54 protein-coding genes and 2 pseudogenes (1 of these 56 running past the window's edge) are annotated in these 55763 nt (G+C 72.5%); 21 read left to right on the top strand and 35 right to left on the bottom strand.

The genetic code is table 11. The annotated features are described in order from the left end of the window. The first annotated feature begins 427 nt into the window (after positions 1–427). Entirely contained in the window at positions 428–1207 is a 780-nt protein-coding gene (locus tag IF01_RS0117195; protein WP_030394312.1) for a dienelactone hydrolase family protein, read from the top strand. Between the two features lie 1190 nt (positions 1208–2397). Here IF01_RS0117195 and IF01_RS43960 read toward each other — a convergent pair. Together IF01_RS43960 and IF01_RS0117210 are read right to left on the bottom strand one after the other, a co-directional pair. After that, complete coding sequence (locus IF01_RS43960) at positions 2398–3195, bottom strand: hypothetical protein (RefSeq protein WP_030394314.1); 798 nt, start codon at positions 3193–3195, stop codon at positions 2398–2400. A gap of 48 nt (positions 3196–3243) precedes the next feature. After that, a complete protein-coding gene (locus IF01_RS0117210) occupies positions 3244–3798 on the bottom strand; it encodes a SigE family RNA polymerase sigma factor (RefSeq protein WP_030394315.1) in 555 nt (184 codons plus the stop codon). A gap of 657 nt (positions 3799–4455) precedes the next feature. On the opposite strand from IF01_RS0117210, the gene IF01_RS0117215 reads away from it, so the two are divergent. Together IF01_RS0117215 and IF01_RS45560 are read left to right on the top strand one after the other, a co-directional pair. Next, complete coding sequence (locus IF01_RS0117215) at positions 4456–4893, top strand: hypothetical protein (protein ID WP_510991190.1); 438 nt, start codon at positions 4456–4458, stop codon at positions 4891–4893. Next, positions 4860–5238: pseudogene (locus tag IF01_RS45560) on the top strand (ATP-binding protein); the annotation flags it as partial. The gene IF01_RS0117215 and the pseudogene IF01_RS45560, both read left to right, overlap by 34 nt. 56 nt (positions 5239–5294) lie before the next feature. Here IF01_RS45560 and IF01_RS0117220 read toward each other — a convergent pair. Continuing rightward, positions 5295–6191, bottom strand: coding sequence for a polysaccharide deacetylase family protein (locus tag IF01_RS0117220; RefSeq protein ID WP_030394317.1), 897 nt, complete (start codon positions 6189–6191; stop codon positions 5295–5297). 299 nt (positions 6192–6490) lie between these two features. After that, positions 6491–6856, bottom strand: a complete 366-nt coding sequence (locus IF01_RS0117225) for a MerR family transcriptional regulator (protein WP_030394318.1) — start codon at positions 6854–6856, stop codon at positions 6491–6493. 97 nt (positions 6857–6953) lie between these two features. On the opposite strand from IF01_RS0117225, the gene IF01_RS0117230 reads away from it, so the two are divergent. The 4 genes from IF01_RS0117230 (at position 6954) to IF01_RS43970 (ending at position 11900) form a co-directional block, all read left to right on the top strand. Next, positions 6954–7457 carry a hypothetical protein gene (locus IF01_RS0117230; RefSeq protein WP_051755536.1) on the top strand — a complete coding sequence of 168 codons (504 nt, stop codon included), beginning with the start codon at positions 6954–6956 and terminating at the stop codon, positions 7455–7457. An 867-nt stretch (positions 7458–8324) separates the two neighbouring features. Next, entirely contained in the window at positions 8325–8498 is a 174-nt protein-coding gene (locus IF01_RS48285; RefSeq protein WP_157855253.1) for a hypothetical protein, read from the top strand. Between the two features lie 277 nt (positions 8499–8775). Next, a complete protein-coding gene (locus IF01_RS51015) occupies positions 8776–10248 on the top strand; it encodes a DUF8189 domain-containing protein (protein WP_030394320.1) in 1473 nt (490 codons plus the stop codon). A 182-nt stretch (positions 10249–10430) separates the two neighbouring features. Then, complete coding sequence (locus IF01_RS43970) at positions 10431–11900, top strand: PLL family lectin (RefSeq protein ID WP_051755537.1); 1470 nt, start codon at positions 10431–10433, stop codon at positions 11898–11900. 266 nt (positions 11901–12166) lie between these two features. Here the strand turns inward: IF01_RS43970 and glsA are convergent, their stop codons facing one another. Then, entirely contained in the window at positions 12167–13552 is a 1386-nt protein-coding gene (gene glsA / locus IF01_RS0117250; RefSeq protein ID WP_051755539.1) for a glutaminase A, read from the bottom strand. A 617-nt stretch (positions 13553–14169) separates the two neighbouring features. On the opposite strand from glsA, the gene IF01_RS0117255 reads away from it, so the two are divergent. Beyond that, positions 14170–15000 (top strand): DUF1206 domain-containing protein, encoded by an 831-nt coding sequence (locus IF01_RS0117255; RefSeq protein WP_078880042.1) that lies wholly within the window; start codon positions 14170–14172, stop codon positions 14998–15000. A 160-nt stretch (positions 15001–15160) separates the two neighbouring features. Here the strand turns inward: IF01_RS0117255 and IF01_RS0117260 are convergent, their stop codons facing one another. Beyond that, positions 15161–15679 (bottom strand): hypothetical protein, encoded by a 519-nt coding sequence (locus IF01_RS0117260; protein WP_208624323.1) that lies wholly within the window; start codon positions 15677–15679, stop codon positions 15161–15163. A 634-nt stretch (positions 15680–16313) separates the two neighbouring features. Between IF01_RS0117260 and IF01_RS50005 the strand changes: the two genes are divergently transcribed. Then, the gene (locus IF01_RS50005; protein WP_051755543.1) at positions 16314–17672 is read left to right on the top strand and encodes an eCIS core domain-containing protein; all 1359 of its coding nucleotides are present in this window, start codon (positions 16314–16316) and stop codon (positions 17670–17672) included. 127 nt (positions 17673–17799) lie between these two features. Here the strand turns inward: IF01_RS50005 and IF01_RS50010 are convergent. From IF01_RS50010 to IF01_RS0117300, 6 genes and pseudogenes are all read right to left on the bottom strand, one after another. Beyond that, a pseudogene (locus tag IF01_RS50010) lies at positions 17800–18148 on the bottom strand (transposase); the annotation flags it as partial. Positions 18149–18511: 363 nt separating this feature from the next. Further along, the gene (locus IF01_RS48970) at positions 18512–18673 is read right to left on the bottom strand and encodes a hypothetical protein (protein WP_167349749.1); all 162 of its coding nucleotides are present in this window, start codon (positions 18671–18673) and stop codon (positions 18512–18514) included. 675 nt (positions 18674–19348) lie between these two features. Then, on the bottom strand, positions 19349–19963 hold the full coding sequence (locus IF01_RS43980) for a hypothetical protein (RefSeq protein WP_051755545.1): 615 nt from the start codon (positions 19961–19963) through the stop codon (positions 19349–19351). Positions 19964–19994: 31 nt separating this feature from the next. After that, positions 19995–20594, bottom strand: a complete 600-nt coding sequence (locus IF01_RS41885; protein ID WP_051755546.1) for a hypothetical protein — start codon at positions 20592–20594, stop codon at positions 19995–19997. A gap of 470 nt (positions 20595–21064) precedes the next feature. Continuing rightward, complete coding sequence (locus IF01_RS0117295) at positions 21065–21736, bottom strand: response regulator transcription factor (protein ID WP_030394328.1); 672 nt, start codon at positions 21734–21736, stop codon at positions 21065–21067. Then, positions 21733–22911: a sensor histidine kinase gene (locus IF01_RS0117300; protein WP_051755549.1), complete on the bottom strand. Its 1179-nt coding sequence runs from the start codon at positions 22909–22911 to the stop codon at positions 21733–21735. Before IF01_RS0117300 ends, IF01_RS0117295 begins: the two co-directional genes overlap by 4 nt. A gap of 263 nt (positions 22912–23174) precedes the next feature. Between IF01_RS0117300 and IF01_RS0117305 the strand changes: the two genes are divergently transcribed. Then, positions 23175–24434 (top strand): alpha/beta hydrolase family protein, encoded by a 1260-nt coding sequence (locus IF01_RS0117305; RefSeq protein WP_030394330.1) that lies wholly within the window; start codon positions 23175–23177, stop codon positions 24432–24434. A gap of 1499 nt (positions 24435–25933) precedes the next feature. Here the strand turns inward: IF01_RS0117305 and IF01_RS45565 are convergent. Both IF01_RS45565 and IF01_RS48300 read right to left on the bottom strand, forming a co-directional pair. Next, positions 25934–26362, bottom strand: a complete 429-nt coding sequence (locus tag IF01_RS45565; protein WP_078880044.1) for a 4CSP family protein — start codon at positions 26360–26362, stop codon at positions 25934–25936. Between the two features lie 22 nt (positions 26363–26384). Continuing rightward, a complete protein-coding gene (locus IF01_RS48300; RefSeq protein ID WP_157855254.1) occupies positions 26385–26837 on the bottom strand; it encodes a hypothetical protein in 453 nt (150 codons plus the stop codon). 324 nt (positions 26838–27161) lie between these two features. On the opposite strand from IF01_RS48300, the gene IF01_RS0117320 reads away from it, so the two are divergent. Further along, complete coding sequence (locus IF01_RS0117320) at positions 27162–28913, top strand: hydroxysqualene dehydroxylase (RefSeq protein ID WP_051755552.1); 1752 nt, start codon at positions 27162–27164, stop codon at positions 28911–28913. Between the two features lie 45 nt (positions 28914–28958). Here IF01_RS0117320 and IF01_RS0117325 read toward each other — a convergent pair whose 3' ends face one another. After that, the gene (locus tag IF01_RS0117325; RefSeq protein WP_157855255.1) at positions 28959–29558 is read right to left on the bottom strand and encodes a hypothetical protein; all 600 of its coding nucleotides are present in this window, start codon (positions 29556–29558) and stop codon (positions 28959–28961) included. On the opposite strand from IF01_RS0117325, the gene IF01_RS48305 reads away from it, so the two are divergent. Together IF01_RS48305 and IF01_RS0117330 are read left to right on the top strand one after the other, a co-directional pair. Beyond that, positions 29557–29802, top strand: a complete 246-nt coding sequence (locus tag IF01_RS48305; RefSeq protein ID WP_157855256.1) for a hypothetical protein — start codon at positions 29557–29559, stop codon at positions 29800–29802. The two genes, IF01_RS0117325 and IF01_RS48305, sit on opposite strands and share 2 nt — an antisense overlap. A gap of 183 nt (positions 29803–29985) precedes the next feature. Further along, complete coding sequence (locus IF01_RS0117330; RefSeq protein ID WP_078880046.1) at positions 29986–31581, top strand: alpha/beta hydrolase; 1596 nt, start codon at positions 29986–29988, stop codon at positions 31579–31581. A 251-nt stretch (positions 31582–31832) separates the two neighbouring features. Here the strand turns inward: IF01_RS0117330 and IF01_RS0117335 are convergent, their stop codons facing one another. Next, positions 31833–32165 carry a hypothetical protein gene (locus IF01_RS0117335; protein ID WP_030394336.1) on the bottom strand — a complete coding sequence of 111 codons (333 nt, stop codon included), beginning with the start codon at positions 32163–32165 and terminating at the stop codon, positions 31833–31835. 209 nt (positions 32166–32374) lie between these two features. Continuing rightward, positions 32375–32995 carry a hypothetical protein gene (locus IF01_RS0117340; protein WP_030394337.1) on the bottom strand — a complete coding sequence of 207 codons (621 nt, stop codon included), beginning with the start codon at positions 32993–32995 and terminating at the stop codon, positions 32375–32377. 185 nt (positions 32996–33180) lie between these two features. Between IF01_RS0117340 and IF01_RS51020 the strand changes: the two genes are divergently transcribed. Further along, positions 33181–33315 carry a hypothetical protein gene (locus IF01_RS51020; RefSeq protein WP_255360271.1) on the top strand — a complete coding sequence of 45 codons (135 nt, stop codon included), beginning with the start codon at positions 33181–33183 and terminating at the stop codon, positions 33313–33315. 56 nt (positions 33316–33371) lie between these two features. Here the strand turns inward: IF01_RS51020 and IF01_RS49290 are convergent, their stop codons facing one another. From IF01_RS49290 to IF01_RS0117375, 4 genes are all read right to left on the bottom strand, one after another. Next, positions 33372–34142 carry an MmyB family transcriptional regulator gene (locus tag IF01_RS49290; RefSeq protein ID WP_244215536.1) on the bottom strand — a complete coding sequence of 257 codons (771 nt, stop codon included), beginning with the start codon at positions 34140–34142 and terminating at the stop codon, positions 33372–33374. Between the two features lie 196 nt (positions 34143–34338). Then, the gene (locus IF01_RS43985) at positions 34339–34962 is read right to left on the bottom strand and encodes a hypothetical protein (RefSeq protein WP_030394340.1); all 624 of its coding nucleotides are present in this window, start codon (positions 34960–34962) and stop codon (positions 34339–34341) included. 970 nt (positions 34963–35932) lie between these two features. After that, entirely contained in the window at positions 35933–36181 is a 249-nt protein-coding gene (locus IF01_RS0117370; protein WP_375340983.1) for a hypothetical protein, read from the bottom strand. 1261 nt (positions 36182–37442) lie between these two features. Next, positions 37443–37751 carry a hypothetical protein gene (locus IF01_RS0117375; RefSeq protein ID WP_149030532.1) on the bottom strand — a complete coding sequence of 103 codons (309 nt, stop codon included), beginning with the start codon at positions 37749–37751 and terminating at the stop codon, positions 37443–37445. Between the two features lie 331 nt (positions 37752–38082). Between IF01_RS0117375 and IF01_RS0117380 the strand changes: the two genes are divergently transcribed. Then, a complete protein-coding gene (locus IF01_RS0117380) occupies positions 38083–38499 on the top strand; it encodes a hypothetical protein (RefSeq protein ID WP_233290358.1) in 417 nt (138 codons plus the stop codon). A 241-nt stretch (positions 38500–38740) separates the two neighbouring features. Here the strand turns inward: IF01_RS0117380 and IF01_RS0117385 are convergent, their stop codons facing one another. Continuing rightward, positions 38741–39763, bottom strand: a complete 1023-nt coding sequence (locus IF01_RS0117385; RefSeq protein ID WP_030394344.1) for an RICIN domain-containing protein — start codon at positions 39761–39763, stop codon at positions 38741–38743. Between the two features lie 871 nt (positions 39764–40634). On the opposite strand from IF01_RS0117385, the gene IF01_RS48315 reads away from it, so the two are divergent. Beyond that, a complete protein-coding gene (locus IF01_RS48315) occupies positions 40635–40832 on the top strand; it encodes a hypothetical protein (RefSeq protein WP_157855257.1) in 198 nt (65 codons plus the stop codon). A gap of 34 nt (positions 40833–40866) precedes the next feature. Beyond that, positions 40867–42444, top strand: coding sequence for a PP2C family protein-serine/threonine phosphatase (locus IF01_RS0117395; RefSeq protein ID WP_233290359.1), 1578 nt, complete (start codon positions 40867–40869; stop codon positions 42442–42444). A gap of 162 nt (positions 42445–42606) precedes the next feature. On the opposite strand, the gene IF01_RS0117400 is transcribed toward IF01_RS0117395, so the two are convergent. The 6 genes from IF01_RS0117400 to IF01_RS0117425 form a co-directional block, all read right to left on the bottom strand. Next, positions 42607–43026, bottom strand: a complete 420-nt coding sequence (locus tag IF01_RS0117400) for a hypothetical protein (protein WP_233290360.1) — start codon at positions 43024–43026, stop codon at positions 42607–42609. A gap of 115 nt (positions 43027–43141) precedes the next feature. Then, positions 43142–44185, bottom strand: a complete 1044-nt coding sequence (locus tag IF01_RS0117405) for a TerD family protein (RefSeq protein ID WP_030394348.1) — start codon at positions 44183–44185, stop codon at positions 43142–43144. A 121-nt stretch (positions 44186–44306) separates the two neighbouring features. Then, on the bottom strand, positions 44307–44708 hold the full coding sequence (locus IF01_RS0117410; protein ID WP_030394349.1) for a DUF2267 domain-containing protein: 402 nt from the start codon (positions 44706–44708) through the stop codon (positions 44307–44309). Between the two features lie 60 nt (positions 44709–44768). After that, a complete protein-coding gene (locus IF01_RS0117415; RefSeq protein ID WP_030394350.1) occupies positions 44769–45173 on the bottom strand; it encodes a DUF2267 domain-containing protein in 405 nt (134 codons plus the stop codon). Positions 45174–45217: 44 nt separating this feature from the next. Next, positions 45218–45514, bottom strand: coding sequence for an STAS domain-containing protein (locus IF01_RS0117420; RefSeq protein WP_030394351.1), 297 nt, complete (start codon positions 45512–45514; stop codon positions 45218–45220). Positions 45515–45637: 123 nt separating this feature from the next. Beyond that, entirely contained in the window at positions 45638–46072 is a 435-nt protein-coding gene (locus tag IF01_RS0117425) for an Hsp20/alpha crystallin family protein (protein WP_030394352.1), read from the bottom strand. 109 nt (positions 46073–46181) lie between these two features. Here IF01_RS0117425 and IF01_RS0117430 point away from each other — a divergent pair, with 109 nt between their 5' ends. Together IF01_RS0117430 and IF01_RS0117435 are read left to right on the top strand one after the other, a co-directional pair. Continuing rightward, positions 46182–46868, top strand: coding sequence for a hypothetical protein (locus IF01_RS0117430; protein WP_030394353.1), 687 nt, complete (start codon positions 46182–46184; stop codon positions 46866–46868). A gap of 191 nt (positions 46869–47059) precedes the next feature. Then, complete coding sequence (locus IF01_RS0117435; RefSeq protein WP_030394354.1) at positions 47060–47290, top strand: hypothetical protein; 231 nt, start codon at positions 47060–47062, stop codon at positions 47288–47290. A gap of 1628 nt (positions 47291–48918) precedes the next feature. Here the strand turns inward: IF01_RS0117435 and IF01_RS0117450 are convergent. Together IF01_RS0117450 and IF01_RS0117455 are read right to left on the bottom strand one after the other, a co-directional pair. Beyond that, positions 48919–49230: a hypothetical protein gene (locus IF01_RS0117450; protein ID WP_030394356.1), complete on the bottom strand. Its 312-nt coding sequence runs from the start codon at positions 49228–49230 to the stop codon at positions 48919–48921. 1152 nt (positions 49231–50382) lie between these two features. Further along, complete coding sequence (locus IF01_RS0117455) at positions 50383–50664, bottom strand: helix-turn-helix domain-containing protein (protein WP_244215546.1); 282 nt, start codon at positions 50662–50664, stop codon at positions 50383–50385. Positions 50665–51616: 952 nt separating this feature from the next. On the opposite strand from IF01_RS0117455, the gene IF01_RS0117460 reads away from it, so the two are divergent. Next, on the top strand, positions 51617–51820 hold the full coding sequence (locus IF01_RS0117460) for a hypothetical protein (protein WP_030394358.1): 204 nt from the start codon (positions 51617–51619) through the stop codon (positions 51818–51820). A gap of 588 nt (positions 51821–52408) precedes the next feature. Here IF01_RS0117460 and IF01_RS0117470 read toward each other — a convergent pair. The 4 genes from IF01_RS0117470 to IF01_RS0117480 form a co-directional block, all read right to left on the bottom strand. Beyond that, the gene (locus IF01_RS0117470; protein ID WP_030394359.1) at positions 52409–53116 is read right to left on the bottom strand and encodes a B3/B4 domain-containing protein; all 708 of its coding nucleotides are present in this window, start codon (positions 53114–53116) and stop codon (positions 52409–52411) included. A gap of 40 nt (positions 53117–53156) precedes the next feature. Continuing rightward, positions 53157–53351, bottom strand: a complete 195-nt coding sequence (locus IF01_RS50015) for a hypothetical protein (protein ID WP_244215537.1) — start codon at positions 53349–53351, stop codon at positions 53157–53159. A 121-nt stretch (positions 53352–53472) separates the two neighbouring features. Continuing rightward, positions 53473–53688 carry an FMN-binding negative transcriptional regulator gene (locus IF01_RS50020; protein ID WP_244215538.1) on the bottom strand — a complete coding sequence of 72 codons (216 nt, stop codon included), beginning with the start codon at positions 53686–53688 and terminating at the stop codon, positions 53473–53475. A gap of 29 nt (positions 53689–53717) precedes the next feature. Next, the gene (locus IF01_RS0117480; protein ID WP_030394360.1) at positions 53718–54551 is read right to left on the bottom strand and encodes an EamA family transporter; all 834 of its coding nucleotides are present in this window, start codon (positions 54549–54551) and stop codon (positions 53718–53720) included. A gap of 120 nt (positions 54552–54671) precedes the next feature. Between IF01_RS0117480 and IF01_RS0117485 the strand changes: the two genes are divergently transcribed. Next, positions 54672–55247: a helix-turn-helix domain-containing protein gene (locus tag IF01_RS0117485; RefSeq protein WP_030394361.1), complete on the top strand. Its 576-nt coding sequence runs from the start codon at positions 54672–54674 to the stop codon at positions 55245–55247. Between the two features lie 407 nt (positions 55248–55654). Here the strand turns inward: IF01_RS0117485 and IF01_RS51025 are convergent, their stop codons facing one another. After that, positions 55655–55763 carry the 3' portion of a hypothetical protein gene (locus IF01_RS51025; protein ID WP_279617263.1) on the bottom strand. The gene runs 14 nt beyond the window's last position, so 109 of the gene's 123 nt are visible here — the last part of the coding sequence; its start codon lies off the right edge, out of view; its stop codon occupies positions 55655–55657.

Raw genomic sequence — 55763 nt, forward strand, 5'->3', positions numbered from 1 at the left:
GCCGGTGCGCGCCGCGGAACTGTTCCGCGGTCAGGGGCCGGCCCCTCGGCAGCGGCGCCACCGGTTCGGCGACGCCACGGTCCCCGGGCCCGCGCGGCCGCCGGTGAGGCTCGCGGGCTCCCGCGCCGACCCCGGCCGGGCCGGCCCCGCCGGGCCGGCCTCCGCCGGGCCGCCCGGAGCGCGAGGCGAACCGGCCGGTGACGCCCTCCGCGGGAGCGGGCCGCAACAGCCCGGAGTGCCGCCGCGGGGCCGGCCTTCGACACCCCGGCCCCGGCAAGGTGGTGCGGCAGGTGGCCCGGCGGCGCCGCCGCGGGAACGGGGCCGGCGACGGTTCCCGCGGGCACCCGCCGTCCTGCGCAGGCACCCGCGCTGTTCCGGTGGCGGAACACGGCCGGACGGGGCCCGGCGATCACTACAGTCCGGTCCCATGACGACGATTTCGACACGCACGGTCGAGTACCCGGCGGACGGTCTGACGATGACCGGGCACCTCGCGCTCCCGGCCGGCACCGGGCCCCGGCCAGCGGTGCTGATCGGACCGGAGGGCACGGGCCTGGGCGACGTCGAGCGCCGCCGGGCCGACGCCCTCGCCGAACTGGGGTACGTGGCACTGGCCTTCGACCTCCACGGCGGACGCTACCTGGGCAACCCCGGACAGATGCTGGCCCGCTGCCTGCCGCTGCTCGCCGATCCCGACCGGATGCGCGACATCGGCCACGCGGCGCTCCGGGTGCTGCGCGCCGAACCGCGCACCGACCCCGAGCGGATCGCCGCCGTCGGCTACGGAACCGGGGGCGCCGTCGCCCTGGAACTCGGGCGCGCCGGCGCCGACCTGCACGCGATCGGAACGGTCAACGCAACGACCACCGGCCGGCCGGGCGAGGCGGCCAACATCCGCTGCCCGGTGTGGGCCGGCGTCGGCTCCCAGGACCCCATCATGGCGCCCGCGCAACGCGAGGCGTTCACCGCCGAGATGCAGGCCGCAGGCGTCGACTGGCGCCTGACCGTCTACGGCGGCGCCCTGCACGCCTTCCACCACCCCCCGGTCGACCACCCCACCGTCCCCGGCGTCGGCCACCACCCACGCCACGCACAACGGGCCTGGCGCGACGTCCTCGACCTGCTCACCGAGTGCCTGCCCGTGACCCAGGACCCGGCACACGCCCCGGCACACGACCCGGGCAAGCACACCGGCCCCGGACACTGACAGCCCCTCCCCCTCGACTGCACACAGCGGAACCGCACACGGGCCAACCCGCGATCGCGGAACCGGAAGCGCGTTCGCGACCGCCGCAGCAAACGCCCGGCTCCGCCGTGGCGGAGCCCCCGCCGTGATCGTCGCGACCCGCGGCGGCGCGCTCCGGCCGACGGAGCCAGGTGTGCACGTCCACCCCGGCGGCGCCGAACCGCGGGAGGTCGCGACCATCGGACTCGGGGGGGCGGGGCCGCGCTGCGGTGGCCGCACGCCCGGGCCGTACCCCTGCGCGCGGATCAACCGCAACTCCCTCACGACCCGGGGGACGGATACCCACCGACGGACCCGGCGCCGCCCCACCCGCCCGCCCGCCGGGGCGCGACGCCTCCCGCCCCCCTTTCCCGCGACCGACGACCCGCCACCGGCGAAGACCCCGGGCCCCGGCGGCGCGGGCGGGGCGGACACCGGCACCGTCGGCCGGAAGCCGTCCGCCGTCCGCCGTCCGCCGTCCGCCGTCCGCGACGCGATCGGCCGGCGGCAGCGCCGGAGCCGGATCGAAGGCGATCCCGCGATCGGCATCGAGCGGCGGCCGGCACCGCCGCACCGCACCGAGTCTCTCGCGGAGAACCGGACCGCCGCCTGGTGGCGCCTCGACGTCGCACCGGACGAACGGTCAGGACCACGTGCGACGGGACATCGCCGTACCGCCCCGGACGATCCGGTCCGCAGGTGGCGCGCTGTCGCGCCGACCGTGCGGACGCGCGCCGACCGTGCGGACGCGCGTCGGCCGGTGGGCGCGCCGGGGCGGGCGGCGCTCCGGGACGGGCGCGCAGTTCCGACAGGGCCCGCGCGCCGCCACCGCCAGGCGCTCACCCCCGCCCCCGGAACCGGCCCGCGATCCGGATCCCGGTGTGCGCCGTGCCGTCGCCGCCCACCCCGAACTCCCCGCAGCGCGCCGCGACCCGCTGACCGAGGACCCGGACGTCCTGGTCCGCAACGAGATCGCCTGCCGCGCGGACACCCCGCCGCAGCCGCGGGCGCCGCTCGCGGCAACCCCGACGACGCAGGATCCGACCGAGGCCTTCCTCCTTCGCAACCGCCGCCGCACCTGCCCCCGCCGGCCCCTGCCCCGCCCTCGCGCACCGGGGAACAGGCACAGGCCCTCCCCGCCCGGGCCGGCCCGCGGGGCGGGCCGTGTGGTTCTACTTCTTGCCGCTGTGCTGCAGCCAGGTGGGGCTGGTCGCGATGGCCCTGAGCTGGTCGAGGGTGAGGGGCGGGGTGGAACGGCCGGGCTCGGCCTTGGCCGTGTTCCTGCGGACCGCGGTGTTGAAGGCCCGTACGACGACCCTGGTGCCGTCGGGGTGCAGTATCTCCACCGACCACCGGACCGACCCGCTGCCGGACATCGGTGCTCCCTGCTGGACCACCAGCCTGCTGCCGTCCGGAAGGACGGTGGAATAGTCGTACCGCGGGTCGGGGGCACCGGCGGGCTGCTTGGCGACGTAGACCTGGACCTCGCTCTTGCCCCTGCCGTCATCGACGTTGAATCTGGCGAAGCCCTCCCCCGTGCTCGCGTCGGCCGGGGCGAGACCGGCGGGCAGCAGGGTCGCGGCCACGGCCAGGACCTCGCCCCCCTCGGGATGGGCCTCCGCACTCGGCGGGACCGCGTCGGGATTCGCCTGCGCGGGCCGCGTCAGGACGCTCGGCGACGGGACGGGCGACGCGGCGCTGCTCGGGGCCGCCGGCGCCTCGACCGAGCCGCCCGACCGGGCGGGGGCGGCGCCGAGACCGGCGGCGAACACGCCGCCCACGCCGATCACCGCGACCGCGGTGACACCTCCCGCGAAAGCGGCCGTCCGACGACGGCGCAGCGCGCGCCCCCGGGCGGTCACCTCGTCGAGCCGGGGGCCGGTGGTGGGCCGGAAGCTTTCGCCGACCGCCGAGAACGCGTCGCCGAGGACGCCCTCGAAACGCGGGTCCGGGTGGTGTTCCTCTGCCATGGGTGCTACGCCTTTCGATCCGTCGAGGACGGGTGACGGGTGGTGGTGTCAGCGGGTGATCAGGTCGCCGAGGCGGTCGCCGAGCAGTGAGCGCAGTCGCCCCAGCGCCCGGTAGCTCTGTGTCCGTACGGCTCCCGGGGTGGACCGGAGGATGTCGGCGGTCTCCTCGACGCTGCGGTCCTCCCAGTAGCGCAGGACGAGCACCGCCCGGTCCCGGTCGGAGAGCTGGGCCAGGGCGTGGATCAGCACGAGCCGCAGGTCGCTGTCGCCCGTCACGCGGACGGGAAGGTCGGGGAGCTCGCCGACCGGCCGCTCGGTGCTGCTGCGCAGGCGGTGGTGGCTGAGGAACCGGCGCACCAGGACGCTGTGCGCGTAGGCGGTCGGGTTGTCGATCCGTTTGCCGGTGGAGATACCCGGCAGCCAGGTCGTTCGACGCCATATCGCGTGCATCCGCGCCAGGGTCTCCTGCACGAGGTCCTCGGCGAGATGGGTGTCGCCGCCGGTCAGCATGCAGGCCGAGCGGTACAGCTGGTCGAAACGCCCGAGGGCGAACTCCCGGAACTCGCTGTCCTCGCTGCGGCGGGCGGCACTCCTGCGGTTCATCGTCATCCCTTGCTCCGACACCCTTGCGGGTCCAAGGACGCGGTGACCCCCCGCGGGTGTCACACCCCGGTTCCCCAGCAGCTTCGGGCGACGCCGTTCGGCACCCGAACGGGCGGGTACGACGGCGGCCCCGGGGAGGATCGGCGGGCACCGGCCGTCCTCCGCCGTCCGGCCCGGTAACCGCCGCCCGCCTCTCCACCGGCTCCGTCCGCGTGAAGCGGTCCCGGCCCCGGCCCCCGGCCCCGGCCCCGGCTCCGGTGCCCGGAGCCGACACACCGCCCCGCACCGCGCCGCGCCCGGGCCTCGGCCTCCCGCTCGCGCTGCCGCCGGTGCCGTGCGTGGCACGGCCGCCAGCGGACACCCCGGCGCCGGTCCCGCTCCCGCCGCCCCCAGGGGACCCGTACTCCTCGCTGCGCGCCCGGCACGCGGGACCGGCCCGGCACACCGCGGGCCGGCTTCAATCACGAGTCGTGAGTCGGTTGTTCACGAGTTTGGGAGGCACGCCGAACCACGGACGGGTGATATTCACGAGTTCTGACGTCACCGGGGTGCTTGCCAAGCCAGCATCGGGAGTGCTCCTGGTGAAGGGCCCTGGTCATGCCGCAGATGTCGAAGGTCGAGCTGTACGCCGCGATCCGGCGCGACCACCGCGACGGCATGAAGCTGCGGGAGATCGAGCGCACGTACAACGTGTCGTGGCGGACGATCAGGAAGGCCGTGGACTCCGTCCGGCCGGAGCCGCGGAAGAAGCTCCCGCCCCGGGCCACCGCGCTGGACCCGTACAAGGCGGTGATCGACGGAATCCTGCAGGCCGACCTGGACGCGCCGCGCAAGCAGCGGCACACGCTCACCCGGATCTTCCACCGCCTCGTCGAGGAGCACGGCGCCGACATCTCCTACCAGCAGGTCCGCCGCTACGTCGCCGACCGCAAGCCGCAGATCCTGGTGGAGTCGGGCAAGGCCCCGACCGGGGCGTTCATCCCGCAGACACACCAGCCCGGCATGGAGGCCGAGGTCGACTTCGGCGACGTGACGGTGAAGCCCGCCGGCGCATGGGTGACCTGCTCCGCTACACGCTCGCCACCAAGCTGCTGAACAAGCTGGTGGAGGCCGCCGACGAGAAGCAGCCGAACAGGACGATCGCCCGCTACGGCCGCGTCGGGCTGCTCTGCACCGATGAGCTCGGCTACATGGAACTCGACCGCCGAGGCGCCGAACTCCTCTTCCAGGTCCTCACCGAACGCGAGGAGAAGAACAGCGTCGCCATCGCCTCCAACGAGTCCTTCGGCGGGCTGGACCAAGACCTTCACCGACCCCCGCCTCTGCGCGGCCATCGTCGACCGCCTCACCTTCAACGGCACCGTCATCGAGACCGGCACCGACTCCCACCGCCTCGCCAGCACCCGGGCCCGGGCCCAAGCACCCGCCAAGGTCGGCTGACCTCAGCGCCCCGACAGGCGCGGCCCGTCACCCGCACGGGTGACGGGCCGGACCGCTCATCCGAAGCTCGTGCCCCGGGACCAGACTTGCTGGACCGTTCGATAGTCGATGACGGCTATGTCCTCCTGCTGGAGAACATCACGGGCCTGCTGCGAAGTCAGGAACTCGTAGTCTGTCCGGCGCACGGACCGGCCACCGTCGACGGCCCGCGACTCCTCGTCGCCCAGACCGGGGTGCACCGCCCATTCATTGAGTCCCGCAGGCAGGTCGCGCAGCATCCGGGCGTATCGTTCAGCCTTCCCTTCGAGGCCCAGGGAGAAGCTGTCCAGAAAGTCGTTGTCGGTGACCGGCAGCCCGCGTTCGCGCATCGTCCGGCGCCCGGGATCGAGCCAGACCCGGACTGCGAGGCCGTACTCCGCGGCCAGCACAACGGTCAGGTCGAGGATGTCGTCGCGGCCGCCGTCGGCCAGACAATGGAAGTCCAGATGGGTCGGCGCGAGTCCGGCGTCGGCGACGGCGTTGATCTGGGCGCGGAACTCGAGTTCGATCTCATCGAGCCGAGCCTGGCCGAGCAAGGCCGCCCGTCCGGCGGGCGACGGTGAGAACAGCTCGCCTGCAGGGTCCAGCAGTGAAGGAACTCGTTCCCTGGCGGTCAGCGGCCCCCACGGCATGTCGGGCATCTCGCACACCAGGGTGAGGTGGATCCCGAACGGGATCCGAGGGCGTCGGCTGAGCATCTCCAAGGCCTGCGGCGCTGCGGGACACGGGACCATCAGGCTGCATGAACTCGCGATGCCCTCTTCGATCGACTCGATCACCGCCGCGTTGATCGCCGGATACATCCCGAAGTCGTCGCAGTTGACGATCAGCAGCCGCGCACCAGGTGGATACCCCAGTAGCTGACTCGACTGCTCTGCAGGCGCGACGGCCGCGGGATCGGTGGTTTCATCCATGTCCGCAGTCTGAGACCCAGCCGGACGTCACGCACCGGAATTCGACCGCCCCGAGGCGACACCGCCGTCAATTCTCGCGGACATCCACGAACTTGCCGAGCACCAACTGCCGCCGAAACCGGCGAACAACCGCTGCTGCTGACCGTGAACGAAGCCCGCCCCCGGTACTCACGCGGCCGTTCCCCGGACGCCCCCGGCGCCCCGAGTACCGGTCCCGGCCGATGCGCGGCGGCCCCGGTCGGCGGCCCCGGTCGGCGGCCCCGGTGAACGGCCGGGCCCCGTCGTGGCCGCGGGCCGCGTCAGCCGGGCGCACCGGACGCCCGCAGCGGGCACCCGGTGCCCACCCGCGCGGCGAGTTCGGCACGCAGGACCGCGAGTTCGGCCATGCGCGCGTCCACGACACGGATCTTCTCCTCGAACAGCGCGGACAGCGCCCCGGCGGTGTCCGCCGCCCCGCGCAACTCCTCACCGGTGCGCGCGATCTCCGCCAGGGAGAACCCGAGCGCCTGCGCGGTGCGCACGTAGCGCAACCACTCCACCGCCCCGGGCGAAAAAACGCGGTACCCGTTGGCCGTACGCCCGGACACCAGCAGCCCCGACTTCTCGTAGAAGCGGATCGTGTCCCTCGTCAACCCCGTCCGCGCCGCCAGCTCCCCGATACGCATGCCCCGGCGCCCCTCCCGGATCGTGGACTTGACCCTGGACCGTACTCCACTGTCCAGCATGGGAGGCCACCGACCCCCGACCACCCGGAGCCCCGCCGTGAACCGCCCCTGCACCCCCGCACGTCCCTCCTACCTGCGTGTCGTACGCGCCAGCGCCTGGTACGACCTCGCCGTCACCGCGGGATTCGCGACACCCTGGACCTACACACCGGTCCACCACGCGCTCTCCTCCCTGGGCGACAGCCTCGGCTGGGGCGTCCTGCCCGCACCCGATACGTGGCAGACCCTGTACGCCAACCTGATGGGCTCGGTCGTGACCGTCTGGGCCGCCCTGCGTATCGTCCGGCCACTGCCCCTGCACGGACTGCTCGACGCCGTCGCACGCGTCCTGTTCTCGTCATGGATGGCCTACGCGCTCGCCCACGGCGCCCCACGGATCCTGTGGCCCTTCCTCACCCTCGAAATCACTTGGGGCATCACCCAGTTGGCGCTGTGGCCGCGCACCGGACACACCCGCCCGGTGGCCGGCCCGGCGGCCGACCGCACCCACCCGGCGGCCGGCCGCACCGACAGGCACCCGCTCGACACACCCAACCGATAACACCCACCCCCCTTGCGACACCGACAGCCCCCGCACCGCCACCCCCGACACACACCCCGCCGCGCCCACCGGGCCCACCGCGCCGGGCGCGGCACGGGGGCGGGGCGGCACCGGCGGGGGCTGTCCGCACGGGGGCGCACCAAGCCGGGGCCGGCCTTCTCCCCCGCCCGGTCGACGCCCCCGCCCGGCCCCGTCGCCGAGCGGCTGCCGGAGCACCCCCCGGGTCGCGCCGCCCGGACCCGCCCACGGCACCGCTCGCGGCACGGCTCGCGGCACGCACCCCGCCGCACCCGGCCACCCCCACGGGCAGCAGACCCCCCTCGCCCCGGTCACCGAACCCGCCGGACCGGCAGAGCCGACCCCGACCCGACCCGCCCGGGAACACCGCGGCGGACACCGACCGGACCGGACCACCGCGGGCCGTCCCGCTCCACCACGCCACCACGGCCGTCGCCGGCCTGCGACGGCCCACCGGAGCGGGACGGCCCGCGACACCGGACGCCGGTGCCGGCACTCTCCGGCCAACGGGCGCAGCACGAACGGACGGGCGCGGCGAACCGACGGACGGGCGCCGCGAACCGGCGGCGGGCACAGCACGAACGGACGGGCGCCGCGAACCGGCGGGCGGATGGCTGTGGTCACCGCCCTCCACGGGCGGGCGCCGGGCGCTGCCGGCCCGGTCGGCCGGAACGGGCCAGGGACGTTTCCGTCCACCCGGGAGCCCTTCCGCCCGCCGTGAGCTGCGACGAAGCTGGTGATCGCCGCCAGGGAGCACCGCTCCGGGGCGGCGGACCCGACGAAGCGTCACCACGCGACGCGGGCCGGGTCCACCGCACCGACACCCCCTGCTCCCGGAGGAACACCGCCATGCCTCGCGCCGCCCCCGCCCCCGCCCCCGCTCCCGCCTCCGCCTCCACCGCCGTGGCCCGCCGCCAGGCGCCGGCCGCCGCCCGCGACGGCGCCGCGCCGGGCACCGCCACCGCCGCCGCCGCGGGCGGCCGGCCCGCCGGCGCCGCGGCACGCGGCACGGTCCGGGGCTGACGGCCCGGCCGCCCGCGGCCGCCCGCGCACCCCCCGGGGCCACTGCCACCACCGACCACCGCAGCCACCGCCACGGCCCCGCGCCCGGACGGCGGCACCGCCACCACCCGGGCCCCACGGGCGGCGCAGCGCACCGCGCGGCCGCCCCGCGGCACCCCGCGTCCCTCTCCCGCCACCGTACGCGCTCTCCCGCGCCCGGACGGTGACGGACCGTCACCACGCATCACGACCGACCCTTCCACTGCCGCTCGTCCGCCTGTCGTCAGGAGTATTCGTCATGTCCGCGTTCACCTCCCGCCGCCGCAGCGCCGCCCTCGCCCTCGCCACCGCGATCGTTCCGGTCAGCCTGGCCTTCGGTGCCTCCTCGGCCCACGCCAGTGTCGGCTCGAACATCACGGGCATCGCCCTGGCCAACAACTACAAGACGGCCTGCGCGACCAACAGCGCCGGCACCACCGGCTTCTACTCCAGCTGCACCGGCAACGGCGGCCAGCCCGAGCACTGGTGCGCGGACTTCGCCAAGTGGGTGTGGGCGAAGGCGGGTGTCAACGTCTCGGGCCTGACCCCGGCGGCCGGCAGCTTCGGCCAGTACAACGGCGGTCTGCACAGCACCCCGCACGTCGGCGACGCGGTCGTGTTCAACTACAACGGCGCGGGCTACGCCGACCACGTCGCCATCGTCACCGAGGTCGGCAACGGCCAGATCAAGACGATCGGCGGCAACGAGGGCGGCCAGCGCGGCAACTTCGCCGCGACGTCGCGGGTGCGCCTGGACGGGCCGTACAACTCGGCGCTCGGCTACAGCTCCTACATGGGCCAGTCGATCAGCGGCTACGTCTCCCCGATCGGCGGCACGGACACCACCCCGGCCCCCGCCCCGGCACCGGCGCCGGCGGCCAAGGACGTCACCAACCTGTTCGCGCTCGGCTCGGGCGGGACCGTCTTCAACGCCGGCGGCGACTTCGCGTCCGGGGCGTGGAGCGCGTTCCAGCAGGTGCCCGGCAACAGCGGGATCCAGCAGATCTCCGCCGTGCAGATCGGCTCCGTCGTCCACCTGTTCGTCATCGGCTCGGACGGCACCGTGTACACCGCCGACGGCGACACCGCGACCGGCTCGTGGAGCAGCTTCCAGCCGCTGCAGGGCAACAGCGGCATCAAGCAGATCACCGCCGCCGCCGTCGGGGGCACCGTCCACCTGTTCGCCGTCGGGGCGGACGACACCGTGTACACCGCCGACGGCAACTACGCGACCGGCTCCTGGAGCGCCTTCCAGCCGCTCCAGGGCAACAGCGGCATCAGGAAGATCACCGCCACCGCCGTCGGCAGCACCGTCCACCTGTTCGCCATCGGCTCCGACGAGCGGATCTACACCGCCGACGGCGACTACGCGACGGGCTCCTGGAGCACCTTCCAGCCGCTCCAGGGCAACAGCGGCATCCAGGAGATCACCGCCGTCACCACCGGCACCACGGTGCGCCTGTTCGCCACCGGCTCCAACGGCACCGTCCACACCGCCGACGGCAACTACGCCACCGGCACCTGGAGCACCTTCCAGCCCCTGGCCGGCAACAGCGGCATCAAGAAGATCACCGCCAACGCCGTCGGCAACACCGTCCACCTGTACGCCGTCGGCTCCGACGACCGGGTCTACAACGCGAACGGCAACTACACGAACGGCACCTGGAGCACCTTCCAGCCCCTGGCCGGCAACAGCGGCATCCAGGAGATCGCCGCCACCTCGGGCCTCTGACCCCCGCAGGCATCGCGCGCACCGGCGCCCGGCCGCCCGGCCGCCGGTGCGCACCCCCCTCGGCCCGGCCCCGCGGTCCCGCCCCGGGGCCGGGCACCCCGCCCCCGGGCCGCTGCCGCCGCCCGCACACCCGTGTCCCGTGCCCCGTACCCGGCCCCGAGACCAGGAAGAACCGCATCCTCATGAGCAAGCAGCTCCGCAAGCTCCTGCCCGCCGCCGCCACCGTCGCCGCGCTGCTGTCGCCCCTCGCGGTCACGGCCGGCACCGCCGACGCCGCACCCCAGCCCGACCGCTCCTGCGGGACCGTCACCGACGCCGACTCGGCGGCCGCCGCGAGCCTGAACACCGTCCTCACCGGCAAGCTCGCCCACGCCATGACCGCGTACCGGTTCTCCTGCGCCCGGGCCATCGTCGCCGCCACTCGCGCCCACGACCTGTCCGACCAGGCCGCCGTCATCGCCGTCACCACCGCGATCGTCGAGTCCGAGCTGCGCAACAACCCGAACGTCCTCGACGCGAGCAGCGTCGGTCTCTTCCAGCAGCAGACCTGGTGGGGCAGCACCGAGGAGCGCCTGAACCCGGCCTACTCCACCAACGCCTTCCTGGACGGGATGCTGAAGGCCTACCCCAACGGCGCCTGGAAGACCCAGCCGGTGGGCGTCGTGTGCCAGAAGGTCCAGGTCTCCGCCTTCCCCGGTGCCTACCAGCCCCAGGCCGCCGACGCCCAGCGCATCGTCGCCGCGATGGCGAGCGCGCCGCCCGCCCCCGCCCCCGCGCCCGCCTCCAAGGCACGTGTCAGCACGGTCGGTTCGGACGGGGCGCTCTACGCCACCGACGGCGACTACGCCGGCACCGGCTGGTCCGGCGCCTGGGCCACCCAGGGCGGCACCGGCCTCAAGGCCCTCGCCAGCACCGTCACCGGCAACACCGTGCACGTCTACGCCCTCGGCTCCACCGGCCACGTCTACACCAAGGACGCCGACTACACCACCGGCCAGTGGACCACCACCTGGCTGGAGGTCCCCGGCGGCGCCGAGGGCGCCACCGCCGTCAGCGCCACCACCATCGGCAACCGCGTCCACCTGAACATCGTCGGCTCCGACGGCGCACTGCACACCACCGACGCGGACTACGCGGGCACCGGCTGGTCCGGCACCTGGGTGGCCATGGGCGGCACCGGCCTCAAGGCCCTCGCCAGCACCGTCACCGGCAACACCATGCACATCTTCGCCCTCAGCTCCACCGGCCACGTCTACACCATGGACGCCGACTACGGCACCGGCCAGTGGAGCAGCGCCTGGCAGGAGGTGCCCGGCGGCGCCGAGGGCGCCGAGGCCATCACGGCCGCCGCGACCGGCAACCGCGTCCACCTGAACATCGTCGGGTCCGACGGCGCGCTCCACACCACCGACGGCGACTACGCGGGCACCGGCTGGTCCGGCACCTGGACCTCCCAGGGCGGCACCGGCCTCAGGAAGGCGGTGGCGAGCGCGGTCACCGGCAACACCGTGCACGTCTACACCCTCGGCGCCACCGGCCGCGTCTACACCAAGGACGCCAACTACGACACCGGCCAGTGGACCGCCACCTGGCAGGAGGTCCCCGGTGGCGCCGACGACGCCAGCACCATCACCGCAACCACCACCCACTAACACACCAGCACCACCCGCCACCGCCCCCCGCGACGGAACCAAGCGCAGGGGGCGGTGGCCGGGACCGGCACCAGCACCGCACGCAACACGCAACACAGAAACCGGAACCCGGCACCAGCACAGAACCGGAACGCGGGGGGCCGAGACGCGGAGGCCGGAACGCGGAGGCCGGAACAGGACCGACACCCCCACCGCACAGCGGCCGGAAAACCGGCACACCACCAGAAACCGAACACACCAGGCCCGGAACCGGCCCCGACAGGCGGTCAGCTCCCGCCCTCCGCAGCGGGCGGGCCGGCGGGCGGCTCGCCGGCGAGGAGCTGATCCTCGCACCACGCCACCGCGTCGTCGCGACTGCCGAAGGCGTGCCAGTCGGCGTGCCCGTCGGGGTGCCCGTCGCCGGCGGCCAGGAACGGCTCCTGGGCCGCGACGACGATCCGGTGACCCCGTCGGGCGATGTCCGCCAGACCGGCGGCGAGCATCGCGGCGGAGCCCGGTCGGATGCCGGTGACGGCCATCAGGTCCAGCACCAGCCAGCCGGGCGACACGGGGACGGCCCCCTCGACGGCAGCCAACAGTTGCTCGGTCTCGGTGAACTCCAGCTCGCCCTGGGCACCGACGGCGATGATGCGCCGACTGCTGCGGTTGAGCAGCGCGGTCTGCTCCGGACTGCGGGCACGGGAGGACCGAGCGCCGTGCCCGGTGTCGGTGACGGTGGCCGTCAGGTGCACCGGTGCGTGCATGAGGTGGAGGGCGAGCCGTTCGGACATCGCGGTGAGCGCGGCCACGCCCCGCACGGAGTTGCCCGCCGAATCCAGTGGCGGGCTGTAGACCGCGACGCCGAACCGGCCCGGGCCGACCGCGATCAGCCCACCGGAGACCCCGCTCTTGGCCGGCAGGCCGACGTTCAGCAGCCACTCCCCGGCGCCGTCGTACATCCCGCAGGTGGCCATGACCGCCAGGGTCCGCACCGCCACGCCCCGCTCCACGACCCGCTCGCCGGTGACCGGGTTGCGGCCGCCGTTCGCCAGGGTCGCAGCCATCACCGCCAGGTCGGCCGCGGTGACCAGAACCGAGCACTGGCGGAAGTAGGTGGCCGTCACGGCGTACGGGTCGTCGCTCAACGAGCCGGCCGAGCGCATCAGGTAGGCAAGCGCACGGTTGCGGTCGCCGGTGGCGGCCTCGGAAGCGTAGACCTCCTCGTCGTAGCCCAGCCGACGGCCGGCGAACGCGGACAGGCAGTCCAGGATCCGGGCGGACCGCGCCTCGGTGTCGGCCGCCGAGACCAGCGCGGTGGTGGCGATCGCGCCGGCGTTGACCATCGGGTTGGCCGGCCGACCGGTGCCCGGTTCCAGACTGATGGCGTTGAAGGCCTCGCCGCTGGGCTCGGCGCCGACCCGTCTGAGCATCTCGTCGGGTCCGAGGTCGGTGAGGGCCAGGGCGTAGACGAAGGGCTTGGAGACCGACTGGATGGTGAACTCGGTGTCGGCCTTGCCCGCCTGGTAGCGACGGCCGCCCATGCTGGTGATCGCGATGCCGAAGTCCTCGGGGTCGGCCCGGGCGAGCTTCGGGATGTAGGAGGCGACCTCGCCGCCCTTCAGCCCGCTGATCCGCCGGTGCAGTTCGTCGAGTGCCTTCGTCACCGGGTCCATGTACGCACCCCTTTCCGTTCCCGCTCGTCCGTCCCGGGCTCCCGGGGGTACCTGGGGCTCCTGGACTTCTGGAACCCGCTGCCGCTGCCCATCGGCCGGCCCGCTCGGCCCGCTCGGGTGGCGCCGAACGGAGCCGCGCCCAGCAGCATGCCAGGGGCGCGACCTGCACCCGACCACGACTCACCGGAGGCGGTCGCGGCACGGCCGGCCGCAGGCGTCGCCGGCCCGGCGGCCCTCGAGCGGGCGACGGGACCCGGCGCCGACCGGCCTCGGTGTGATGAGCCCTCTGTTCGAGAAAGGTCGCGGAAGAGCCCCCGCCGACCGACTCCCCCGCTTCCTTCTTCGTGGCCCCGCAACAGGGCGCCCGGCCTCCGGTCCGGCACGACTGTCACGAGACCGGACCGGAAGCGACGACAGCAGGACGTGCGAGAACGGTGTTCCGGCTCGCGGCGGCGGCCGCGTCGGTGCCGGTGCCGGTGACGGTTCCGCAGGAACGTCCCGGCCGGAGCGCGGCCAGGACGGTGGAGCCGGGTGCCGGGGGTGCCGTGCGTGGCAGGCCGGAAAGGGGGCACACGGCTGCCGGGCGCGCCGCGCGCTCCGGATACGGAGGAGGCGTCATGGTGGCCACCGCACGGGAGTCCCGGTCCAGTGGGGCGGTGTCGGCCGGTCCGTTCCTGCGCGCCGCCGGGCGGGCCGGGTTCACGGCCCGCGGAGTCGTCTACGTCGTGATCGGCTACCTCGCCCTGCGGATCGCGATGGACGGCCGGGGCCCGGACGAGGCCGACCGTGAAGGGGCACTGCGCCAGATCGCGGCCCGGCCCGGCGGCACGCTTCTCCTGTGGCTGCTCGTCCTCGGCTTCGCGTGCATGACGCTCTGGCGCGCCGCCGCCGCACTTTCGCACGACGGGCACGACGGCGGTCGGCGCAAGCCGGGCAAGCGGTTGCTGGACGCCGGGCGGGCGGTGTTCTACGCGTCGGTCTGCTGGGGTACCGCCGCCTTCGCCTCCGGTACCGGAGGCGGGTCGAACAGCGACCGCGCCTCCAAGGACTGGACGGCCGACGCGCTCGCCCTGCCGGGCGGCCGCCTGCTGGTGGGCGCAGCCGGCCTGGCACTGGTCGGCGTGGGTGTGGGCATCACCGTCCGCGCCGCCCGGCGGACCTTCCTGCGCCGACTGGACACCGCCTCGATGAGCCGGCGCACCCGTGCCGCGGTCACCGGAATCGGGCTCGCCGGCAACGCGGCGCGCGGCGTGGTGTTCGCGGGCGTGGGGCTCTTCGTCATGACGGCTGCGGCCCGCTTCGACCCCGGGCGGGCGAGAGGCATCGACGACACCCTCCGATCCTTCGCGGACACCCCGGCCGGCCCGTGGCTGCTCGCCGCCGTGGCAGTCGGACTGCTGCTGTTCGGCGTCTTCTCGTTCGTCTCCGCACACCGACGGCGCTTCTGACCCGGAGAGTCCCTTCCCCACCGCACCCGGTACTACCGGCGACCCTCCGCCGCGCGGCCACGGTCACCGAGCAGCGACCCGGCCCCCGGGCCGCCCGCCGACCGGCCCCGCCTGCTGACCATCCGACAGTCCCCAGGATCGCGATGCCACGACACGCGGCTCATTGCCCGTCCTCGTCCTCGTCCTCGTCCTCGAGGCCCTGAACGTCGACAGGCTGCGTGCCGTTGAAGGTCACCAGGATCCCGAACGGGTCCGCCAGCCGGAACCTGCTCTCCGTGAACCGGATCGCCCAGGTCCGGTCGGCCCACACCACCGCTTCGGGACCTGCCAACGGCAACTCCGGAAGATCCAGCCAGCTCAGTTCCTCGGCTGTGAGCTCGAAGTGCCGCTCCCTGAGCCGGGTCCGGCAGTACCGCACGGCTCGGTCGACAAAGACGTCGAAACTGCTCACAACGTCGAGAGCGAGTTGGAGGGCAACCTCCTCAGGCGGCGCGACCGGCTCGACCACCAGACTCACAACCGCCGCGTTACCGCCCGCCGACTCCGGGAAGCAGCCGGTCCAGCAGGCCAAGGACGGAGGGCTCTCCGTCCGTTCCAACGCAAGCCCAGCGATACGCAGCGTTGCAGGCAGTTCCACACCCGTGTCCGCGATACCTGGAATCCCGCCGTCGTCCGACATCGGTTCAGCATATGCGAAGCCCCGTCACACCGATCAGCCCGACCGCCGGGCCGCACGGCTGTCCACGGACCTCGGGACGTCCGGGTGAGCGGACAGTTCGCAGTCCCCGCCGGCGGACAGCCCATCTCCCGGAGCAGTGTGATCGATCGGCACTCGGAAGGGCCGCCGACCTCACCGGTGCGGTGACCGCGAACCGTGTGACCACATGGCCGGGCATCCGGCGGGCGACAATCGCCCGCACCGAGCGGCCTGCACTCGTCACCCTGCCGCTCATGCCCGACAACGCGAACCCTGCAGACACCATGTCCGAGCGCCTCGTGTGCTGCGTCTACGGCCGAAGCACCACCGACTCCGACGACCATCTACTCCTTGGTACCTGGATCCTGCACTGTCCGCTCTCACACGGCTGGTGATCCGCGAGGCGGCAGGGCTCGCCCCAGGCCGTCATGCGGCGCCGGCTGAGGCCAAGTCCTTCGGGAGGGAACCGAGACTGCCCTCGCCGCCGGTCGAGTCTGCCCTCGGGTACCTGGCGTCCGCGGGGTCGCCCGGCGTATCCAGGACAAGGACCTGCGCGAGACGTACGCAGGACACAGGCATCACGTACGGCTCCGATCCGCCGACGAAGGAAGCACCGGTGCAGAACCACGCGAAGGCCAGGTCGAACGCCACCGAGGACGCCCGGTCGACGGTCCGCAGGCCGGTCACCGCACCACCCGCACAGGCCTCCGGGCTCCTCGGGCTGCAGGCGACGGTGGGGAACGCGGTAGTCGTCCAGCGCCTGAAGCAGCAGCACCGGCACGGTGCGGGGTGCGGCCACGAGGCGGAAGATGCGCCGGTCCAGCGCTCGGCCGTCCACGACGTGGTGCGGGCCGGCGGCAGGCCGCTGGACGGCGGCACGCGCGCGGACATGGAGCGGCGGCTGGGCGCCGACTTCTCCGACGTCCGCATCCACGACGACAGCGCGGCGAAGGCGTCGGCGGCCGAGGTCGGCGCTCGGGCGTACACCAGCGGGAACCACGTGGTGATCGGGGACGGCGGCACCGACAAGCACACGCTCGCCCACGAACTCACCCACGTGATCCAGCAGCGCCGGGGCCCCGTCGCGGGTACGGACAACGGAGCGGGCCTGCGGCTCTCCGATCCCTCCGACCGCTTCGAACGGGAGGCGGAGAGCAACGCGCGCCGCGCCATGAGCGGGGCGGCACCGAGGACCGATCAGCACGCACAGGAGGCGGGCCGGGCAGGCCGGGGGGCGGCCCAGGAATCGGTCCAGCGCTGGGCGGCACAGGCCGGCCCGGACCAGCAGAACATGACGGTCTCGGCGAACGGCGTCTTCGCCGTCCCGAACGACGACGCCACGTCGATCTGGATCCGGGTCAGCGCGCCCGGCGGGTCCTACTCCCCGGCACTGCGCCCGACAAGCACGGCGCAGCAGGCCCTCTTCGGCGGCACGGAGCTCTACCAGGAGCACGAGCTGGCGCGCAACATCCTGGACGACTGCCTCCACACGGCGGAGGAGATCATGCACAACGCCGTCGGAGAGCTGGCCGACGGCGCGAACAGCAACGTCCGTACCAGCGCCGGGCTCAAGGCCTTCGGCATGTCGGACGAGCAGAACCGCGACCGCGCAGGCGACTTCCAGGGGGCGACGGACCGCAACGCCAGCCCGGTGGTGGGACAGTCCTACCTGATGCTCGCCATGAACCCCGGGGAGCAGATCATGTCGCAGTACCACGCCGCAGCGGTGGTGGGCATGGACGGCCAGGACACAGTGACGATGGAGGCCTTCGCCGGAAGCGGCCAGACGGCCGCGAACCCGATGACGTACACGATCGGCACGGTGGCCTCCTTCCACGACTACTGGACGGGCACGTACTACACACCGAACCACCCGGCGGTCACCATGAAGACAGTGGTCCTCGTCAAGCGCGGCAAGGGCCGCCGGGTGACACCCGGCTCAGAACAGCCCGCCAACCCGAACATCGCCCAGTAGTCCTCCGTCAGGTGGCGTCGTAGGCCCGCCCTGCGGGTTGTCGACAGGTGGGGCAGGTGCAGGTCCGTGTCGCGACGAGGTGGTGGAGGAGGTCCAGGGCCTGGCCGAAGGTCAGGCCCTGGAGCGGAGCCCCGACCGCGTGCTGGCGAGCACGGGATGAGGTCGAGTCGACGGTGACAATGCCCCAGTCCACCCGCCCCTGAGCGTCGGCGTCAGCCAGCACGGCCCGAAGGACCCTGTCCCAGGTCCCATCCGCGGACCGGCGCCGATGCCGCTCGCAAACCGTCTTCCGGCTCCCGAACCGCTCCGGCGGATGACGCCAGGGGCACTCCCGTGCGGACCCGGAACGGGATCCCGTTGATGACCTGCCGGTGGTCACACCAACGCCGACCGCGGCCACCGGGCTTCGGCCGATACGGCTCAAGCCACACCCACTCGTCCCTGGTCGGATCTCCCCCGCCCCATGACCAGAGCAACGATCGGATCGTCGGACAGTCATAAGCCCCGCCGGACAGTCCCCTCGGGGTGGACGTCATGAGCTCGACCGCGGTGCCGGTCAGGTCGCTCGGAGCGCCCGTCACCAGTTAGCCGACGCCGGGAGGCAGTCCGAGCTACCTCCTGGTCGTCGGCCGGCTCGAACCGGACCCGGAGTGCGGGGCGACCAGGACCCCGGCGACCGTGTTCCCGCCGTCCGGCTCCGGGAGGTCGGTGACGGTCGGCTCGAGCCCGGCATCGGCGCGTATCCGGCGCGCCGGTGCAGCAGGACACTGTCCCGGTGTCCTGTGACACATGATCTTGGCCATCCGCCGAGTGATCTAAACCGGTTGTCCGGTGGCAGGTCAGGCGTCCGGCCGGTCGCGGCCGAGCTCCGCGTCGCGCTCCCGGACGACGTCCATCGCCTCGCGGAGCGTGCACCCGGACGCTTCTCGGTACACCTTGACCGCATGAACGATCCGACCGCCCAGGATCTCGCGGTCCACGCTCTCGGGAAAGTTCTCCATGGACCGACCGTACCCGATGGCCGTTCGACCACGCTGGTCAATACCGCCTGGTACTCGGTCAGGATCACGTGTCAGAGGTACCCGGTCGGCGGGCTCCGGCAGGTACCGGTCGTACCGGCGCCGGGTGTCCTGTCGCCGACGATCCGGTCCGGTCTCAGTTGGCCTGGTCCGATTCACGCGCCATATCAGTTGGCCTTGCCTGTCCGGCCATTGATGTGCGCGCACCAGAGACCCCTCATTCCTCGCTGTCCACATGGCGCGCACTGAGCCAGTGTGCCTCGAACTCGTCCGGGTGGATCTCCTTGTCCGCCCACTCGGGGTCGAAGAGGTCCACGGCCGGCGGATTGAACGGCCAACCGTCCGGGCCGCTCTTCAGAGCGGTTCCGTCCTCGGCGAGCTCTACGGCCCCTCACCGTGATGGCCGCCCCGGTGCGTCCGGGGCGGCCATCAAGGTATCCAGTGCAGCTCACCAATGCTTTGACCTGCCGCGTTACCCGTCGGCCGCCACGACCTTCGCCGCCGTCCTCACCCTCACCGCTGCTGTCACCAGCGCCCTGGCCCGGTACCTCCGGATACTCGACCCTGCCGGTGAGGTCGGGGCGGGCGTAGCGCACCCCAGGTGCCGGGGCGGAGGGGACGTCCGGGCGTCCCCTCCGCTCCGGATGTGCTGGTGGTTCAGGTGTCGAGGAGGCGGTCCAGCAGTGACCGGTACTCGCGCAGGGTGAGGCGCAGGTCCTCCGTGCTGGCGGCCGGTGTGCCGTCCGGTGCCGCTTCGGCGCCGCGCAGCCGGTGGCGCCGCTCGGTGACGGCCTCGGCCAGCAGGCCGACCGACTTCTCGATCAGGGCGTCGGCCTGCTGCACGGACTGACGGGGGTCGTCGACGAATCCCGCCTGGACGGAGTGCCATTCGGCCCGCAGTCGCTGCGTGCGCTCGACGCCGAGCCAACCGCCCGATCCGCTCTGCGCGGGTGTCGCCGATGCCGGTTGCGGGTCGCCGGTCCGGGGTCCCGGTAGGGGGCGGGCGGGCTCGGAGGGCCGTTCTGCGGCCCGGTCGCCTCCCGGTACGACGGCGAACCGTCCTGCGGCAGCGCCTCGTTCGGGGGAAGCCGGCGGGCGGGCGGCCTGCGGGCCGGCCGGGTCCGGGCGGGGCGTGGCAGCGCGGGCGGCGTCCGGGTGGGCGCCGTGCGGGCGGACGGTGTCCGACTTGGCCAGGTCCGCCGGACCGCTGCGGGGGTCCGGGGCCGGCGCGTCGTCGGGGTTGTTCCGGGCTGCGGAACCGTACTGGGACATGGTCGTCCTCTCCTTCGTGGGGTCGCCGGCGTCATCGGGTGGCGTGGCGCGGGCCGGAGTGGTGGACGGCACCGGTGGAGTTGCCGGCACGGGCCGTCCTTTTCTGCTCGTCGCCGCCGGAGCGGGCCACCTCGAGGCACAGGTCACGCACGGCCAGCAGCGCCGTCCGCAGTTCCTCGGTGCCCACCCGCTGCGACCGGCTGCGCTCCAGCACCTGCCGGGCACTCCGGTAGTCGGGCACGAGGGCGGCGTGGTCGACCGAGAGCACGGCAGGCCGGTCCTCGGCAGGGAAGCCGATCTCGTCGAGCGTGCCGTCGAGCAGGGTCATGGCCTCGTCCAGCGAGCGGGCGGGGTCGTCGACGAACAGCTCCTGGAGGGCAGCGAACTGGTTGCCGATCTCCTCGGCGCGGCGCTGCGGCAGCCGGGTGAGTGCCAGTTGCCTGGCCTGTCGCAGCCGGCCGGCCAGCTCGTGCTCGGCCTCCCCGGTGCGGCCGCCGTGCGCCCGCACCGTCCGGTCGTACTCCGGACCGAAACGCTGTTGCAGCCGGCGGGTGTTCCACTGCGGCAGCAGCACGGCGAGGGCCGCCGCGGTTGCCAGCACGGCCACTGCCAGAACGATCCAGATGCTCATACCGCTCCTCCTTCGGTCTGACCACGGCCCGGAGTGGCTGGTCGGTCCCGTCCTTCGGGTTCCCGCTCAGGCGATTTCAAACAGCCAGCCCCCGGCAAGCGTTGGCCGCCCGCGTTCGGGGAACCCGTCCTGGCATCCTGATGGACGCTCATGCGACCTGCAGGTCAGCAGAGTTCATGCCGAGGAGGCGGATCGCCGTGTGCCGCCGCCCCCGCGCAGAGCCGCCCCGGACACCCGAGCACCCGCACTTGCACGCGTACTCGCAGGCCGCCGGCTCCCCGGGCGGCGACCTTCCCCGAGGCCCGGCCGTCCGACCGCCCGGGCGCTGGGCGGCGAGCAGCTCGCTGCGAGGCACGGGCGCGAGCACCTGCTCGACGTCGGCCCTCGCCGACGTCCGGGAGCGCGGCGAGGCCTGCGGCCCGCTCGACCTCCTCCCCGCCCCGGAGCTGCCGGTCGACGGCCGCCCGTGCCTACCCCGGCCCGACCAGCCCGCACTCGTACGCGAAGATCACCGCCTGCACCCGGTCCCGCAGACCCAGCTTGGCCATGACCCGGCCGAGATGCTTCTTCACCGTGGGCTCCGCGAGACCGAGGGCGGCGGCGAGCTCCGTGTTGGTCAGGCCGCGGGCGGCCCCCAGCAGGACCTCCCGCTCGCGCGCGGTCAGCACGCGCAGCCGCTGCGCGTCGCCCCCGGCGCCGTCGTCCCCGGCGGCGGGGAGCCGGTGGGCGAAGCGGTCCAGCAGCCGGCGCGTCACCCGGGGGGAGACCACAGCATCCCCCCGGGCCACGTCGCGGATCGCCCCCAGCAGTTCCTCCGGCCGGCTGTTCTTCAGCAGGAAGCCCGAGGCCCCGGCACGCAGCGCCTCGAAGGCGTACGCGTCCAGGTCGAAGGTCGTGAGCACCAGCACCCGCGTCCCGGGCACCTCGCGCAGGAGCAGCCGGGTCGCCTCGATGCCGTCGGTGCCCGGCATCCGCACGTCCATCAGCACCACGTCCGGCCGCAGCCGCCGTGCCAGCTCCACCGCCGCCGCCCCGTCGGCCGCCTCCCCGACCGGCTCCATGTCCGGCTCGGCGCGCAGGATCATGCCGAACGCCAGCCGCAGCAACTCCTCGTCGTCCACCAGCAGCACCCGGACGCTCACGACGCGCCGCCTGGATCCAGTCGTACGAAGACCCGCCAGCCGTCGCCCGGCCGCGGGCCCGCCTCCAGCACCCCGCCGAAGGCCGCGGCGCGTTCCCGCATCCCCGTGAGACCCAGCCCGGACCCGGCGGATCCCCTCCGCCCGGTCCCTCCGGCCCGCCCGTCGTCGGTCACCTCGACGGTGACCGCCCCCTGCGCGCAGGACACCCGCACCTCGGCGCGCGTCCCCTTCGGCGCGTGGCGCAGGACGTTGGTCAGCGATTCCTGGACGAGCCGGTGCACTGTCAGCTGCGCCGCGGCCGGCACCCCGGCAGCCTCGCCGTCCACCCGCAGCCGGGTCACGAGGCCTGCCGCCTCCATCCGCTCGCACAGCGCCGCGAGCTGGCCGATCCCCGGCGGCGACCGGCGGTCGTCCCCGGGCCCGGCGTCGGTACCGGCGTCCTGGAGCAGGCCCAGCGCCCGCCGCATGTCGGTCAGCGCCTGCCGCCCGGTCTCCGCGATCCGGGCCGTCACGGCGGAGGCGTCGGCCGGCCGCGCGTGCCCCAGCGCGTCCGCCAGCGCCACCACCACCGACAGGCCGTGCGTCACGCTGTCGTGCAACTCCCTCGCGATCCGGGCGCGTTCCTCCTCCACCGCCCGACGCTCCCGCTCGTCGCGGTCCCGTTCCAGGCGCGCCAGCCGCTCCGCCCGCGCGGCCCGCCGGATCCGGGTGTTCGCCCCGAGCAGCGCGCTCGCGGCGACCGCCGCCGTCATCGCGGCGGCCGAGGCGAGGAACCGTCCCTCGGGCGCCCAGCGCGCCGCCGCGAGCACCGCACCGGCCACCGCCACCAGACCCGCCGCCCACGCCGACCGGTACGGCGCCCGCGCGGTCACCGTCCCGAGGGCGACCAGCAACGCCGCGTCGGCCGGCAGCTGAACACCCAGCAGCCACTGCGCGAGCGCCGCGGCGGCGATCACGCCGAACGCGGACCGGGGTGCCCGCCGCCGCCACACCAACGGGAGCACCAGAGCGGTCTGCAGCGCGAAGCCCGTACCGTCCGCCACCCGCCCCGGCCCGAGCGTCAGCAGGAACAGGGCCGCCGCGAGCGCGGCGTCCGCCACCAGGGGCGGCAACCGCCCCGGCAGCCGGGCGAGGACGCCCGGCGGGCCCGTCCGTACCGTGCCGGTCTCGGTCATCGTGTCCGTCCTCGCGTCCGCGTCGTCCGGCGTGGTCGCCGGAGCCCCACGCTAGGGCCCCCGCGCCCGCGAAGGCGTCCACCCACCGGCGGAGACCGGGGAGACCCCGGGACACCGGGGCCTCCTCCGCGCGGAGGAGCGGACGCGCCCCGGGGCGACCGGCGACCACCGGCGGGATCGTCCCCCGGCAGGGCGCCCCGCACCCCCCGGCGGCGAAACCCTGGTGGCGAACCCGCAGCCGTACCCGCCCGAGGAGCCCGCCCATGCCCCCGACCCGTCGCGCCCTGCTCGGCACGCTCGGTGCCTCCGTGCTCGCCACCGTGGCCGCCGCCCCCGTCCCCCGACGCCGCCCGGCCGCCCCGGCCGGGGGTGCCGGCCCCGCGCACGCCCCCGGCACCCCCGTCCCGCTGCGGCTGCCGGCGCCCACCGGGCCCTGGCCCGTCGGCACCGTCGCGCTGCACCTGGTCGACGACAGCCGCCCCGACCCCCTCCTACCGACCAAGCCCTACCGGGAGCTCATGGCCGGCCTCTGGTACCCGGCGGAACCCGGCGCCGGCCACCCGACGGCCCCCTGGCTGCCCCCGGCCGCGGCGGCCGACTGGGACACGCACTCCGCACCGGCCCTCGGTGTCCCCGCCGGCGCCGCCGACTGGCGGGGGATCAGGACCCACGCCCGCACCGGCGCGCCCGTCGCCCGCCGTGCCGGCCGGCTGCCCGTGGTGCTCTTCTCCTCCGGCGACGGCGGCTCGCGCGCCCTGGGCACCACCCTGGTCGAGGACCTGGCGAGCCGCGGCCACCTCGTCGTCGCCATCGACTCCACGTACGAGGCCGAACAGGTCGAGTTCCCCGGCGGCCGGGTCGAACGCGCCCTCCCGCTCCCCGACGACCTCACCCCGGAGGTCATCGCCGCCCTCCTCGCCGGACACTCCCGGGCCCGCCTCGCCGACGCCCGCTTCGTCCTCGGCGCACTCGACCTGCTCGCCCGCGGCCACCGCCCCGACACCGGCACCGACCCGCTCCCGGTCGGGCTGGCCGAAGCCGCCGACCCGGCCAGGACCGGCGTGCTCGGGCAGTCCCTCGGCGGCTCCGTCGCCGCCCAGCTCGCCCACGACGAGCCCCGCGTCCGCGCCGCGGCCGACCTCGACGGCGCCCTCCTCGGACCCGTCGCCGACAGCGGCCTCGCCAAGCCGTTCCTGCTGATGGCCTCCGGCACGAAGACCCTGAACACCGAACCGAGCTGGGCCTCCTGCTGGGCGGCGTCCACCGGCCCCCGGCACGCTCTGCGGCTGCGGAACGCCGCCCACGGCTCGTACACCGACCTCCAGGTCCTCCTGCCCCAGCTCGTCCGCCGTCTCCCGGTCCCCGACGCGGCCGGACTCATCGGCACCGTCGACCCCCGGCGCTCCCTGGCCGCCCAGCGCACCGCCGTCGCCGCCTTCTTCACGCGGTACCTGACGGGGCGGCCCACCGGCTTCCTCGACCGGCCCGGCGACGACTGGCCGGAACTGGAGGTACTGCGCTGAACCGGCCCGCCCGACACCCCTCGTGGCGCCGGGCGGCACGACCGTGCGGCCCGGAGCGGGGCGGACGCGGGGCGGGCCCGGACGCGGCGCCGGCACGACCGGAGAACGGACGGCCCCCTGTTCCTCCCCGCGAGCCGGCGGTGGATGGCGCCGGTGGTCTGACGGGCCCCGAGAGCGGCCTCGCAGGCGCATCCGGCGACGTCACGGCGGAAGCCACGACGCCGGCCCCTACTACCACCCGGGCATCCTGGCAGCCCACCGACCAACACCAACCAGGCGCGGTCCACGAACAGAGCAGTCCAGCATCGCGCACCGGCACCACCGCGCGGCACAACCGCGGGCCCGACACAGCGCGGTGGCGGCGAGCCGGAACAGCGTTCCCCGTCTGTTTCCAGCCGATGACGAGGTGGCTGGGAAGTACCACGGTGATGAGCCGAACGAGCACGGACACAACAACGACGATCAGGATGGCGCCGCCGGGGGACGTCGGCTCGGACCACCTGCGCACGAGCGCCTTGGATGTCACGTCGGACGGGCCGGGCGGCCGACGGTCCGGGTCGGCCCTCACACGCTCCCCCTGCGTCCTCGCCGCACTGTGTGGACTATCGCCGGTATCCCGCGAAGTTCACTGAGGACCATCCCGAGACGGCGCCACCACCACCCCTCGGTCTCCAACACGTAGCCGTGGTGCTCCTCCAGCCACTCCTCCCGAATATCGGCCGACAGCGTACGTGACGCCAGGCCAAGGAGGGGTCCCCCGATCCCCGCCCGCCGAGGCGCCGCGGCAGACGCCCGGTCACCGGGTTCGAGCCCGCATGTCATTTCGACGTTCGGCTCCGAGAAGGATCGCGCCACGTTGGCGCGCACCGTGGCCATCTCCCGGGGCCCGAGGGCGGGAAAGCGAACCTCTGGGTCGGTCCCGGACCGCTCCTTGCCCGGCTCGGCTTCGTCCCGGTCGGGTGTCTCCGTCTCCTGTGCTTCGGGCTCCGCGGCCGCCCCCATCCTCCCCGGATCTCGGACGCTGTCTGCAGCATTCGCACCTCCTCGGCCTCGGACACCCGTACCGGCAGTACCTGCTGGATCGCGGGCCCCGCCGCGGAAGGATCGTCCATCAGGAATCGGAGCTCTGCGGTCTCTCGGGAACCGACCTGCCGTCCAATCGAGCCGGTCGTAGAAGTGCCCTCACCGGCCGGACGAATCACCGGGCGCCTCCTCACACGCGCGGACCGATCCGCGGATCCGGCAAAGTCCTGCGCAGTTCCGACGGGTGGGACCGCCGGCCTGCGGCGGCGGCCCGCGTTCGCGGTGTCCATCAGCGGCCACCGCCCGCCAGGGGCACACCACCCTGGTCACGCTCGTGGCACGCTGCTGGGCCACGGCTTACCCGCGCGACGACCGGCACCACTGGCCCCGCCGCATCCGATTGGCTGGATTCGGCTCTGTACAGCCCCGGCCCGCGCGCGTCGATCGAGACCCGGGCTGCCCGACGCGTTTGATGTTCAGGCGCGTCGCGGGGGCTGACCGTCCGAGGCGGCGGCGTGCGAGTTGTACCGAGCGACGTAGATGTCATCTGGGTCGTATTTTGCCTCGAGCTGTTTCCATTCGGTCGGACGATTTTTGACTATGAATCGCAGGATTCTGTCCGTGCCTTTTTTTTGACGATTAGTGCAGTGCGCGCAGTTCGCCCTGAGAGCATCCGGCAGGAGGGATTTGAGTTCTTTGCCGTCAGGTGTGCACTTGCCACGATCCATGAGGCAGTTGAAGTAGTTTGTGAAGAGCCGGTCGGACTTGAGGATGCGGTCGACGTCGATGTTGTCGAACCGGGTCAGGTACTTTTCGTGGTCCGGCTCTGCGATGGCCGTTGAGACAGGGCCTGCGGTAAGCAGGCCGGCGGTGACGAGCACGAGCAGGGCATTGCGCGGCTGCATGAGCGTTCTCCAGGTCCTGCGGTCAGGTGCGACGAACAGTAAAGTCGATAGAGGAATCGAGATCGTCGACGAACACCCTGCCGGTAATGGCGGTCACCCGCGTTCCGACTGCACAGGAAATGTTTGTACTCCAGCCGTCCCCTGCATAGCTGTCGAAACTGATCTGACCCCGGCCCGTGGGGTCAACGCGCAAGTGGAGAGGTCCGATGGCATAACGGGACTCGTTGGAGCCTGCGCTGATCTCCACCTTCACCTCGCTGCTGTTGAGGAACAGCGGGGCGACCGTCATGGGCCGGTCGTCGCTGGCATGCGCGGTTCCTGTGAACGGCACGTCCAGGCCACCAGTTCCGATGTAATCCTGGAGAGCGCCACCACAAGTGTTCGCTACCGGCGCGGCATCGGACGGAGCTGCGCCATTTAGGGTGAGCGCCGATGTAGCGACCACTCCTACAAGCAGACGACGGACTACACGCATAAGAGTCTCCTCGATGTCCCGGATCTGACCATTTACACTCATCCTGTTCCGGCCTCCCGACTCGCGAAAGTCGAACGGATGCGATCAGGTGAAGGACAAGGGGAAGGTCGGTTGCAGAGCGGCCTCGAGTTCGACTGGTGAGCGTGACAGGGTTGCGAACGGCTCGCGCTGCCAACCCAGCTCCATCAGACCTCTGCCAGGCAGGCCGTCGGGGCCCATCCTCCGCACCCAGGCCGTGGCGCCGGGCGAGGACGACGACCCGGCCGGTACGAGTAACGAGAAGGTTCCCGCAGTCTGTCGGCTCGGGGACCGGAGGAGCGAATCGTGAGGCCGGGGCACATCTTTTCTGTCGGCAAGCGGGTTGCGGTACTGGGCGGTGGTGTGGCCGGACTGTCGGCAGCGTTGGAGCTTGCCGAACGGGGCTACAGCGTCACCGTGTTCGAGTGTCACGAGCTGGGTGGGAAGGCTCGAAGTATCCCTGTGCCCGGCAGTGGCTTGCCGGGCGAGCACGGGTTCCGGTTCTTCCCCGGGTTCTACCGGAACCTGACGGACACCATGCGTCGTGTCCCCTTTCCCGGCAACGTCAGCGGCACCTGGGACAACCTGGTAAGGGCCGCTGCCTATCGGGGGGCTCGTGCGAACGGGCAGGCCGACACGGTGGTGACGTTCCGGACCGGCTCTCTACTGCCACCCGAGAGTCACGCGTTCGGGCCGGCGGAAGTGATCGCCCTCATCACCCTCGCCTCCAGCACCTTGGCCCATGTGCCGTTCCGCGAGGCCTTCTACGGCGCACGCAAATACTTTACCTACTGGTCCAGCTGCGACGAGCGCCGCCTGGGTCAGTGGGACCTGCTCTCCTGGAACGATTTCTTGCGGGCCGAACGAATGTCTGTTCCGTTCAGGCGCTGGTTCGCCGACGGTATGGTCCGCAACCTGGCCGCCATGAAGTCCAAGGACGCCAGCACCCACTCCATCGGCCTGATCCTCGAGGCCACGATCTGGAGCTCGCTCGGCCGGGGAAACGAACCGGGAGGGACGGTGGACCGCGTCCTGAACGGAAGCACCGGCGAGAAGCTCATCAACCCCTGGGTCGCCCACCTGGGCACGCTAGGTGTCGATCTGAGGGTGGGCTGGACCGTCACCGACCTGGCCGTGGCGAACAACGCCGTCACCTCGGTAGCGGTCCGCGACCGGGCCGGAACCCTCCACAGGTTCGAGGCGGACCACGTCGTCTCCGCCCTGCCCGTCGAACGGTTCGTCTCCCTCCTGTCTGCGCCGCTGCTGGCCGCCGACCCCGGCCTGGCCGACTGCGCACGCCTTCGCACCGAGTGGATGAACGGACTCATGTTCTACCTCAGGAACGAGCTGCCCGTTATTCGCGGCCATGTCAACTATGTGGACTCGCCGTGGGCAATCACCTCGGTCAGCCAGGCCCAGTTCTGGCAGCGCCCCTTCACCGACTACCACGACGGCACGGTCCGGGAATGCCTGTCGACGATCATCTCCGACTGGTCAGCACCCGGCATGTTCAACCGGAGGCCCGCGCGAGAATGCACGCCCGCGGAGATCGCCCGCGAGGCCTGGGAACAGATCAAGGCCCACCTCAACAGCCATGGGAAGGAGGTGCTGACCGATGCCATGCTCCATTCGTGGTTCCTCGACCCGGCCATCACCGCGGCGGGAACCCCCGCCGTGGCGAATGCCAGCCCCCTGTTCGTCCAGCACCCGGGCTCCTGGCGCGACCGTCCCGACTCCAGGACCGCCCTGCGCAACCTGTTCCTGGCCGGCGACTGGATCCGTACCGACATCAACGTCAGCACCATGGAAGGCGCCAACGCTGCGGCTCGACAGGCCGTCAACGCCCTCCTGGACGCCGACGGATCCACCCTGCCCCGCTGTACCCTGGGCGTGCTCCACCGGCCCCCGGAGTTCGAGCGCCTCAAGGAGCTCGACCGCGAGCGATTCGACCGTGGTCTTCCGAACCTCTACGATCCTGACCGGCTCACGCCCGAAACCACGCCTCAGGACCACAGTCCAGTACTGGAGAGAGGCGTCGGCCCACGCCACGAAGGATGAACTCTCGGCGGGCCCAGCCAGCGATATGCTCCGAGCAGTCCTGCCTTACATGGTGGGTGTGAGAGTCAGGCCAGCGGAGCAGACAGCGAACCTCATGCCCGTCACACTCGCGCCGTCTCCGAAAGCACGGGTCAAAACCGCCGCGAACGTGGGATTCACCACGATGCTGGTCTCATCGATTCCCAGAGTCTGATCCAGCAGGGACAGATGGAGCGCGGTGAGATCGACAGCGTATTCAAGAATGTCCATGCGCGTACCCACTGGATCGAAGCTGCTCCTCACTTGGAACTCGGGGTCGGCCGTCGGCAACGAGGTTCGGGGCTCGGTCACCTCGACGAAGGCACCCGTTGCCGTCTCGAGCCGGAACCCGCCGCGAAAGGTGACCCGACCACGGCCGGTGACATCCAGCCGACCGCCCGGGTCGGTGAGCGTCGTTCCCGGCTCCGCTCGGTCCACGAGCTGCACGCCGGGTGCCATGGCACGAAACCCGACCCCCAGGTCGGAAAGAGCCTTCCACTGCTCAGGACTGACATGACAGGTGACCGTGCCACCATCAAGGGCCACATGCACCCCTGCGGCCCGGGCAGTCGCCACCCCGCCGACCAGGACGAACGCTCCGAGAGAAGCGACAACGCGCTTTCGCATGAAGATCCTCACCCGTTTCATGACCGGCTCCACAATCGGCCTTCTGCGCGATCGGCTCCGGGCACTGACCGACCGGCCCGCAGGCACCTCCAGAACGCCCGGCGACCGCACGGCCCCGGTCCGGCCATACAGCCAGGAGCGAAGCCGATCGTGGTCTTCTTGCCACAGCATCAACCTGCTCGACCACTTGTGCGAGCCGGCCGGTCCATCGGCGGCCACGGTGCCGTCGAACGCGGGCCGGTGAGTCCGAGCGGCGCACAGCCACCCGGAGAACCGGCACCCAACGCCGCCCCGCCCACCGGCCGGCCGCGCACATCCATCCAGTGGAACTGTCAGCGGGCACGTCGCGTACACGGCGGCGTGAGGGTAGGACTCGACGGCGCTCAGGCACCGGAAGCACGGGGCAGAACAGTCGGAGGGAATCGGCATGGCGTCTCACGTCGACACACGGCAGCCGCTGCGGCGCCTCACCGTGGCACTCACCGCGCTGGCACTCTGGGCCGGGTGCCCGGGCAGCGCGGCAGCCGCACCGGCACAGGGGCGGCAGGTCCCGCCAGTAACGTGGGAGGACTGCCCACAGGACTCCCTGACAGGCCTGCCGAAGGACGTCGACCCGGCCCTGATGCGCTGCGCGACCTACGCCGTCCCGCTGGACCACGCGCATCCCGAAGGCAGCACGGTGCCGCTGGCCCTGATGAAGCGCAGCGCCAAAGACCCGGGTAAGCGGATCGGATCGATCCTCACGAACTTCGGCGGCCCCGGCACTGCGGGCTGGGGCGCGCCCGTCGTCGCGGAGTACTTCTTCTCGCCCGCGGTCCTGGAACGCTTCGACGTGGTCGCGTTCGACCCGCGCGGGGTCGGGCGCAGCATGCCGTTGCGCTGCTACACCTCCCAGCAGCAGTTCGACACGGTCGACGCCAAGCTCATGCGCGACCCGGTCACCCCGCAGCAACTCGCCGACGAGACCGACGCCCTGCGCGCCCAGGGTGACCTGTGCCGCGACAACGCCGGACCGTTGCTAGGCCACATGTCCACGGCCGTCGTGGCGCGGGACCTGGATCTGCTGAGACAGGCGGTCGGCGACGAGAAGTTGACCTACTTCGGCGTCTCCTACGGGACGTTCCTCGGCGACACCTACGCGAACATGTTCCCGGACAAGGTCCGCGCGATCGTGAACACCGGCAACACCGACCCGGCCCTGCGCTCCTCCGACGGGACCCGCTACGAACACGACCGCGCGCTCAACTACGAGGACGTGCTCGACTCGGTGCTCCAGCGCTGCAAGCAGGCCGGCGTGCCGGCCTGCCCGTTCGCAGACGGGAACCCGCGGGCCAAGTTCGACGCGATCCGCGACCACCTACGCGCCCACGCCGACTCGGCGCTCACGACCGCCGACGGCACGAGCGTGACGCTCAACTCATTCGTCAACGACCTCTACGGCAGCCTCCCCGACCCCGCCACCTACTCCGCACTGGCCAAACGCTGGCAGGCCCTCCACGACGCACTGCCCCCGGAGAGCGGTGCAGGCTCCGCCCGCCCGCGCACCGCCGGCACCCCGTTCACCGGGAACAACGCCAACCCGGCGGTCAACTGCAGCGACATGCCCTACCCCCGCGACGTGAACGGCCTCGCCGGCCTGGCCGACACCTGGGAGAAGGACGCCCCCACCTTCGGCCGCCCGCAGGTCTTCAACGGCCTCAACCAGTGCTCGACCTGGCCCTACACACCAGCCCCGGACGACGACGTCTACCGCGGCCCCTGGAACACCTACACCGGGAGCACACCGATTCTCCTGGTGAACGCCCTCCACGACCCCGCCACCCCGTACTCCTACGCCCAGAACGCAGCCCGTGAACTCGGCCCCTCCACACGGCTGCTCACCGTCGACGCCTTCGGGCACGGTTCCATCTCCCCGGACGAGAGTGCCTGCGCCGCCGGGCACATCACCACCTACCTCCTCACCACCACCGCCCCCGACCCGGACACCACCTGCACCGACCCAGCTCAGCCCTTCACACCCTGACCAGCACAGCCACACCGGGCCGCGTACCGGCGGGGGTCCAGGACCGGGCGGCCCAGGTCACGGTCGGCGGGAGCGGGCCGGCCGTTGTACGGGGCCAGCTCCAACCGATCGGACGCGGCGGGGTCCGGGGTGGGGCAAGTGGTATCGGTCATCGCGCGATACCCCCGATAGTCGGGAACGAGACACCGGACGACTGTCCCGGCCCGGGCAGGCCCGGGACAGCGGGTGTGCGGGTCGCGGTACGGGACAGGTCAGCCGGTCTCGGTCTCGTGCCGGTGGAGGGCGTCCAGGAGCGCTGTCTGCCGCTCAGTCAGCTTCCCGTCGGTGCGGGCGATCGCCTGCTTCCGCAGCCAGGTCCCGGGCCGGAAGGCCGGGTGTCGCCGAGGCCGGTACGGTTGGCCGGGCCGTCCAGGGTGCCGCCGGCTGCGAGGTAGGCGAGCAGGCGGCGGTAGGAGCGGTTCCAGGCGCCACAGCTCGTCCAGCGCGTCGACCCTCTCCGCGCCGGCCACCAGCAGGATCCGCTCCATGCGGGTGGGGCACCGGTCGGTGTGCCAGACCTCGGTGACGGTCAGGTCGCGGCCCACCCAGGTGATGTGGATGTTCGCGGTCCGGTCCGGCGTGGCAGTCCTCGCACTCGCGGTGGCGTCGGGTGTTCTGCTCCCTCTCGATCCCGCATAGCTCTCACACCCTGGAGGGCGCCCGCGAAGCCCGAGCAACACTCCTGGTGCTGCCGAACCTCGTGCGGGAGCGCGGATAGCCGGATGGGCGGCGTCGAGGTGGTCTGCTGCGGGTGCTACGACTGGGGTTCGATGGTCGCACCCACGGCTCTGAGCGCCATGCTCAGCAGTTCCCGGTCGCTGCTCACCGCCTTCACGAATGCCGGTTCGAGATCCTGCTCCCTCGGCAGGGACAGCTCGTCCGTCCACCAGTGGAGAGCGTCCTTCGCTTCCGGAAGCGCGAGCGGTGTTCGAGTACGAGCCCGTGGTTGGGCCGGGACGAAGACCGTCATCGCTGATCCGTCGGATGCGGGGGTGGTATCCGCGGGCTGCGGATCGGTCCTCGGGCCGGTTTCCTCGCGGGCCAGTCTGCAGAGCCTGTCGATGATGATGCTGACGCTGTGCACCTGCTCGGGTGTCACCCATCGCACTCGGCCGGCGAGGTGGACGGCAACGTCGTGGGTGAAGTCCCAGTTCTGTCGGCGGGTGCTGCAGAAGAGGTTGTAGATGGTGGTTCGCGAGGGCACTGGCGCCCTGTGCGGTGCGGGGACGCTCTTCGAGCTCTTCTTCATGTCAGTGGCGATCGATCCCACCGATGGGTACCGCGCGTAGGAGTGCAGCTGGTGAAGGGCTTCGTTGAGCGTTCGGTGCGCTCCCGGCGGCAGGTCCGGCCGGCTCAGCTGTCCCGCCACGCCCATCTTCGGCCCCTCTCGGCATCGAGTCCCCCGTTCAACGGCGTTCAAGGCCGTTCAACGCTGTCCCATACTAGGCCGATCTGACAGTGCGTCGGACCTGTTCGCTTCCATTGGTTCAGCGCGTCTCTGTAATACTGGCATTGGGGGAAGATTCTTCGCGTCATCGAATCCGCGAAGGAGATTAGCCAATGAGCAAGAAGCGTCTGAGCACCGCTCGCAATCTCGCGCGCACTGCCCTCTTCAGCGGCGTCCGGGGCATCGCCTACGGCACTGGATCGGTCCTTGCCGGGCTCCTCGTGTGGCTTGTCAAATCCACCTTCTGAACGAATTGATAAGGCGGGCGCCGGTTCATCCGGGCGCCCGCCTCGTTTTGCGAAATTCAACGTTCTTGGATCCATTGCATCAGCGAAGAACGCACATGCGGCGGACTTGCCGTTTCAATTCCTGTCTGGAACTGACCGGCCGTGCGGAATCTGGGTAATGCTGCAGGGGGTTTCTCCGGTGCTTCTGGCCTGCTTCGGCCAGCGTTCGGCGTGGAGGAGGCGCACGACCCACCAGGGATCGTCCTCGGGCGGGCCGTGCTTCTCGGCGCGGCGCAGGGCTCGGGCGGTGGGCAGGTCCAGGCTGAGGGGCCAGCGCTTGTCGGTGCGGCGCCGGCGGTCGCAGGGCGGGCATTCCAGGCGGTCCGGGCCGGCCCGTTCGTCGAGTTCGTGCTCGGCGTCGTGAGTGCCACCGAGGGGGCCGTGGCAGGTGTGGCAGGGGTGCAGGGCGTACCCACAGCCGGGTGGTCGAAGGTCTTGGGCCGCAGGCCGAGGGACCTCACACCCTGACTGCGCCACATCTGCTCGAACTCCTCGCTGACACTGCGCAGTTCTGCGACCGTGGCGGCCATCCGGGGATCGTCGGGGTGGTGGCCGGCGGCCAGCCGCAGTGCTTCGACCGCGCACTGCGCGACGCCGCGCCAATCCGTGTAGAGCGCGCGGGCCGCCGGGTCCAGGAAGAGCGAACGCAGGACCTGGCGGCGGTCCGCGAGTGGCGAGAGCAGGGCATCGGCCAGGGTGTTGGCCGCCAGCACTTCGAGGCGGCGGTTGACGACGTACGCGACCGCGGCGGGGAATGCCCCCATCAGCTGGAGCAGGGCCGGCGCCACGCTGTCCGGCGCGTCGGCGGCCTCGGTTCTGGGCAGCAGGCCGGCGAGGCGGTAGGCGTGCCAGTGGGCGTCGGCGCTCAGGCGTCAGAGTGGACAGACCCGCCGTCGGCGTGCGCGGTGGCGGGGGTGCCGGCATGGAGAAGGGCAGGTGCCGCGGGTCGCTGCCCTCCGAGGTGACGACCCGCGGCACGTTCGGTCACCCCTCTACGGGGTGGTCACTTCGCCTCGTTCCAGGCGGAGGCGGCCGGTGTGCTGCTGTTGGCGGCGAACACGGATTCGTCGAGGTCGATGTCGGCGTAGAAGACGCCCAGGTCGTAGCCGTCGCCCTGGGTGTTGACGGTGACGGTGATGGGGGGCTGTTGGGCAGTTCGGGCTGGAAGCCGTCCCAGAGGTGGACGTGGCGCAGCGGTGCGCAGGGGTCCTCGTAGGCGATGGCGATGGACCAGCCGCCCCAGCTGTGGGGCTTGACCACGGAGTCCATGTTCGCGCCGGTGTAGGTGCCGGTGCCGTGGCTGCGGACGAGGTCGGTGATGTCGGCGGAGGCCTGGTAGCTGCTCTCCTCGTCGGTGGTGATGTAGCCGATGGACGGCTGCTGGTTGGCGATGTTGGTGTAGTCGCCGTCGCCGGGGAACTTGAGGTAGATCTCGTCGATGCGGTCCTCGGGCAGGACGGTGTCGCCGATGCCGCGGGTTCCGCCCCAGTAGAGGCGGGCGTACTTGACGGTCGCGCCCGGGGGGAGGTTGAGGTCGGCGGAGCTGGCGGAGTAGATCGGGTCGCCGAGCGGGCCGATGGAGCCGGGGTCGATGTTGACGTACTTCATCTGTGCCGCGCGAGTGGGCGCTGGGCGCGGCGAGCGCGCAGGTAGCCGAGGCGACGGCGACCGCGACGGCGAGCGTGCGGCGGGCAGAGGGGGTGGTACGGGGATGTGGCAACGGGTCCTCCGGTGCGAGGCGCTTGCGGGAATGGCCTCCACAGGAGCACGATCCGGACCGTTGATCGGCCGATTCCCCCGAACGAGGGCGCGCCCGGCACCGCGAGGCCGCCCCCAGAAAGGCCTGTGTGTGATCGAACAACGCCACGCCGCCGTCCACTGCGCCAGGGCCGAAGCGGTGACCGTGGACCGCACCAGGACAGGCAGGCCGCTGGCTGCGGACCGGCGGTCCGCAGCCGGCGGCCGCCCGGTGCGCAGCGCGGCTCGGCGCCACACTGGCCGGCCGGCACCCTTTTCTACCGCGACCACGTGTTGGTCGACGCCGTCCCCGAGCAGTTCGACCGCCGCGCCGCCATCGCGCCCCTGGTCAGGGACGAGCCGTCGCTCGGCCCGACATCGCCTTCGGCATCGCCGCCACCACCGCGGTCGAGGACCGGTTCGGCAACCACCTGCTCCGCTGCCAGCGCGACGACCGGAGCTCTCTGCTCACACCTCTGCCGGATTTCCCGCAACCGAAAGGCGGTGCGTGATGTCAGTGATCAAAGCCGACCGGACCTGGCGACGCACACCTGAACGACACCGGCAGGCCCCGGCGCGCCCGCCGGCCGGTCCCCTTGCCCCGTACGGTGCTGAACGAGCTCGGCCGCGAACCGCCCGCCTTGGTCGCGAGGAGGGAAGCCGCCACCGAAGGCGGCCGGGCCAGTGGCGCGGGCGGCGCCAGGGCCGCCCGCCGACAGCACGGCACGAGGACGCCAGGGCGCGTCCGTCCGGTGGCGGCCGACCGCAGGTGCGCCATCACCGGAGCGGCCCCGCCCCTCCTGCCCGGGCCCGGGAACGAGCACTCCGGCGCTCCCCCGGATCAGTGCCCGCGACGCAGCCACCTGGCCGCGAGGTGACCCAGGAACAGGTAGACCACGGCGGGAATACCGTAGTTGAGCAGGGTCCGCAGCCATCCCTGGGAAGGCGTGAACAGGTCGCGGGCCCATGCGGACAACCAGTCGGCCGCACCACGGACCCACCGCGCCAGATCGTTGGAAGGATTCGCGTCCAGCAGGTACAGGACGATCCACAGGCCCAGGACGCCCGCGACGACGTCGGCGAGGACCATGACCGCGCGGGCCGTACCCGCCCCTCGATATCTGCCATTCATGACCGACGTGTAGCCGCAATCACGCGACCAAAACCGAAAAACCACCAACCATGTACCACCACAACGAAGTTGCCCGAAGCGCATCGAAGGGCCCGCGACAGGGTCCGCAACGAGCCACCACAGCGGGCCCACCGCGCCAGCCATCCCCGGGCAGGGCGCCCCCACGGGAGCGACCAGCAACGGGCCCGACGCCCCAGGACGATCCGCACGCCCAACCGGCCGGAGCCCGCGGCAGAACCGGCCGCTTCCGAACAGTGCACCCAACGACCGCCCCGCTTCCTCCCCCAGCAGACCGGACCCTTCCCGACCCGGCACAGGACGGCCCCGCAGCCTGCGGCCGCGGCAAGACCGAGACCCGCCAGGCCGACGGCGGTACTCCGTGCACGGAAACCGGCGCTCGCTCGGCCGGCGGCCGGCGCGAGGAGCAGGCGGCCTGTGCCGACGACCTCGGCGAACGCGCCGTGCGCGAGGCCGCCGTGCACCAGCAGCCCGGCCGGCAGGACCGGCACCCGCAGGACCCTCGCCGACCGCGTACCGCCACCGGAACGTCAGGGCCTTCCCACCCACCGTGCCGTCGGCCCACAGGAAGATCTACGGCACGCCCCTCGGCGGGCAGGCCTCATGACGCCCGATCAGCCGCAAAATTTCCTGCCCTCCGGACCCAGGAACAGCACCACCCGTGCCGGGAAACCCCTCCCCCGCAGCACCGACACCCCCGCGCCCGCGCCCACACAACGTCAAACACCGACCCGACCGGCCCCGCAGAGGCCGCGCTCCCCGCGAAGACAGCTCCACCGCCCGGTGACACCGGCCCGGCACCGCACCCGCCGACCGCCACCTCACCCACCGCGCAACCGCTGCCCCGCCGCCCCGCCCCTCCAAAGAGCCGGCAAGAACCGCGCACCCGGACAGCAACCCTCACCCTTGCCCAGCCGACTACGTACCACCATCGACAACCGGACCACAGCGCGCCGGGTGGACAGGATCCGCCCGAGCCATGAAGCCCTGCCCGCCACCGCACGAAACAGCCCCCGCCCGGGTCGGGCGGGGGCTGCGACGAGCGGTCCCGGCATCAACCGTCCCGGGTTCGCGCGGGGTCCGCGCCCGGTGCGGGCCGAGGCCGATCACGCCCTGCGGGGCCATCGACGGGCAACGGCCCGTCACCGATCACCGTCCCCCGATCATCGCCCACCACCGGCGATCGGTGCGACCAGAGGTGTCAGAGGAACTCGATGGACACGGACTCCACGTTGCCCCAGCCGCAGTAGGCGTTGGTGCGGGTCGCACCGGTCACCACGCTGCTCGTCCCGGACCCACCGAGGGTGCAGTAGACACGGACACGCCACTTGTAGGAACCGCTGGTGGTGCACTGCCCCCACCCGTTGGTGAGATTCTTGCCCGCCTTGCACGAGGGCCCCAGAGCGGAGGGCACCGCGTCGCGGGCGACGGCCTGGGCGGGCACCGCCACACCCCCCAGCGCCAGCACCGCTCCCATTCCCAGTCCCGCCACCGCTGCACGCAAACGCATGGTCACTCCTTCGGTTCGTCGGAAGCTCGAACAGGACGCCAGCCTGGACGAACGACCCCACCGCGGACAATGCCCGTCGCTGTCCGGGACACCGCTTGCAGTGTCCGGGCCGGTCAGGGCCCTGTCCGGCCGTGTCCGGGACCCGCTCGGACCCCGCACCGGACCCGGGCACCGCTCGGCGCCCTTCGTCACAACGAACCGCCAGCCGATCACAACCCGCTCCCCGCAACACCCGCGGCCCCCGCAGACCCCAACAGTGCCGGGCCCACCGATCCGGACACGCCCGATCCGGAAGGACCCGACGGCCCGGTACGGGAAGATGCACACACTGATGAGCACGGCGTTCACTCAGCGTGCCGCCCAGCGGTCAGCGGATCGGACCGAGGAGAGGCGACGGTCAGCGGCGACCGCCCAGACGCGCCGGGCCGAGCAGGTACAGGCGATCCAGGAATTCCTCGCCTGCGCCCAGCGCGCCGAGCCGGCCGCCTACTCTCGCCCGCAACCGTGGGGTGCCGACGAGGACGGCTGGATGTCCGGGGCGCAAGCCCTGATGACCACGCTCTGGACGGCTGATCGCGGAATCGCCCTGCTGTGCGACCCGGACCTGGAGGGCCCGGCCCGCGCATACGCACGCGCACTCAACCAGGCGGTCTGGCGGGAGATCGGTGACGTCGAGGTCAACGAGCACCTGGAAGAGCACAAGAACGCCTTCATGACCGCCGCCCGGGCAAGTCTGGCCCGCATCTGACCGACCACCCCGGACCGCTGGTATCCACTGAAGCCCAACAACTCCAACGGCGACGAGTAGACCGCCTCAGCCTTCACCGCAGGTTCCTTGCGGATTAAGCGCCCACCGGGATCGGTGACCTCCTCGTGGCGCCGGGCGCGTGCGACGCCGGGTACGGGCGGCCCCGGGCCCAGTCGGCCGACGCGGCCGACGCGGGCGACGCGGCCGACAGCGACCGGAGTCCGCTCCCGCCGTGGAGCGGTCAACCGGCGGTGTCCACCAGGAACGTCTGACCGGCTGCCCCCGTGCACCGCTGCTGGGCGATCTCGGCACCCTCCACGTGATCGTCACCGCCGTTGGCCCCCAGACACATACCATTGATCACCACACGGATCCGGAATCCCTGCGCCGGGGAGCGGCCGACAGGTTCGAAGAAGAAATGCTGGCTGGTGCGGTCAGCCGAACAACTCTCCCAGGGCCAGGGCTCGAACAGACCCTCGACGACGTGTCCGCTACCGAGCGCCGTGAGACAGCCGTTGCCGTGGACGGGATGGCTCCACTGGATGAAGAAGGAACCGGCACGGCCCACGGGCACCAGCGACACGTCCGGCGGCGCGGCACCGGCGCAGTCACGCTGGACGGCGATCTCGCTGCGGTAGCGACCCTCACGGTCATGGCCCTCACTCACACACAACCGCGGATCGACAGCCGACCGGATACGGGTAAGACCCGGCAACGGAACGAGGACCGAGGAGGCACCGGCCCCACCCCCCAACGAGTCCGCCCCGCCACCCCGCCCCCCGGGCACCAACACCCACACCACCACACCCGCCACCAGCAGAACAACGCCCACGCCAGCCACAATGACCCCCCAGCCCGCACGGACACCGCCCCGAACGCCACGGCCCGCGGCAGCCCGTCCGACGGGCGGTTCCCCCAACCCGTCGGACGGCAGAACACCGCTCGCGGAAGCCGACTCGCCGACGGTGGCGGGCGAAGAAGGCGGCTCGGCGCGCGCCAGCCTGTTCCTCGCCTCCACCCAGTCAGCGGCGGCCGCACCCCGTCCACAGGCACGTACGAAAGCACGGACCGTTTCCGGGCGCGGGAGCGAGTCCCGCCGCAGCATGTCCGCCACAGTGCTGCGCGCCAGCACGTCCCCGCCCTGCCTGGCGTTCGCCTCCAACTGCCGCAACGTCAGCCCGGCCTGTTCCTTGAGTTGCCGCAAGCAGTCGACGAACTCGGCGGCGCTGACGGCCTCATGCGGCAACGGATCGCGTGTTCCCATGCCGCACCATCCTCGTCCCGGGCACGGCCGTCGACAATCCGCGAATGCGCCAATACCCGGCGCCGCGGCGAACGGGCGGCCGTGACCGACCGTGCCAGTCGTGCAACGATCAGCCGTCGATGACCAGCTCGCGCAGGCCCACGATGCTGCCCCCCAGGTAACCAGGCCCCACGCCACCGCTCAGCCTACGGGGAGGTCAACGGGCTTCCACTGCCCCACCGCGGATGGCCACCACGACGCCCCTGGCACCGTTCTTCTCCGGACTGAGGCATGTCTCGGAGACATGTACGAACTACTTCCGCATCCAGCGGCGGGGCCAGGTTCCCGCTGAAGGGCAGCTCTTGAGGAGCTCGCGGCGCGCTGAGGTCAGCGTTCGGAAGCGTCGTCTCCGCGGACCTGAAGGTCCGGCTCTCCGCCTACCTGACCGCCCAGGAGCGACCGGTCGAGAGCGTCCAGGAGTTCGTCCTGCGCCGTCTCGTCGGGGCTCCAGGTTTCGTAGGTGCACCACCAGCAGCTCAGGACCGTTCACCGCTGCGGCCGGCATCCGCTCCGGCAACGCCCATGCCATGGCCAGCCCCAAGCTCTGGTGAGACATCACCGAGTGTGTGGAGAACCACCGACCTTCACGTGGAGCCGTGCTCGCCCCGACCCCCGCCGTCACCAACCTTGGCCACGCTCGTCGTCAGGCCGGACCAATCCGGTCGGGGTGGCCGCTCCGAAGAATTATGCCCGGCAGCGTTCGCCAGGTGTGCCGGGGCAGGAGACGAACCCGCACTTGGGGGTGCAGAACGTGAGTACCGGTCCCGCTACAGCCGATCCCGGGGCCCACCGCCGCCTGACGTTCCCTCAGGGCCAGCGGGCGAAAAGCCGGGTGGGCGTAGCGTTCACGCGCCAAGCCCTTCAGGACTGGTTCCCCGAGCTGCCGCCTCCGGCGGAGGCGGACGTGGTGATGGTGGTGGCGGAACTGCTGGGCAACGCCACGTGCCACGCGGGAGGCCCGCTCGCCCTGGACTTGGGCGCCGCCGCGGACGACTCGGTACTTCGCATCATGGACGCCGGGTCCGGGTGAACTCGGGGAGCAGCCGCCGTGACATGCTCGGAGCATGATGGACCACAGGCCCGCCGCGGCCCAGCTCGACCACTGCCCTCCACCCGGGGAAGACCCGGAGGCGGGGCTGGTCCGGGAGGTACTGGCGGCCCTGCCCGGCTCGGTGCTCTTCCTGCGGCCCCGGCACGCCCCACACGGACCGGTGGTGGACTTCCTGCTGGAGGCCGCCTCCCCCCGGGCGGTCGACATCGCCGGGCGCCGAGGCCCGGAACTGCTCGGGCTGAGCGTTGTCGCCGCCTATCCGGGCATCGGGACCACCGACCTGTGGCGCGCCTACCTCGACGTGCTGGCCGGCGCGGACTCCTACGAGGGGGAGGTCGACTACGAGGAGAACACGGCCGGCATCCCGCACCGCTCCCGCTACCAGGTCCGCGTGGCGCGGTGCCTGGGCGGGCTGGTCGTCTCCTTCACCCGGCTGGACATCAGCGAGCGCGAGCAGCACCGTCTGGCGCTGATGCAGAGTCTGGGCCGGATGGGGTGGGTGGACCGCGATCTGGTGAGGGGCCGCATCGTCTGGTCCGAAGAGGTGTACGCGATCTTCGGCCGGGACCCCGCTCGAGGCCCCGTGCCGCTGGAGGAGCTCGCCACCCACGCCGAGGGTGACGATCGTCCGGTGATGGAGCAGGCGGTGCGGGGCCTGCTGAAGGCCGGTGAGCCGGTGGACCGGACCTTCCGCATCCGCGTGCCCGGTCAGCAGGTGCGCCATGTGCGCATCATCGCCGAGACGGAGAACGATGCGGCGGGCCGGCCCGTCCGAGTCCATGGACTCTTCCAGGACCTCAGCGCGGCCAAGGCGGCCGAGCGACAGATCCTTCACCAGAAGCGCAGTGCCCTCGTCCAGCAAGGCCAGCTGGCGGCCGAGCGCGACCTCGCGGCCCGCCTCCAGGAGACCCTGCTCCCAGCCCCGCAGCAGGAGCTGACCCTGGCCGGGCTGGCTGTCGACGTCGCCTACCTTCCCGTCCAGGAGGGGCTCAGGCTCGGCGGGGACTGGTACAGCGCCGTCGAACTGCCCAACGGCAACGCCCTCCTCGTGGTCGGCGACGTCGCCGGCCACGGCCTCGACTCGGTGGCCACCATGGCCCAACTGCGCTTCACCGCCAAGGGCATGGCCATCACAGGCACCCCACTGCCCGAGATCCTCGCCAACCTCAACACCCTGCTCCTGCACACCTCCGGTCAGCACCTCCACACCGCCACCATGATCATGGCCGTCTACGAGCCCGCCACCGCCCGCCTGACCTGGGTCCGCGCCGGACACCCCCCGCCGCTGCTGGTGCGCGACGGCCGAGCCCGCGCCCTGCCCACCCCTCCGGGCATGCTGCTGGGCGCCGTCCACACCCCCCGCTTCGAGGCGGCCACCGTCGACCTGCTCCCCGGCGACCACCTGCTGCTCTACACCGATGGTCTGATCGAGCGGCCCGGGGAGTCCATCGACCGGGGCATGAAGCGCCTCGCCGCCACCGTCGAAGCCACCGACCTCGCGGCACCCCGGGCCCTGGACGGCCTGGTCCCCGCCTTGGTCACGCCCCAGGAACGCCGCGACGACATCTGCGTCCTGCACCTGGCCCGGTGACCGATCCCGCGCGTCAGGGGGTGGGTTCCGGTGCCGCGGTCTTGAAGACGGTGCCGGTCCCACTGGTCTGCGGCAGTCGCGGGACCTGTTCACCGGGCGCCACCAAGCGCAGGTCGACACCGGTGTTCCCTCGCCGGGCACAGCCGCCTGCCGGACCACCTGTTACCGGCTCCCGGCCTCGGCCTCCCCAGCTCGGGCGGCGGCCGCCGCCCCCAGCAGCAGCCAGCCGTCGACCTCCACTGCTCGTCGCTCCCCCGGTCGCCACCCGCGGGCCAGCGCCACGTCGAGCAGAGCCCGGACGGCACCTGGTTCGTGCAGGTTCAGCTCTGCCCCTGCCCTCTGGGCGAAGCCCACGTCCCCGGAGCCGAACGGCGCCCCGCCCGGGATGTACCGGCCGGGCCCGTCGGCAAAGACGATTCTCAGCGGGCCGCCGGCGCCGGCCGTCTGCGGGGACAGGGTGAGGACCTGGCGGCAGTCCACGGACCGGCCGTCATCGTCCCTTCGGTGGCTGTGGCGCATCGTCCACACGTACACGTCCTCGTCGGTGACCAGTCGGCGAGGCTTCTTCGAATGGCGAGGCACGCATCCGAGGGTACGCGGCGGCCTGTACCGCACGACACTCCTGGTGGTGGTCACCGGTCGTTGATGGCGGTCCGCACGCGGGTGTCGGTGCGCGGGGTGCCCTCGGCCCGCGCGTCTACTGCGGGGCAAGCGACGCGACCAGCTCGGAGGCGGCCAGCAGCCGGACCGTGCCCGCGTCCAGGGCCGCCCGGTGCAGCGCGTACGCCTGGGCCCCGGCGGGCAGGGCGAGGTCGCCGCGCGGCAAGAACGCCAGCTGCGCGCCCGTCAGGTCCACGGGGCCGGTGTCCGGGTCGGTGTCCGGGGTGCCGATCCTGGCGGCGAACGCGGGGATGTCCTCGCCCGCGCGGCGCCGGTAGCCGTCGGCGGTGCCGTCGAGGTGGCGCACCGCCACGGTGCGGCTACGGGCGGCGGCATGCCAGAGGGCAACCTCGCCCAGGCCCACGCGGGCGCCGGAGGCGAAGTGGTCGGTCAGGTGCCGGCCGAGCGCGGCCAGGGCGTCGGTGTGCCGGTGGACGGCGTGGTGGGTGCCGCTCCCGCCCTGGACGACGTCGAGCCAGCGCAGGGTCCGGCCTGCGACGTCCAGGACCATGGGGATGCTGGCCTTGGCCGGGCTGGTCAGGTCGTAGCGCTGCTCGACCTGGCGCGGGTCGAAGACGGGGCCGGTGGTGCCGGGCTCGTCGCGGACCATGTCGCCGGCGAACGCGTCCGCGAGCCGGTCGAAGGGCACGTTGTTGTAGCTGAGGACGACGGCGACGACGTAGCGCACGCCGGCGGCGGCCAGCCGGTCCAGGTCGAGGTCGGCGATCTCGCTCGCGCCGTCCGGGGCCGGGGCGCCGGTCAGGTCCCCGGAGTGGACCGCCGCTTCCTCGGCGAAGCGCAGGCGGGTGTAGTGGCAGGTGCCGATGTGGTTCCAGTCGGCTTCGAACATCGCCGCGGCCAGGTCCAGGTCGGTCCGACCCGAGATGTCCGACTCCGTCCAGTGGACGAACAGGCGCAGCGTACCGTGGCCCAGCCGACTGCGTCCGCCGACGGCCCCGTCCCGCGAGGCCGGCGGCGCAGTGGTGGTGGAGAACGGCGAGCCGAGGCGCTCGGCGGGCAGGAGACGCTCCGCGCGCGGTTCGTCGAGCGCGCCGTGCGGGTGCGAGAACGGCTGGGACAACGGACGCCGCGGACCGGAGTGACCACTTCTGGCTGACAGTCCGTCACTGGCCCCGAAGCCCTGGCCCGCCCGGGCCGGGCGGCGCGGAGCGCTCCCGCGCCGGCGGGTCGGGCCCGCTGTTTCAGGCCGCTGCGGCCAACAGGTCGGCGCGGCCGAACAGCAGGGCGTAGCCGCGGGGCAGGTGGGTGAGGAGGCGGTCGGTGAGGTGGTCGCCGGTGTGGGTGGTGAGGGCGGTCAGGACGGAGGAGGCGTCCCAGCGGGCGGCGGTGAGGCTGGTGTTCAGGGTGTGGGCGAGGGTTTCGACGAAGGCGGGGGCGGTGACGGGCGTGGGGAGGGGGATCTGGGCGGCGAGGACGGCGCGGGCCCGTTCGGGCAGGGCTGCGGCGAGGTCGCAGCGTTCGTCGCCGGTGAGCTGGGATCCGAGGACGGCCAGGACGGCGTCGAGGGCGCGTTCGGCTTCCTCGTCGGTGGGGTAGCGACCGAGGTTGCGGACCTGCTGGAGGAGGTGGCGGTAGGGGGTCATGACCGTGGAGCCTTCCAGGAGCCGGCCGATGGGTGGGCCGGCGGCGTGCGGGGGGCGGGGTCAGGGGCGCGTCCCTGCGGTCGGGCGGCCGAACAGCAGGTCGTAGCCGGGCGGCAGCTGGAGCAGGACCTGGTCCATGAGGTCGTCGCCGGCGGCGTCGGCCACTGTGGACAGGACGGCGCCGACGTCCCACAGGGCCGTGGCGTCGGTGGCGCCCTCGATCCAGGCCGCGGTCGCGCGCACGAACCGCTCGGCATTGAGGGGCGCGGCGGCCTGCAGCGGGTTGAGCAGGATCAGGGACATGGTCTCGGGCAGTCGGGCGGCCAGTTCCGCCCGCACGTCGCCGACCAGGTGGGCGCCGAGCAGGGCGAGAACCACCCGGGCGGCCCGCTCGGCCTCGTGCAGGCTGTCGTACTCACCGCGCTCCCGGACCTCTTCCAGGAACGCCTCCCATCGAAGCGTCATCGCAGTTCTCCCTCCGTTCCGAGGCCCGGTGCGCCCGGGTGATCTCAGGGCTCGACAGCCAGGCGCCGGTGCAGACCGGTCAGCTCGAGCAGCCGCACTACGCAGCGGCCGGCCCCGTGCAGGACCAGGCGGGCGCCGCACCGGTCGGCCCGGCCCTGGGCCCGGACCAGGGCGTCCAGGCCCGCGCAGTCCATGAACGTCACCTCCGACAGGTCCAGGACCACCTCCCGGTGCGACTCGAGGGCGGTGGCCAGAGCACGGTGCAGCGAGGGTGCGGCGTCGAGGTCGATCTCGCCGTGGGCTCGCACGATGAAGGGCTGGTTGCTGTTCTGGCCGTTCATGGCGTTTGCGCGTCGCTGCGGGTAGGCCGGTCCACGTGGGCCGGACCGGCGGTCGAGGGGTGTTCCGGCCGCCTCATTCGATCGGGGGGGATCGGGGGCGGCCGGGACGCATCGGGGAACGGGTCAGGCCTGGATCTGCTTGCGGCTTCCGCGGTGGCTGATCTCGATCTTGCGCGGCTTGGCCTTCTCGGCGACCGGGATCTTCAGGGTCAGCACGCCGGCGTCGTAGTCGGCGGTGATTCCGGCGGGGTCGAGGGTGTCGGAGAGCATCACCTGGCGGGAGAACACGCCGAGAGGGCGCTCGGACAGCTCCCACTTGATGCCCTCGCCCTCCTGGCGCGGGCGGCGCTCGGCCTTGACGGTCACCATGTTCCGCTCGACGTCGATGTCGATCGCCTCCGGGTCCACCCCCGGCAGGTCGAAGCAGATCACGTACTCGTCGCCGGCCCGGTAGGCGTCCAACGGCATCGGTGTCGGACGCGACCAGGTGCCGGACGTGCTGAGGAACTGCTGGGTCAGCCGGTCCAGTTCGCGGAACGGGTCAGTGCGCAGCAGCATTGCGAAACACCTCCATGGATCGAGTGGGAGCCAGTGCGCTTCACCTGACTCCTTTCTAGCGCGTCATCCATCCGATGACAAGATGGAGTGTCGCCTGTAGAGTGACTGCATGAGCGAGAAGTCCCGCAGAGCCGCCCCCGACGCCTCCCCGCCGGTCGAGCCCGTCTCCTTCCTGACGGCCGCGGCGGCACTGGCCGCCATCGATGACGCCGTCCGCACCGCCCAGAACCCCGTGTCCCGGCCCCCGGCCGCCTCCGACACGCGGGAAGGCCCCGATCAGGCCCTGGCCGCACTCGTCCTGCTGCGCGAGTTGCGCGGCCGCCTCGCCGGCTGGGAAGCCGGCCTGGTGGAGACCGCCCGGGAGGCCGGCGCCACCTGGGCCGACCTCGCCCACCCCATGGGCGTCGCCAGCCGCCAGGCCGCCGAGAACCGCTACCTGCGCCTCAAGCCCGCCGCCGCCGCTTCGCCGTCCGGTACCGGCGCCGAACGGGTCAAGGCCGTCCGCGACCGGCGGGCCGCCGACCGATCGGTCACCGTCTGGGCCCGCGAGAACGCCGCCGAACTGCGGGTCCTCGCCGCCCGGATCACCACGGCCGCACTCGCTCCCGGCGCCCGTCCCGCCCAGGCCGCCCTGACGACCGCCCTCGCCGCCACCGACCCCGCCGACCTCATCGAGCCCCTCACCGCCGTCCGCCCCCACCTCGGCACCGGCCACGACGACCTCGCCGCCCGCCTCGACACCCTCACCCACCACACCACCCAGCTCCGCGACGACAGCGACCGACGCCGCGCCTGACCCCGCCGCCGAAAGTCGCCGGCAGGACCTCCGCGAATTCCAGTACACCTACGTCAGCCAGGACGGACAGCCGCCCCTCCGCGTCCTGCTCGCCCCCGAGCCGTGAGTGCATCACCCTTCCCGAGGTCGCCGACCCCGCCGCCAGCGAGCCCGCGTACTCCCCGCGCAACCGCACCGCGACACAGGCCACGGTGTTCACGGAGCCCGGGTGCGACGGCGACTTCTTCACCCTGCGCCCGCTCACGGGCCGCGGCAGCGCGAGCCGGTTCGCGATGGCAGAAGCCGTCCTGGTGCTGGCCACCGTCGCCCAGCGATTCCGCTTCGAAGCCGTCACGCCAGGAGTCCCACCACACGCCGCGCTGTCCCTGCGACCCGCCCGACCGATCCGGGCCACCGTGTGCGAACGCACCCGGGCCACCTGACACCGCCCCAGGCCACTCACCGCACCGCAGACCCCGGCCCCCACCAGGACGGGACAGCTCTGGCAACCGGGGTCCGGTTGCCCAGCCGCAAACCGCCCTGTCACAGAACACGCCGATACGGTCACTCCTCACCTTCCCCAGGTGCCCTGCTCGGGACGCCGGTCCTCGCCGACCGCGAGCGCCGTCCTCACGTGGATCTGCGTCGGCCCCGACTCCCGGGCGAACATGTGGCTGGACCACGCGGCGCTGCCGGAGGCGGCCGCCGGCGAACTCGTCACCGTCCTCGCCCGCGCCGGCCTCCACGAACGCGCGATCACCTGCTGGCCGAACTCGCCCTCCTCGGGGTCCGCCGCGCATCCGACACCGCCACGTCCTGGACCTCACCGCCCGGGCCGCCGACGCAGGCCTCGACCTGCCGATGGCGGACGCGCTCTGCGCGGCCGCCGCACACCGCCTCGAAGCCCCGCTGGTCGCCGCCGGCCTGTTGTCCGCCGAGACGCCGTAACCAGGCCCGGGCCCACCGGATTCACCCACCCGCGCGGAGCCGGGCCCCTGTGAGGGTTACCGGCGGGGTGCTCGCGGACGGCGTCGGGGGCGGACATGTCGGACCTGCCAGTGCGTGAGGCCGGCCGGTGGGTGGTGAAGGACAGGTGTCGACACGCAGCGTGCACGAATGTGTCGGGCGGAGACCGCGGACGCCTTCGCGGGAGTGTCCGATCCGGCAGGGACCGCCGCGAGGCGCAGCGTCGTGAGCGACGGGTTGGCGGCGGCCCGCGCCCTCAGCTGCCGGGCGAGCCCGGCATAGGTGCCTTGTCCCGATCGGCTCGATGCGTCTTCTCGTTCCGGCCGGGGCACCCCGGGTGGAGGAGCCGGCCGGCGCTCACCGAGAGGGCGGATGTGTCGACGGGAGCCGAAGAGCGGGAGGGGCCGGGACGGGCCGAACCCGGGGTGGGGGTCGGACGGGGCCGGTCGGGGCGGCACGGCGAGGGGTGGGCCGGATGGCCTGCGGCCGCTGGGCAGGATCCCGAAGGGCGCGTGGACGACCGGGAGCCCCTTCGCGGCCCACCACTCCCCGACGGTGAGGGGCCGCGGACGGGGAGCGGGGAACTCGACGGGCTCGGGCACACGGGCACGGTGGTAGTACCTCGGCGGCTTCTTATCCTGTTCCGCGGGCCGCGGCACCGGTGGAGGAGGGGCGTTCCTGCGCCGGCGGTAGGCGGCCTGCCGGCAGGAGGAGCTGCAGTACAGCCGGGGGTGTCCCACCGCCTTCTGGACGAACGGCGGCGCCGTGCACCCCGCCAGCGCGCACCGGTGGACAGGAACGACGTCCTTGACGGCCCGCCACACCTCTGGTGAGAACCTGGGGCCGGCGCCGTGCAACTCCGTCCTCAGCAGGGGCGCCAGCTCACTGGACCGCAGCCGCTCCAGCAGGTGGCTGATCAGCGTCGTGAGCCGGTCCACCGACAGCCCGTGGCGCCGGGCCAACTGCTCGGGGGGCGCCTGGCCGAGGTAGTGCAGGAGGATCGTCCGTTCGGCGGGCGCGAGGAGCCTGCGCAGCGCCCGCCCCAGAACGTCCTCGCCGACGTACCGCCCCACCGGGTCGTGGTCGGGCCCGTAGCGCCAGTGCCTCACCGCTGCTCCTCCTGCCCGGTCCCGCCGTCCGCCGCCGCTCCCCCGGACACCGTGTCACCGCCCCCGGCGAGCGCCGGGTCCGCGCCGCCGGACCCGGGAAGACCGGGCTGGGGCTGGGGCTGCTGCGCCCGGGACGCACGCTGCGACGCGACCAGCATGGCGGAACTGGTCTCCAGGATCTTTGGAAGGTCCGCCGGACGGGCCCGGCGGACCACCTGGCCCGCGATGCGCCCGTGGACGAGGAGGGCCACGACCACCACCGCAGCGGTCACCACCACCGGAATGATCAGCAGAACCGAGTACGACACAGCGTTGCGTCCTTTCGTCCCAGAACGCCGAAGAGGCCCCCGACGCAGATGCGTCGGGGGCCTCTTCGGCGACAGCAAAAAGCCCGCCGTCACCGGCGGGCCGACAACCGGACACACGGGCATCCGGACCGGACGTGAATTTAGAGAAACACCGGCCCGAACACAAGCGGACCGCCGCCGTCATGAGGAACAGCAGGTCAGAGCCTGCAGAAGAAGTCGGTGACTCCCGCAGGTTCCGTAACACGGCCCCGCACGCCAAGAGTGAACCGCCGCTCACGACGCCCCTCGGGCCCCTCCCGGAAGTGACCAGCACTCAGCCCCTGCCCCGGGGCCTCACCTCCCTGGTCCCCGACGCCCGAACCCGCGCCACCCCCGGGCGAGCGCGCCGCCCTCAGCTCCCCCACCCGCACGAGGCGACTGTGCCGGCCCCGGTACTCGCCGCGGCCGCCGAACTGATCACCCCCGGCTCAAGGACCCTGACCCGGCGACCCGGGAAGCGGCCACCGCCATCTGCGCCCGGCTGCTCTCCGCGATCGACGGCGCCACCTTGGGTGGTAGCCGCCAGGGTGTTCCTGCCCCACCCCTGGCCCGACTCACCGCCGCATCCGCTGAACAGCCAGAACAGGGTAGGACTGTCCTGAACATCTCAGGGAGCCAGGGGCAAGCGGTACGCCGTGCCAGCCGTACGGTGGGCCGATTCCAGGCCGCCTGTCGGTGGTGGGGTCCCACGTGCGGCGCCGTGGACGCTGCTGATCTTGATCGTCGGGCCAGGCCCCTGTCCGGCCGTATCCCACCCGAGTCGGTCGCGCAGACCCTCGAGCGTGGCCACAACACGAGGTGGCGTTGCAGGCCGGCCGGGGCGAGTGGTTCTGCGCATGGGCCCGGGCCCGGCTTCCTGCCGAGCGCGGCCGGCGTACCGGTCGGGGCAGACCCCGGCCACTGCGCGCTCGTCCCGAAGCACCGGCCCGCACCCTCGAACTGCTGCCGCAGCCGCCCCGGGGTGCGGGCCGTACTCGCCGATCGGCAGGTACAGCCCGACGAACCCTCACTCGGCATCCGACAGTCGCGCTCGCGTCACACAACACGGCCCACCGGACCACGATCTGCCCACGCGAGCGAACCACGCAAATCGATCACGACCAAACACGGACCCTAGTCGTCGGCGACGGTCTGCGGGTGGTTCCCGGTGCGGCGGAGTTGTTCGTTGATGCGCAGGGCTTCTTCGAGTTGGTCCTCGAGGATGATGATGCGGCAGGCGGCGTCGATGGGCGTGCCCTGGTCGACGAGGTCGCGGGCGCGCATCGCGATCCGCAGTTGGTAGCGGGAGAAGCGGCGGTGGCCGCCGTCGGAGCGCAGTGGGGTGATGAGTCCTTGGTCGCCGAGGGCGCGCAGGAAGCCGGCGGTGGTGCCGGTCATCGCGGCCGCCCGGCCCATGGTGTAGGCGGGGTAGTCGTCGTCGTCGAAGGAGCTGACGGTATCGGGGGTGTCCGGCCGGTCGGTGGTCGTGGTCACTGCACCTCTTCCTGTTTCCTGTTCGGGAACGCGTGGAGGGGCCCCGGCGCCGTTGCGGCTCCGGGGCCCCGAAGGGAAACTTCACCATCTACCGGCCCAGGGCCGGTCCTTGTGTCCGCAACTCCTCGGGGGAGGAGGGTTGCGGGGATCGCGTATGCGTGACCGGAAACCACCGTCCTTCGTACCTTGAGGGGTCTGCGGTGTCCGCCCGGACGAGGCTCATCTCACGGGCCGGGCGATCCTGATGGCGCCAGCGCCCTCCGTTCTTCCTCTGCGTCATCTGACAACCTGCGAACTGCTCGTACTGCTGTACTGCCACTTGCCGGTGCTGCCTACTGCTTGTCCTGCCGTGGTGGCCGTCCAGGCCCACTGTCCGGTCCGGCAGCCAGCCCCGTCGCCCGTCCTGCTCGAACTTCTCGGCTCGGAACCCCACTGCCCGGACTTCCCCAGTACGCGCGCCCGCAGTCCGGCGCCTTTGCTGAGGCCCTGCGTACTTCATCCACTGGTGACTGCGACTCGACTGCACCTGCGTTCACTGCGGTACCGCTGGTGGCGGCCCCTGATCACTGCGGGCCGCCCGGCCCGGTAGCCGGTCCTGTCGCCGTACTGCACCAACCCTGGCTTCGGAACCCCACAACCGCGCCGACCTGCGAACTTCTGGTACTGCTCCCGCCAGTTCGTGTCTGGCGGGCCTTGCCGACTGCTGACTACGAGAGAAACACTAGCCACGCCCTCCATCAATGTCTACTCCAGCCAGCACAGATTTTTCGGCGTCCGGGCGGCAGGTAGTCTTCGCCACGCGCACGGGCCGGGACACACCGCGCGCGACCAGCGACAACGCGCAGAAGGGTGAACGGTGGAAGGAACCGGCAACGTGCCGACGGCTCGCACGCCCGCCCCCCATACGAGGGAGTCCCTGCTCGCGGCGCTCGCCGAAGCGGTCCACGACCGCGACGAACGCACCCTGCGCCGACTCCTGGCCCGCCTCGCCGAGCAGATCACCTTCGCCGACCTGCCCGGCCTGCGAAGCGCGCTCCAGGCGCGCCGCCGCCCCGAGCCACCCGAGCAGCGCCGGTGAGCCGTAGGGCGCCGCGAGAGCGGCCTCCGGGACCCCGCCAAGCACGGCGGCCTCACCCAGGAGGAGAGCAAGCAGCGGCTCTCGAACCTCTTCGGGGCCGTCAACGACAACAACGACCGCCCCCGGCGGCCAGCCCGGCTACAAGAAGCAGCCCGGCTACCAGGAGCAGCACTCCAGCGAACCTGTCACCGTGATCGCCAGCGACGACCAAGGCCCGTTCGGTTGTGGACGGGCCGGTGTCCGACACCACCGGCTTTCCCGCCGACCTGCTCTACACCTCCGGCACCGCCGGTACTCCGCCGAGGCCACCTGGGGTGCAGCGGAGCGGGGTGCGGCGTGCCCGATGGGCGCAGCGGGCGACGGCGGCCGGGTTCAAGACGGGGGCGCGGGCGGGCTGATGACGGCGTCACCGGCTCCACGGCTGGCCGGATCCGGGCCCAGGTCCAGGTCCAGGTCCAGGTCCAGGTCCAGGTCCACTCTCCTTCGGTGCGGGGCATGCGAGAAGGGCCCGCCGCCCCGCTGTCCGGGGAGGCGGCCCCTCGGTGGGCACGTCGGGGCTGATGAGGCTCCCCCGTTCAACGGCTGCTGTCAGGGGGCGGTTTGCGGGTGTGCGGGGCCGAGGTAGTGGACGGTGCTCCGGGTGCAGTGGTCGGCGAGCAGGTCGCGCAGTTCGTCGGCGGCGGTGGTCAGGAGGTGGCCGTCGCGGGTGGACTGGAGGGTTTCGAGGACGAAGGCGACGTGGGTGGAGTCCTCGGTGACGCGGGTGCGGTGGGAGTCGCGGTGGTTCCAGTGGCGGGTGAGGACGTCGGTGGTGTCGGCGTAGATGACCTCGCCGTGCTTGGGGTTCTCGACGGTGTCGGGCTCGCCGAGCGGAGTGAAGGTCTCGGTGCCCTGCGCGTGGCGGATGTCGATGTCGCCGGTGACACGGTCGAGGTCGAAGGCGCCGGCGGGCAGGCCGTGGCGGACGGAGACGGTGTTGTAGGAGTCGACGGCCGGGTTGATCCGGGGCAGCGTTCCCTTCTTCGCCAGGCGGCGGCCGAGGGCGTCGACGCTGGGGCGGATACGGCGGGGGTTGGTGCCGAAGGAGCGGTAGGCGGTGTGCCATGCCTCGATGCGCGGGTCGCTCTCGTCGGCGGGGGCCCAGGTGCCGGCGGCGAGCCGGGTTTCCAGGGCTTGCTGGGCGGCGGCGGTGGCAGGCCAGGGTTCGTGGCCGCGCAGGCCGGTGGCGGTGACGACGGCGATGAGGGTGTCGGGAAAGGCGGCGGCGACGGTGGGGCCGAGGCGGAAGGTGGTCATCGCGAAGGGGTGTCCGTTCAAGGGGCGGGACGGGGCAGATTCAGGGCATCCAGGTGCCGGTGCGCTCCGGGCGGCGCAGTTGCTGGGCGGCGGTGGGCGCGTCCAGGGCGGTGGCGCGCTCGGCGAGCCGGCGGTCGGTGGTGGTGCGGTGTTCGGCCGGCCTGTGGTCGTCGTACTTGAACTTCGCCCGTACCTGGGTGACGTCCAGGCGCAGGCCGCGGATGGCGGAGCGCATCCGCCGGTAGGGGGCTTGTAGACCTCGATGGGTACGTGGTCGCCGTCGGGCCGGAAGTGGGCCATCCGGTGGGCGCGCCAGGGGCCGGGGACGAAGGCGTAGTCGCCGGTGATGGTGAAGGTCACGTTCGGATCGGCCTCGATCGCTTCCAGGCGGGGTTGGGGCGGGCGAGGTGGATCAGCAGTGCGGTGTCGTGGGTGGCGAAGTGGGTGGGCGCGGCGATCGGGGCGCTGCCGGGCGGGCCGTTGACGCTGAGGACGCCGGAGTCGTGGCCGCCGGCGATCCACGCCTGCCATGCGGCATCGTCCAGTGCGGCGTCCCAGGGCTGGATGAACATCTCGGGTTCCTTCCGTGGTGGGCCGGGGGTCAGGCGAGGGCGAGGAGGCTGACGGCGAGGGCTGCGACGCCCAGGCCGACCAGTTGGCCGCGGTGGATGCGTTCGCCCAGGACGCTGCGGGCGAGCAGGACGGTGCCGGCCGGGTAGAGGGCGGTGACGACGGCGACGACGGCCAGGTCGCCGCTGCGGGCGGCGAGCAGGAACAGCAGGTTGGCCACGGAGTCGAGCACGCCGGCGGCGGCCGAGATCGCGTAGACGGGCTTCTCCGTGCCCAGGCGCCGGAACATCACGCCGGCGGCGGCCAGGGTGACCGCGGAGGAGACGGCGCGGCCGACGATCAGCGGGCCGACGCCGCTGTCGGCGGGCGCCTGGTGCAGGAACACCAGTTGCAGGGCGATGGCGGCGCCGGCACCGAAGGCCAGCAGCAGGGCGGTGCGCGAGGGGCGGGCACCGCCGCCGGGCCCGGCGCTGACCATCACCACCGCCGCCAGGGCCAGGGGCAGGCCGATCAGGGCGGCCGGCCCCAGGTGCTCGCCCTGCAGCAGACCGACGGTCACCGGCAGCATCGCCGAGACCAGCGCGGTGATCGGGGAGAGCACGTTCATCGGGCCGATCGCCAGTGTCTTGTAGAGCAGCGCGAACGCGGCGGCCGACGCCACTCCGGAGGCCGCGCCCCAGACGAGGGTGGCGGGGGCGAAGGAGGCGCCGAGGAAGGGCCACAGCAGCAGCTCGACGGTGAGCGAGGCCGGGGCGGCGACCATCACGGTGCGCAGGACGTGGGCCTTTCGGGCGCCGAGTCCTCCTAGGAAGTCGGCGCACCCGTAGGCCAGGGAACTTCCCAGGGCCAGCAAAAGGGCGATCACGGTGGTACATCCCTTACTATCAATGGAACGACTACACCGTACAACGAAACGACCGGTGGTTGTCGACCGACCGACCGAACGGTGCAGTGCACCGACCTGCTGGAGCGAAGGATGACGGCGATGACCGAGACCGAGGCGGCGCTGCAGGCGCTCGCGCGCAACGTCCGCGCCGCCCGCACCCGCGCCGGACTGTCCCTGGACGAGCTCGGCCGCCGCGCCAAGGTCAGCAAGGGCGCCCTCGTCGCCCTGGAGAAGGCCCAGGGCAATCCGAACTTCGCCACCCTGGTCCGCCTCGCCGACACCCTCGGCGTCTCCGTCTCCGCGTTGACCGAGGGCCGCACCGAACAGCGCGTACGGGTGGTGGACAGCGCCACCGTCATGCCCCTGTGGAAGGGCGAGCACGGCAGCGAGGCCCGCCTCATGCTGACCACAGGCGGCCCGGCCCCCACCGAAATCTGGCGCTGGACCCTGGAACCCGGCGAGGAGTACCCCAGCCACCCCCACCAGGTCGGCGTGAGCGAGACCGTCAGCGTCACCGCCGGCGAAATGGTCCTTGTCGTCGCCGGCACCGAACACCCCGTCGCCGCCGGGCAGACCGCCACCTTCGACGCCGACACCACCCACACCTACCGCGGCACGGGCACCGGGACCTGCCACCTGATCATGACCGTCCACCTACCCCCAGGACCGGCGTAGGTTGCGATAGCCCCGAGAGGCGGACGGCCTCCGCTCGGAGGCTCGGCCGGGACTACACCCTGACACCCAAACCCCACCCAGTCGAAAGCCGGACGAAGCGGAGAATCGCGAGCAGACCCGGCCGTTCTCCGAGATCCTCATCGGGGCGGCGACCGAGTCAGCCGGTGGGGCCGGCGCCAGGGACGGCAGGCCCTCGGCGGCGGCGTGGTGGACGTGGCCGCTCAATTGGTTCTCCGAATTCCGGCCGTGAATTCTACGACGGGGCCCCGTTGCAGCACGGGGAGGGCACGGCGCACGCCCGGCGGGCCGCGCGTTCGCCGGTGGTGCTTCGCGGCAGAACCCGGCGTGCAGACGGGCGGGCTCCGCACCACCAAGTGGTGGTGCGGAGCCCGCCCGGGCCGACGGTGTCACCGGGCAGTGCCGCTGCCGCCGTAGTGGCCCTCCAACCGTTCGTGGTACTCGCGGTCGCCGCTGTGCCGGTCCTTGTCGAACGCGCGGGAATTCTTGATCTCGTCC

This window comes from Kitasatospora purpeofusca (assembly GCF_000718025.1).
GTDB classification, from domain to species: Bacteria; Actinomycetota; Actinomycetes; order Streptomycetales; family Streptomycetaceae; genus Kitasatospora; species Kitasatospora purpeofusca.

What these genes read in the sequence shown, in the direction of transcription:
- IF01_RS0117385 (WP_030394344.1), bottom strand. Translation starts at nt 39,763, where the DNA reads ATGGGAACACGCGATCCGTTGCCGCATGAGGCCGTCAGCGCCGCCGAG.
- IF01_RS41885 (WP_051755546.1), bottom strand. Translation starts at nt 20,594, where the DNA reads ATGAGCATCTGGATCGTTCTGGCAGTGGCCGTGCTGGCAACCGCGGCG.
- IF01_RS0117325 (WP_157855255.1), bottom strand. Translation starts at nt 29,558, where the DNA reads ATGCGAAAGCGCGTTGTCGCTTCTCTCGGAGCGTTCGTCCTGGTCGGC.
- IF01_RS0117380 (WP_233290358.1), top strand. Translation starts at nt 38,083, where the DNA reads ATGAGCACGGCGTTCACTCAGCGTGCCGCCCAGCGGTCAGCGGATCGG.
- IF01_RS0117195 (WP_030394312.1), top strand. Translation starts at nt 428, where the DNA reads ATGACGACGATTTCGACACGCACGGTCGAGTACCCGGCGGACGGTCTG.
- IF01_RS0117260 (WP_208624323.1), bottom strand. Translation starts at nt 15,679, where the DNA reads ATGTCGGACGACGGCGGGATTCCAGGTATCGCGGACACGGGTGTGGAA.
- IF01_RS50020 (WP_244215538.1), bottom strand. Translation starts at nt 53,688, where the DNA reads ATGTTCATCCAGCCCTGGGACGCCGCACTGGACGATGCCGCATGGCAG.
- IF01_RS0117395 (WP_233290359.1), top strand. Translation starts at nt 40,867, where the DNA reads ATGATGGACCACAGGCCCGCCGCGGCCCAGCTCGACCACTGCCCTCCA.
- IF01_RS43970 (WP_051755537.1), top strand. Translation starts at nt 10,431, where the DNA reads ATGAGCAAGCAGCTCCGCAAGCTCCTGCCCGCCGCCGCCACCGTCGCC.
- IF01_RS0117455 (WP_244215546.1), bottom strand. Translation starts at nt 50,664, where the DNA reads ATGGGCCGGGCGGCCGCGATGACCGGCACCACCGCCGGCTTCCTGCGC.
- IF01_RS0117425 (WP_030394352.1), bottom strand. Translation starts at nt 46,072, where the DNA reads ATGCTGCTGCGCACTGACCCGTTCCGCGAACTGGACCGGCTGACCCAG.
- IF01_RS48300 (WP_157855254.1), bottom strand. Translation starts at nt 26,837, where the DNA reads ATGCGTGTAGTCCGTCGTCTGCTTGTAGGAGTGGTCGCTACATCGGCG.
- IF01_RS48970 (WP_167349749.1), bottom strand. Translation starts at nt 18,673, where the DNA reads ATGGAGAACTTTCCCGAGAGCGTGGACCGCGAGATCCTGGGCGGTCGG.
- IF01_RS0117485 (WP_030394361.1), top strand. Translation starts at nt 54,672, where the DNA reads ATGACCGAGACCGAGGCGGCGCTGCAGGCGCTCGCGCGCAACGTCCGC.
- IF01_RS0117430 (WP_030394353.1), top strand. Translation starts at nt 46,182, where the DNA reads ATGAGCGAGAAGTCCCGCAGAGCCGCCCCCGACGCCTCCCCGCCGGTC.
- IF01_RS0117225 (WP_030394318.1), bottom strand. Translation starts at nt 6,856, where the DNA reads ATGCGTATCGGGGAGCTGGCGGCGCGGACGGGGTTGACGAGGGACACG.
- IF01_RS0117420 (WP_030394351.1), bottom strand. Translation starts at nt 45,514, where the DNA reads ATGAACGGCCAGAACAGCAACCAGCCCTTCATCGTGCGAGCCCACGGC.
- IF01_RS48305 (WP_157855256.1), top strand. Translation starts at nt 29,557, where the DNA reads ATGAAGATCCTCACCCGTTTCATGACCGGCTCCACAATCGGCCTTCTG.
- IF01_RS0117305 (WP_030394330.1), top strand. Translation starts at nt 23,175, where the DNA reads ATGCCCCCGACCCGTCGCGCCCTGCTCGGCACGCTCGGTGCCTCCGTG.
- IF01_RS0117410 (WP_030394349.1), bottom strand. Translation starts at nt 44,708, where the DNA reads ATGACCCCCTACCGCCACCTCCTCCAGCAGGTCCGCAACCTCGGTCGC.
- IF01_RS0117470 (WP_030394359.1), bottom strand. Translation starts at nt 53,116, where the DNA reads ATGACCACCTTCCGCCTCGGCCCCACCGTCGCCGCCGCCTTTCCCGAC.
- IF01_RS43960 (WP_030394314.1), bottom strand. Translation starts at nt 3,195, where the DNA reads ATGGCAGAGGAACACCACCCGGACCCGCGTTTCGAGGGCGTCCTCGGC.
- glsA (WP_051755539.1), bottom strand. Translation starts at nt 13,552, where the DNA reads ATGGACCCGGTGACGAAGGCACTCGACGAACTGCACCGGCGGATCAGC.
- IF01_RS51020 (WP_255360271.1), top strand. Translation starts at nt 33,181, where the DNA reads ATGAGCAAGAAGCGTCTGAGCACCGCTCGCAATCTCGCGCGCACTGCC.
- IF01_RS45565 (WP_078880044.1), bottom strand. Translation starts at nt 26,362, where the DNA reads ATGCAGCCGCGCAATGCCCTGCTCGTGCTCGTCACCGCCGGCCTGCTT.
- IF01_RS43980 (WP_051755545.1), bottom strand. Translation starts at nt 19,963, where the DNA reads ATGTCCCAGTACGGTTCCGCAGCCCGGAACAACCCCGACGACGCGCCG.
- IF01_RS51015 (WP_030394320.1), top strand. Translation starts at nt 8,776, where the DNA reads ATGTCCGCGTTCACCTCCCGCCGCCGCAGCGCCGCCCTCGCCCTCGCC.
- IF01_RS50015 (WP_244215537.1), bottom strand. Translation starts at nt 53,351, where the DNA reads ATGCGCTCCGCCATCCGCGGCCTGCGCCTGGACGTCACCCAGGTACGG.
- IF01_RS43985 (WP_030394340.1), bottom strand. Translation starts at nt 34,962, where the DNA reads ATGAAGTACGTCAACATCGACCCCGGCTCCATCGGCCCGCTCGGCGAC.
- IF01_RS0117255 (WP_078880042.1), top strand. Translation starts at nt 14,170, where the DNA reads ATGGTGGCCACCGCACGGGAGTCCCGGTCCAGTGGGGCGGTGTCGGCC.
- IF01_RS0117215 (WP_510991190.1), top strand. Translation starts at nt 4,456, where the DNA reads ATGAAGCTGCGGGAGATCGAGCGCACGTACAACGTGTCGTGGCGGACG.
- IF01_RS48285 (WP_157855253.1), top strand. Translation starts at nt 8,325, where the DNA reads ATGCCTCGCGCCGCCCCCGCCCCCGCCCCCGCTCCCGCCTCCGCCTCC.
- IF01_RS0117340 (WP_030394337.1), bottom strand. Translation starts at nt 32,995, where the DNA reads ATGGGCGTGGCGGGACAGCTGAGCCGGCCGGACCTGCCGCCGGGAGCG.
- IF01_RS0117210 (WP_030394315.1), bottom strand. Translation starts at nt 3,798, where the DNA reads ATGAACCGCAGGAGTGCCGCCCGCCGCAGCGAGGACAGCGAGTTCCGG.
- IF01_RS0117220 (WP_030394317.1), bottom strand. Translation starts at nt 6,191, where the DNA reads ATGGATGAAACCACCGATCCCGCGGCCGTCGCGCCTGCAGAGCAGTCG.
- IF01_RS0117415 (WP_030394350.1), bottom strand. Translation starts at nt 45,173, where the DNA reads ATGACGCTTCGATGGGAGGCGTTCCTGGAAGAGGTCCGGGAGCGCGGT.
- IF01_RS0117370 (WP_375340983.1), bottom strand. Translation starts at nt 36,181, where the DNA reads ATGGTCCTCGCCGACGTCGTCGCGGGCGTCCTGGGCCTGTGGATCGTC.
- IF01_RS0117375 (WP_149030532.1), bottom strand. Translation starts at nt 37,751, where the DNA reads ATGCGTTTGCGTGCAGCGGTGGCGGGACTGGGAATGGGAGCGGTGCTG.
- IF01_RS0117330 (WP_078880046.1), top strand. Translation starts at nt 29,986, where the DNA reads ATGGCGTCTCACGTCGACACACGGCAGCCGCTGCGGCGCCTCACCGTG.
- IF01_RS0117300 (WP_051755549.1), bottom strand. Translation starts at nt 22,911, where the DNA reads ATGACCGAGACCGGCACGGTACGGACGGGCCCGCCGGGCGTCCTCGCC.